Source organism: Paenibacillus eucommiae (genome assembly GCF_017874215.1).
GTDB classification, from domain to species: Bacteria; Bacillota; Bacilli; order Paenibacillales; family NBRC-103111; genus Paenibacillus_AI; species Paenibacillus_AI eucommiae.
The window spans coordinates 172,304-229,974 of sequence record NZ_JAGGLB010000002.1; the positions used below are offsets into that span (position 1 = coordinate 172,304).

Below are 57,671 nucleotides of genomic sequence, written 5' to 3' on the forward strand. Positions count from 1 at the left end.
TCGAAAGCATAAGCGCATTAACGCTGCCTGCTTCCAACTGATTGGCCGGGAGCACATTGACATTGACTGCGATGCCTGTCTTCGGGGTGAACTCTTCATCGGCCATTTCCTTAATGATTTCCGCCCATTCGATCCCTCTGGCTATCCATATATTGATCGTACTTTTGATTGGTGTATCCGCTTGCAGGACATTACCGACATTGTCGTAATCCTTCTGGAACGATAGCAGGAAATTGGCAAAGCTGTAGCGCAGCCGCTGAAAGAAACCGGACTGTTCATCTTTCCATGACTCATCAGGTCCTCCAGCCTTTATATAATCGATTAAGAGAGGCTGAGTCTGCATACTCGTATACCAGCTTCCCAGGCTGTTCTGAGCACTTTGCAAATCATTCATATTGCTCGCTATGCTAAACGGCTTGTCAATCATATTTGACAGCTGACTTTGAATGGTCAGCAAATTATTCGCCATCGCAGGCAGTTTGTCTGCCATTCCTTTAATCAGATCATATTTGTGCTGCAAACTTTGAATAAGCGTTTCCATATTAGTTTTCAAGGCGGGTATCGTCGTAAAAAAATCATAATCGTAATTGGGGTCGGGCTCACTGCCCGCAATTTTGATAATGTCACGAATCATTTCGGAAAGGAGTAAGCTGTCTTCGTTTAGTGATTGCAGGATTGGGGTAAGCGGTCCCATCTTGACGGTCATCGTTATCCGATGGACGCCTTTGGTCAGATGGAACAGGTAGGGATCGCCTTTTACATCCTGCAGAGTGTGGAGCCGCCATTTGCTGTCATATTTGAACCGGTACGATTGCAATTCCTGAAAAGGAACGGCACCGTCAATTTCAATCTGGCGATGGGAAGGCAATCCATCATTCCATGTCTGCTGCTGGCGGATACCAATTTTGTACAACCCGTCTTCAGGAGCCGTAAACTCCCAGGTTATCGATTGATTACCTTTTCTCCAGCGCCAGCCACCGATCACATTCAGCTTGCGGTTCTTGTAGGAGGCCGGGCTGACCAGCGGATCTCCATCACTTTCCCGGCGGATCGTCGGATCGCTTTTTTCCACAGCCTGCAGCTCGGCTTCAAATTGCAGTGATTGTGTTGCGGCCTTCAATCCGGCCTGCTCGTATTGCTCCTTTACTTCCCCATAAGTGGGGACGGTTACTGCAGGTACTAACGCCACATAAGTGACAGCCATCGGTTGATCGACGAAATCGAGTCGTATGCTATGCCGGCCTGGCTTCAGATAAATCCGGAAGGGTTCAGCATACATCCCCGCATCATCGGACAGTCGAATTGTGGACCAGCCTGGAATTTCAACCTGACCCGGTCTCGTCTCATCTCCCAGACTGTTGACAACCACTTCGCCCTGATCCTTCCACTTGCGCGGGAAAACAATACTCGAAGCTTCCAAGAAAGGCACAGCCCCGTCAATCATTAACGATCTCTTTGCTGAATTACCTGATCCGGGAAGCAAGTAATACGCCATTTCAATGTTATAAAGCCCTTCTTCAGCTACTGTAAAATCCCATTCCGTCCAGGCTGTTTCTTCTTCCCACACTAACGATGGTGCGCTCTCTCCACCAACTTGACGCTCCAGCTTCAACTGGCCGCCTTCCGCCACCCTTGCTTGCTCCGCTTCCGCTCTTACAGCCGTTCCACTCGCGGGCTTATAGCCTTGAGTATCGTATTCTGCGGTAAGCGCCGAGTAATAAGGATACTTCAAAAATCTTACATATTCTTCTGTCATCCGATCACTGCCATAACTAAACTTCTCTTTCAGCGGCACGCCTGAAGCATTGGTTGTGACACTGCTGGACTCATTATCCAAATCACTACCCAACGCGCCGCTTGTAGGCAGCATGGTCAGCACACATAGCCATACTACTGCAAGTTTAAACGCTTTTTTCATGCTTTCCCTCCCCGCGCTTCCGGTACCTGACGGTAATCTATGGAATTTCGTTCTGAATGAAGGATCTAGGCGCCTTACCCTACTTTAATTATAAGGAACGACCGCATGTCTGTATCTATCGATATCTTTACATCCTGTCCGAATCTGCACCATTTCACAGCCCTCTGACATGACAAAAACGCCTTGCGGCGTCCTTTGAGGTGCATGATCGTGGCTTTGGTGCGTTGCAGAGGGAATGGCTGTGGGCTCCAGCCGCTGTTAAAGATTTGTTCCCTTGAATGGTATCGATGAAGAGGTAGAAACAAATCTTTAAAGGCGGACGCTACCGCTCTTCCTCCCACAGCCATTCCCTCTCTTTAGCTAAACTCCACGAATCACACGAACATCAAGCTCAAACGGACAGCCAGCTAGGCTTTTTCTTTTGGTTAGTAGAGGTTTCCTAGCGGGCGCAGGCGCTGGGGAAGAAGAGAACACGCAAGTAAGAAGGATTTGCTACTTTAACCACCCTGAGAGGCCATCCTGCTTCTTTTAACGATGAAAACATCGTTAACGTGACGGATTGACCTGGAACACTTACTTTAACGATGAAAAAACATCGTTAAGTGGAGTACATGCTCATTTCAGCGATGGTGGGCTGCTACTACCACGATCAAACGGATAACGGACTGCCATTAGAAGCGACTTGGCTCTTACCTCGATTGATCTTTCATCAATTAGTTGTACCTAGCTTTGCTAGGCGCTCAGATCATAAAAAAGCCCCCAAGCTACAAGCTTAAGGGGGCTTTTTAATCGGCGAAATTGTCAACTCATTAGAATCATTAGAATCATTGAACTCATTGGAATCATAGGAATCATTGAAATGATTCTACATATTTCCGGCTTAAAACTTCAACCATTCAGGCGTCATATTGTTCAACCAAATAGTAATTTGGGTCATCTTTCCGGTATACAGAAGGACGGCGATAATGAGCATTAAGGCTCCGCCAATTTTCATAATCTGATTGGAGTACCGTAAGATCCACTTTGTAGAACCGATAAAAAAGGACATCACGAAAAATGGAATGGCAAAGCCAAGTGAGTAAGCAGTGGTCAGCTTAAACCAGGTTTGCGGCTCGGCAACGGCCAAGGATAAAATCGATGACAGGATTGGTCCTACACAAGGCGACCAGCCAGCGGCAAAACCCATACCGATGACAATCGAGCCCAGATAACCGGCAGGCCTGAACTTCATTTTCAGCTTACGTTCTTTAATTAACCATTGCGGCTGAAAAATTCCTAACAGGAATAGCCCCATAAGAAAAATTAATATAGCAGCCAGCTGACGCAGTAAATCACGATAATCGATAAAAAAGCTGCCTAAAAAGCCCGCCGCGAGGCCAAGCGCATAAAAAATAATTGAAAAGCCTACGATGAATCCCAAGGTGTGAAGCATCGTCTGACGACGCACGAATGCTTTGGACTTACCACTCTTAAGCTCACTTACGGAAATACCTGTTATGTAAGAAATGTAAGAGGGATACAGCGGCAGGCAGCAGGGGGAAATGAAGGATGCAAACCCTGCCCACAGTGCAATCCAAATATTAATTGAATCCATTTCTCACACTCCTCCATCTTGTCTCCCTACTATCATAATGTTTATGAATAAGGGAAGCAAGGCGAAAACGGCAGATGGAGTCAGTTCAGAAGCCTACAATTCACGTATTGGACATAATGCCGATCCGTTTTTTTGAATCAAGCATTTGCGGGATTTCATTTTGTCTTTCCTTTTTCAGCTTCTTTTATTTTTTTAGTGCTCTCTTGGATTTGTTTGATGGCCTTTTCTTCTTGCTTCATTTTGTACTTCTCTATTTCCATATACATCTCCGCTTGCTTTTGAAGCTCCTCGTTAATCATTTTGGCTTCGCTCTGTTCGCTTTTACTTTGATTTTGCTGCTTGTCTTCCTGCTTTTTTTACCCCCCATCAGATTGCAGGCTGTTAACATCAGAATCATCAAGAGCAGCGTAAATACGAGCAAGTAGGATAAAAATTTGGTTTTCATAAAAAATACCTCCTTTATCAAAGACTAAATTTAGTCATGATATAGACCTTATAAAAGCTTTGTGCTTTGAAGGTTAGGTTGTCCAGTTAAGGGCAAAAAAAATACGACAAAAACGGCAAAAAACGCCCCAGAAAAAAACCAAAAAAACCAAAAAAAACACCCCTTAGAGATGACAGCGAATAATCACTTGGATTTTTTGCATGTCTCTATGGGGTGCATCGTGAGGCATATTTAAAGCAACAAGTTATTTAACGACAGCGCCGTTTGGCATTCCTTCAGGAACAGTCGCCAATGTCAGCTGATCATCATGCGATGCCGCCAAAATCATGCCCTGTGACCATTCGCCGCGCAGCTTGACTGGCTTGAGGTTCGTGACGCAGATAAGCTTGCGGCCTACCATTTGCTCAGGTGTATAGAACTTTGCAATACCGGAGACAACCTGACGCTGCTCATATCCCAGGTCCAGCTGCAGTTTGAGCAGCTTATCCGCTCCCTTCACAGGCTCAGCGGCCAGCACCTGTGCAACGCGCAGCTCCACCTTGGCGAAATCGTCAATACCGATTTCGTCTTTTGAAGAAGGCTCCGGCTTTGAGCCGCTTGACTCAACCACAGGAGAAGGGGCGGAAGCAGAAGATGCTTCACCTGCCGCAGGCGCCTCCTCAACAGCACTGCCGCCGCCCATGGCCTCTGCAATGTAAGCCGTCTCCTGTTCCACGTCCAGACGCGGGAACATTGGCTCTCCCTTCTGCACCTTCGTGCCGGCAGGGAGCAGCCCAAAGGTCTGCGCGCTCTCCCATGAGGTGAGACGCGGAAGGTCTTCAGCAGCAAGCCCAAGCTGCTGCCAGACCAGCTGCGGCGTCTTCGTCAGGAACGGACGCAGCAGCACCGAGGAAATACGCTGCGACTCTGCCAGCGTATAAAGCACCGAGCCGAGCTTCTCGCGGCTCCCCTCATCCTTGACCAGCGACCAAGGCTGTGTCTCGTCGATGTATTTATTGGTGCGGCCGATCAACTGCCACACGGCTGCCAGCGCTACGGAGAATTCCATCTTCTCCATCGCTTCTTCGTATTTCTCCACAGCGGCCCGGATCGCCTCCAGAAGGCTGGACTCGAACTCGCTGGCGTCAGGTACATAAGCGGGAATCGTGCCGCCAAAGTACTTATCAATCATCACGACCGTACGATTAAGCAGATTGCCAAGATCATTGGCTAGATCGTGATTAACCCGCTCTACAAAGCTCTCCGGTGTAAAGGTACCATCCGCGCCAAAAGGTACCTCCCGCATTAAATAATAACGCAGCGCATCAAGTCCATAACGATCGATCAAAGTGACGGGATCCACAACGTTCCCCTTGGATTTGGACATCTTGCCATCCTTCATTAGAAGCCAGCCATGAGCGAAAATTTTCTTCGGAATCGGCAGCTCAAGCGCCATCAGCATAATCGGCCAATAGATCGTATGGAAACGCACAATTTCTTTGCTCATTAGATGGACATCAGCAGGCCAGTAACGTTCGAACTTGCTTGGATCCGCTGAGCCATAGCCAAGTGCTGTAATATAATTGGACAAGGCATCAATCCATACATAGATCACATGCTTCGGATCGCCTGGAACCTTGATGCCCCAATCGAAAGTTGTCCGGGATACCGCCAAATCCTCCAGACCGGGCTTAATAAAGTTGTTTAGCATTTCATTTTTGCGCGATTCCGGCTGGATAAATTCCGGATTGTCTTCATAGTGCTGCACCAGACGGTCTGCGTACTTACTCATCCGGAAGAAATAAGTTTCCTCCTTCATCTTTTCCACAGGGCGGCCGCAATCTGGACATTTGCCATCCACTAACTTACTTTCCGGGAAAAATGACTCATCCGGCACACAATACCAGCCTTCGTAAGTTCCCAGGTAAATATCGCCTTGCTCAAGCAAGCGGGCAAAAATATAATCTACCGACGCTTTATGCCGCTCTTCTGTCGTGCGAATGAAGTCATCATAAGAAATATCCAGCTTAGCCCAAAGCTCTTTAATACCATCGACTATAGTATCGACGAATTGCTGCGGGGTGACCCCTTTTTCTTGAGCCTTTCGCTCAATCTTTTGACCGTGCTCATCCGTACCCGTCAAGTACATCACATCAAATCCGCGCATACGCTTATACCGGGCCATAACGTCACCCGCTACTGTCGAGTAGGCATGACCAATGTGAAGCTTGTCACTTGGGTAGTAGATAGGAGTTGTTAGATAAAATGTAGGTTGTTTTTCAGACATGGATTCAAACCTCCTGATATTTTGGTGCACACAATGAGTGCGGACAACTGCAAACAATTGCAGTAAACACGACTTTCGTGCGGACAACATAAAAAGCCCTCATCCACATTGGGACGAGAGCTAGAGCTCACGCGGTACCACCCAGATTCCCCCGTCTCTTGCGAGAAGCGAGGCTCAGTAAGTCACTTAAGACTTCTCCATTAACGCTGGAACACGAAGCAGTCTTACTCCCAACATAAAGCGGGCAGCTCGAAAGCTTATTCTCCGGGACCATCTTCCAAGCTTCCTCCTATACCGGCTTTCACCTGACCCGGCTCTCTGGTTAATAGGAATCCCCCTGTACTTATCCGTTCATCGAAAATTCATATGCGCAAAACCAACCTATAGCTTTATGCAAAATATAACCAAAAGAAGAACTCATGTCAAGTTTATGCTGGTTTTCATGATGGTTTTCAGTTAATTATTTTATTTATTTGTTTGTTTGTTTGTTTCATTCAACTCCATTAACCGGCTTATGCCCATTTCCGTCCTCTGCCGCATCCCGCTTCTTAGTTGAAGGCGGCACATGATCGATACCCCCAGGATGGAACGGGTGGCATTTGACTATTCGTTTGGCAGCCAGCCACGATCCTTTCAAAGCACCGTGCTCGTCCAAAGCTTCTAGTGCATACTGCGAACAGGTCGGATAGAACCTGCAGGAGGGCGGAGTTAAAGGAGAGATGAATTTGCGGTAAAATTGTATCGGCACCTTCAAAGCTCTTCTCATATACCCCACCTCCTTATCCTTATATTTTAATTAATTATCCTACTCTTCCACACTTTTTACAAGCTTATAGTATCTCATAGATTGACAAGCAGTTTTTCTATGACTTCCGAGTTGGCCGCCTCTTTCCCGTCTACCATTACCCGCAGTCCTTTTCCAAGACCATATCTTTCCCCCGAGCCATCGTACACGATAGTGATCTCCCTATTATGATAACGTATTTTATCCAGGCAAAAATAGCTCCACTGCGCATCAGGGATTAGCGGATTAACTTCAAGCACATCGTCCCAGCGCGGCCGGATTCCAACAAGACCGGAAATAATCAAATCGCAATAACCCGAATGATTGTAATCCTTGCCCCTGTTCAGAGCTTCATCCTTCCTCTTATGCAATTCATTTCTTGCGAGCCATTCTCCCGTATACGGATGCAAATTTTCATCGATCCAAGGAACACGGCTCCCATCCTCTAAATTCAGAAAATGAGATTTCGTATAATTGCATAAAAGCTCGAAATAGTCCCGGTTAATGACATAGGATTGCTTATAGTTGTTCAGCAAATTCGCCAGAGCGGTAAGCGTCTGCGTTGTAGCAAAGGGCCAAGATGGCCCATTCCATAAGCATTCATGTGTATGCGGAAGCATAAAATAAGGACTGCTCTGTTCGGCAGTAGTTGGACCAAACGCGGCATAGAAGGCTTCCTTGTCCATTAACTTTTTCCAGGCCCCTTCATATCCGGGATCAGGCAAGTTGAAATACCAAGGGGTGTAACCGCTTAGTTCGCAAACATCGACCAGCTCTCCCAATTTGAATCTCTCGATATGATTGCAACGATACCAATCCTCAGGCAAACTGCAAGAGTAGTCGAGCCCGGCTTGATTAATCAGCACCTTAAAAAATTGCTCTTGCTCATCCCACAACTTCATTTGCACCAATTGCTTAATCTGACGAGCCTTATTCCTGAATGTTTCGGCTATCTTGGTGTTACCGCTTAGCTCCGCTATGCTGGCGATTGCGTTTGCATCTCCGTACATATAGCTGTTAATCGTCGGCCTGCAGCCTCACATGCCATCGAAAATAATAGATGCTTTGGATATCTTGATCAGGGCATTCGAATAAAGGAACATTTTCATCCATCCACTTAGAGCGGAAAGATTCTGTCACTACAGATGGCTTAAGTATCATGTCATAGGCCTCCAAGTTCCTGTTATATCCTATATTTTTATTTCATTATAGGTTGAGTCTCATAGCTGGCGCAAAGGCCTCAGCATGATGCATAGTTGCACCTCACCAAGACCTCGGCCAAAAAAAATCCATTATTTACAATCACATAATCTAATCAAATCAGATCGAGTCAGATCAAGTCAGATCACATCTCATCACATCTCATCACATCACATCACATCACATCACATCACATTACTCAACGCTGTTATTCCACCCGTGGACACTGATATCATCAATAAAGATTTTTTGCCCAGCGGCAAAGCCATCTTGCTGAACTACAAACTGGATGAATTTTAAACGATCCCGGATTTCTAAGGGAATCTCTGCCGTGAATTCGATAGGAACCCATGCGCCACCCATATCCGACACACGAACTTCGGCTGATCTGAACGATCCTATCCATTCCGAATTCCTTTCGTCTTTTAAATTCATAGAAATGGTTACCTTACCACCACTAGTCATACCAGCAGGCAAATAATAATAAGCAGTAGCTGAAATTGTTGTTATTGGTGAATTCACTTGAAGATCTTGCGTGATACCACCAAGGGAAATCCCTTCTGTTGCAATGCTGTAAGCTCCTGTCCGTGCAAACGAATTGGTTCGATAAGCGGTTTCTGCTTCGGTACGATTGTCATTATTATACCAGTACCCCCAATAATCAGATCCGATTAAACCCCATTCCGAAGCATCTTCAAATGAAACATTTTTGTTGAGCAGTTGGGCGTTTATAGGAAGAACTGTGAACGCGCCAGCATCAATGGGTGAATCATGCCCATATTTGACTGTATAGGCAGCTTTCCTCGGCCCCATTGCCTGCTCTATAGCAGGAACTTTCAATGTGGCAGTTCTGCTAACCGAATCCCAAACAATTGACTCCGGAATAATGGCAGCTGCTTCACCGCCGTCAATAGATTGCAGCACTGTGAAATCGTCTGCTGTCAAAGCTGCAGCAGGTTCTCCGCTCAGAGCAACAGTTATGCTGCCGTTAACGGACACAGCTTTGACAGCCGAAACCCGATGGTCTGGATTCCCATAGAAACTTAAATCATCGATATATACCGTTTCTCCGGGTGCAAATTCCCTTTGTTCAAACATAAATTGGATGGTTTTCACCTGATTTTTAACATTTTCCGGAATCGTCTCAGAAAACTGGATAGGCAGCCACTCTCCTGTGATGTCCGAAGCATTGATGAATGGTGAAACCAGGTAACCGATATTTTCCCATTTATCATTAAATAAGTTCATTGTGTACCTTATTTTTCCGTTTCCAGAACCCGCTTCAGAGAAATAGTAGCCGCTCATGGATATGGAATCAAGAGGTGTAGTAACATGGATTTCCTGCAAAAATGAGCCCAGGGAGATCCCTTTTGCCGCTATGCTGAAATTACCTGACCTGGCGTGCGAGTCCGTGCGATACGCGGCTTCATCTTCCGTCCGGTTGTCATTGTTGTACCAATACCCCCAATTAGCTGCTTGAATCGGACTTTGTGCCAGGAAGTCTTCAAACGATGCATTGCTGTTCATCTTTATGGCTGACGCTTCTGCAATTGTGAATGTGCGTGCAGTCACAGGAGCTGTATCACGATACTGCACCGTGTAGGTTACCGCTTGTATCACATCCGTCGCAGCAACAGCTGGTACAGACACTGTTGCTGTCCGGCTTGCTGCATTCCAGCTGACAGCAGCAGGTGAAAGGGAAGTCACTTCGCCGTTGCCCAGCTTTTGTGTGACCGTGAAATCGCCGATCGCCGGCTCATTTTCTGGAATATCGCTCAGTAAGGCGACAATTCTCCCATTTTCCGCAGATGCTTTGGCGACTGCAACCTTGCCGCCAGTCACACCATCAAGCGTAACATCATCGATATAGACCGTCTCACCATTGGCGAAGCCGCGCTGCCCGACGAGAAATTGTATGATTTTAACCCGGTTCTTAATGTCATCGGGAATAGCCGCGATCAGTTTGACGGGCGCCCATTCTCCTGAGCTGCTTGAAACCATTTTCTCGCTAGAAGCCAAGGAACCAACCGGGTTCCAATTTTCATCAAACAAATTCAATGTGAGCTGCACCTTGCCATTACTATAGGTGCCTGGCGGCGTGTAATAGTAAGCCGAGGCGGACACGAAGTCGATGGGTTCAGGAACAAGGACTTCTTGGGTAATAGAACCTAGAGAGATGCCTTTTGCCGCTATGCTGAAGCTTCCGTTTCTCGCGATGATATTTGTTCGCGCAGCAACCTCTTCCAAAGTAGGTATCTCTATGCTGTACCAGTATCCCCATGATTTGGAATTTACCTTACTGTTTGCATCCGCTTCTTCGAAGGAAGGATTTTTGTTTAGCTGTAATTTCTTCCCGCGAAATTCGAGCAAGTATTTGGCATACTGCCCTGCCGCTGATTCGCCTTCGCTCTCCACAAGCTCATGAAGATACTGCCGGACTACACCGTTCTCAGGCTCACCGCTCACCCATTGAAGCAGGTAGGCAGTGCTGCTTTTACCAGACCATGTCATTCCCTGGTCTTCAGGGCCGCGAATCGGGTGAACCAGTATCGGATCTGTTTCGAATTCATTTATAAGCTGCTGCCGTTTGAGGGCATAGGCAGCAGGATTTTTGGCTTCCCGGCGGATCAGCTCTTCCAGGAGCTTCAATGCCTCTGCCGGATCGGAAGGAACCTCCCGATCGCCTGCTATAGGATAACTAAGCGCGGATGCTTCATAGTATTCGAAGCTGCGCAGCAGAAGTGCAGCACGGGCTTTCTGCTTCTCCGTACCTGCTTTTTGAACGACCAATTCCAGTAAACGACGGCTTTCCTCAATGTCCTCTACCGTTACATCAGTCAAGTAAGTAGCGCTGTTAAAGGGCATGAAATTGTATCTCGGATTTGAATTGTACCAGGTCGAATACCACTCCGTTTCAAAAGCCCGGGTACTCCAGAATTGCTCCCAAAGGTCGTAGTATGCTGCCAAATCAGCAGCTGCTTCCTGGCCGACAGCCCGTTCATACCATTCCTGAACAAGTTCGTCCTCATCCTGATTGGGATTCCACAGCAGCTTCATCGTCAGCCAAGGCTTCGGTCCCTCGCCAAAATTCGGATACAGCTCAGCGAAATACCCGACAACACCATTGGCACCAGCATACTTCAGATTTTCAGCCAGCTGATGATTGAAGATGCGCGGCACCACATAGGGAGAACCCCAGATGTAATCGTACCAGGCAATCTGGCTTGCAGCCTGCAGCCATTTCTCCATAAACTGCTTGCCTTCCTCTTCACGCCGCGGATCCGCCCAGGAATACCTCTCGTCGGTAATGTTAGGGATCACATGGGAGTTCAGCTTCACATTCGTCGGAGGATCAAAAACCTCGGCATAGGCAAGCAGCCCGAAATATTTATCCGGATATACTTTCAGCACGCCTTCTGCTACCTTGTTGACCCATTCGTAATAAATGTTGGACATATCATCCAGTCCGAGTGAATTTTTCCTTTCTGCCTTCTCACAAAATCCTGCACCTTCAGCATTTCCGTCAATCATACCGAGTGAATACGATATTTTATCCGGATTTTCGTCGAAGTAGGCAATGATATTTTTCACTGCTTCTTCAACAATGCCTTCAGCGCTAAAACATGGCTGCCAGCCCATATTCAGAGCGGGAATGTAAGGCTTGCCGTTTTTATGTGGAAAAAATTCAGGATGTGATTCCAAGTACTCGGAAGGCGGAAAAAGCCTATATAAATTGTGATGAAAATTAATCGCCGAATTGTTGCGGTTTTTCGTGGCCCAATCCAGTTGAATGCGGCTGATTTCTGCATCAGCCTCACGGGTATGGTAGCCCATAAATCCTACCACGTCGCGGGAAATGATTGCCGGCTCCTCCCGGATCACAGTACCAGGCACAGTAAGCAAAGAAAGCTCAGGCACATCCTCGCCCAATTCTCCAGGCATCAGCCAGCGAACTCCAACATAACGCTCCAGAAATTCGTACACACCAAATTCCGTGCCGAGTGCAGTTGGACCTGCAATCGTAATGCTGTTTCCATATGGACTGATGACAAAGCCATCCAGCGCCAGCCCGTTCAATTGTCCGGCGAAATCCGGATTACTGTCAGCTCCGGCAGCGCCAACATAAATCTTAACCGTTTGCCCGTCATTCCCGGCAGATGATAAGAATTCAGCTTCTGTGCTAACGGGTAAAGCAATCCCAGTTGATTTGCTGACATACTCAGCCAATGTATCGGCGGCACTCCGCGCCTTCTGATTGTCATTGGATGGTATCAGCACAACAGCCTTAGCTTGGCCATTCTCAATCAGAGTCAGATCCTCACCCGTTGGCGGCTCAGATGGCTGTACAGTCGGGCTTGGTGTCGATGTTGATGTCGGACTCGGTGTCGCAGTCGGTGCCGTTGTGCTGTCTGTCCCTTGACCACTCGAAGACGCTGCACCCGACTTGACGTCCGTTCTTTTTTTCGGCTGCGTTTCGAATGTCGTCCCATTTCCTTTTTCACTTAAGGTTACATGCTCTATCACCCCTTGACCTAACAGTTGGATCACTGCATAAATCATAAGCGAGAGCACATTTGCCTCCTTGTTGATTAGTAAATCTATTCCTGAAGCACCCTCACGCACTGTTATTTGCTTAAATGTTCCAGAGGATAGCTCAACCTTGATTCCCTTGGCAAAAATATCAACCAGCTCAAAATCGCCTATGAACTGCACACGAAAGCCTTGAAGCAGCTCATCACTCAGCACAACCTTCTCAAACCCTGCCCCATCAGTTCCGGAATGCTCCAATATGGCCGAAGATCGTACAGTTATGGTAGCAACTACAGTTGAACCTTCAGCTACAATGCGGATACTGCCGGATTTTTTGTTAACAACTGTGTCAGCTAACGTCGAGTTCTCAAAGTGAACGCTGTTCGCACCTCCGCCCTTGATCTCCGTAGTTCCGGATACCTTCACGTTTTTCAGCCAGGCTTCACCCTCACCGATCGCCTCATCAAGCAGCAGACCTCCGCCAATCTTCATATTTCTCAGCGTAACCCCTGAAGCCCGGACGATGATATCGCCCGATACTGCCTGCACACCTGTCTCAGGTCCGTATGTTCCAGCCTTTTCGTACACGATCGGCAGCCCTGAACCCAGTGCCCGATCAACAGTCACAACAGCTTCTGCCCGTGTGATTGATGCTGCAGGACGATAGCTGGCGTCCCCGTAGCCTTCCATCCACTTCTTGCCAACAACAGCAGCGACGGCTGACCGGCTCCATGCTGCAATTGCTTCAGCATCCGAGAAGAGCAGCTTCTCACTATCTTGCTCCTCCAGCTTCATCAGCCGGGCAATAATGACCGCAGCCTCCTGCCGGCTGATCTGCCGCTTCACACCCATCGTGCTATCAGCATAGCCTTCGATATAGCCCGCGTAGAGTGCTTTTGCAACCTCACTGTACTCCCAATCACTTGGGCCCAGGTCGTTGAAGGAGACAGGAGCCTTCTCTGTGAACCCGAACACCCGATTGACGATGGCCATAAATTCTCCGCGTGTAATCGGGAGATCCGGCTTTAATCCGCCATCAGCGTAACCCTGGAGCCGTCCTCCGCTCCACCAATCAACTAATTGTTTTTCTGCCCAATGGCCGATTGTATCGGAAGGCGCTTGTTCTGAACGCGCTTGTTCGGAATGTGAATCGTTGAATGGTATTTTCTGCGCTTCATCCTTACCTGCATCTTGAAATGCCCCAAATGCTTCACCAAAAGAAACCGTCTGCATTGAAAAAAGCAGGCTTATAACTAGTAGTATGGAGCTGAATTTCCTGAACAACCTTCGCTTTTTCACCCTATTTCCTCCTTGGAGTTTTGCCTTAACATAACTTTTTTCATAGGCACAAGCTTGTGCTAAAAGATTGTAACCGCCTACAAGATCAAGATTACATCGTTAACACGCACTTGAAAATATGGTGAAATGAAACCAAATGGGAAAAAAAGAAACCAGCCCGCGAAGAAGCTCAGGCTGGCGTTCAGCTTATGCTGTTGTGATGGAGCAGCTTGAACTGCTCCGGTGTGATGCCTTCCGATTTGCGGAAGGTCGCCACAAAATGGCTGGCGTCGTAAAATCCGACCCATTCAGCCACTTGCTTCACTGCAATGAGCGGATCGGTTGCTAGCATATTTTTGGCTTTCGAGATGCGCAGCTGGATCAGGTAGGCATAAGGACTAGTGCCAAGCAGGTTGCGGAACAGCTTGTTTAAATATTGGGGACTGACTGCTATGAACCCAGCCATCTGCTCCAAGCCGACCGAGGAGTCCTGATAGTGGTCATTCAGCCACTCAATCAGCGGCTGCAGCTTGACATTGTGATGAGATGTCGGATTGCTTTGATTTTCTGCATATGTCTTTAAATGGGACAAAAATCGATACACACTAGATGATCCATCCAGGCCGGGAGCCATTTCATTCATGAACATCCGCGTCATCCGAACCAGCCATTTATCCAAAGGTGTTTGGGAAGGCCATTGGTAGGCAGATGGGTACTCCAGTCCCAGGGAAGCAAGCAGTGTCTGCGTCTGAGACCCGCCAAAGGTAACGAATGCGGTACGCCATTTGCTGGAAACAGCCTCATATTGACGCGGCATGTTCGGGGGAAGCAGCACACCCGTATTCTTCGGCAGAAGAAAGGTTTGTCCGGCAGCCTGAAATCGGCCTTCCCCCTCAATCGTTTGCAGCCAATGATAATACGGGTAGCCATTCGGCCAATTAACGTTCTCCTGCTCGTGAACTCCAATGCTATCTATAAATAACGGCAGCTTTCTTTCCTGCTTAAGCACAATAAAATATCGCAGCATGTCCAATTCAATCACAACCTTCTTTTTCCACTGTTTAATGTGTTGTTTATATGCTGCTTACACGCTGTTTACTTGCTGTTTTTATGCTGTATGGATAATTATACACCATCCTGACGAGGGGGCAATGAGGATTCACGTGAGGAAAATGTAGTTTTGAATTTGTAAAAATAAGGATTTTTTGTGAAAACTGCATGGTTTTTAATATTTCAACCGTCTATCTCTTTGTAAGACCACTAATAAGTCAAAAATAAGGGCTTGGAGGCCAGAAATGATTGAACTAAAGCAAGTCAGCCATCAGTTTAAAATCGGTAAAAAAACTACTGAACGCATAGTTCCGGTACTGCATGATATTAGCCTGCATATCGAGAAAGGGGAAATTGTGGCGATTGTAGGCAGAAGCGGGTCCGGCAAATCAACACTGCTCAACCTGATCAGTGGTTATCTTCGACCGTCAGAGGGAGAAATCTATGTGCAGAAGCGCGCCGTTACCCGCTTGAGCGAAGGCGAATGGGCCGACTTTCGGCTGCAGCATTTCGGCTTTATTTTCCAAAGCTTTCAGCTCATTCCGAGTATGACTGCCTTTGCAAATGTAGAGCTTCCTTTAGTACTTAAGGGCGTTAAAGAGAGCGAACGCAGGAAACAAACCCTCTTGATGCTGGAAAGGGTCGGACTGCAGGATTATGCGGAGCATTATCCAAGCGAGTTGTCTGGAGGCCAGCAGCAGCGGGTAAGCATAGCCCGGGCACTTATCGTGAATCCACCTATTCTACTGGCAGACGAGCCGACAGGAAGCCTTGACAGTGAGAATGAACATGAGCTTTTGCGCTTTATTGAACAGTTGAACAAGGAGCAGGGCATCACCTTCCTCATCATCACCCATGACGACAAAGTCGCATCCTTTGCCAATCGTACCATCCTGCTGCAGGACGGAAAAATCGTAGATCGGAGATTATTATGACTTTTAAAGACAAGCTATCCTTTGTCCGGCAAAATATGAAAAAAAATCGTTCGCGCGTATTTATGACCGTGCTGGCAACAGCTATGGGCTGCGCATTTCTGATCGTGCTGGCATCTGTAGGATTCGGGCTCCAGCGCAGTGTGGTCCAGCAAATAACCGGTGATGGCCTTTTAACTGAAATCAGTGTTCATGGAAAATCCTTAGACGGTAATTATTATCCCTTAGCAGATAAAGATCTAGCCGGGCTCAAAGCCGTTAAAAACGTTAAGGCTGTTACTCATAAGCAGTTTATACAACAAAATATCCAATTTTACTGGAATGAATTTGAAGCCTCTGCACCTGCGGTTGCTGTAGATTTTGAGGAAGAGGCCAAAGCCGGACTCGAGCTGTCAGCTGGCGGACTTCCAACGGCAGAACATGAGGTTATTGCAGGATTTCATTTTGCAAGCGCACTAAAGGGCTATAAGGAAAAAGATGAGAACATCATGACCCAAAACAACGCTGAAATGATCGGAAAAACAATTGAAATGGAAGCTTCACAGTGGGAGGGGGGCAAACAGCTAATCAAGCGTTTCCCTGTTACCGTTGTTGGTATTGCCAAGAAGCCAACAAAGGAATGGATCAAAGATACCAACTTATCCATCAGCGGGTCTATGCTGCAGCAAATTGAAGAGTTTACAAAAACAATAAGAGGGATTCAGCTGCCGCAGCAGACTGAACAGGAGCAACAAGGAACAGGCTCTGAACAAAACGGCTCGGAAGCCGTACAGCAAATGAAGGATGAACTGGACATTTCTAAGCCCCGATCGTATGACAATGTCAACGTATACGCCAAAGACGCTAAAAACGTCAAAAACATTTCCGATGAGATTAACAGCAATGGCTATACCAGCTATTCAATCGCCAACGAGCTTGAGCAAATCAATGTATTTTTTCTTGTTCTAAAGATTGGCCTCATCTTTGTCGGAACGATTGCAATCCTTATCGCCTCTATAGGCATCTATAATACTATGACCATGGCGGTCACTGAGAGGTCTCAGGACATTGGCATTATGAAAGCAATTGGCGCTCATCCATCTACGATCAAAAATATTTTTCTCATAGAAAGCAGCTATATCGGGCTTCAAGGAGCCGTCGTTGGCACAATTGTCGCCTATGGAATCAGCTATGTGGTTAATATTGCGCTTCCGTTTGTAATTCTTAATTTTGCGAAAGAAAGTTCCCCGGAGGGTCTCATATTTTCCTATATTCCCTGGTCGCTGTCCTTGCTTTGTATTGCTATCAGCTTTGGTGTAGCTGTACTATCAGGAGTAAGACCTGCGAGACGAGCTACACAGGTCGATGTATTGAAAGCTTTGCGAAGAGACATATAAGCGGCTCTAATTAAGCTTCTGCATGCTTATCAAAGAATCATAAATATTCCAAAATCAGTCCGGCCGTTTCTTCAATCGCCTTATTCGTCACATTGATTACCGTGCAGTTAAGCTGTTTCATCAAGCCTTGTGCATATTCCAGTTCATCAACAATACGCTGGAGCGTTGCATATTTGGAGCCGTCGGGAAGCCCGACGGCTTTCAGACGTTCTGACCGGATCTTCAGTATGCTGTCTGCATCCATCGTCAGTCCGATAATCCGGTGACTAGGGATTTTGAACAGCTCGGTAGGCGGCTTCACTTCCGGCATAACCGGCAGGTTGGCGACCTTAATTCCTTTATGGGCCAGAAAAATGCTCAATGGTGTCTTCGAGGTACGGGATACCCCTATCAGCACAACCTGTGCCTGCAGCATCCCGCGTGCATCACGCCCGTCGTCATATTTGACAGCAAATTCAATAGCCTCTACGCGGCGGAAATAATCAGCATCCATCTCATGCAGCAGACCGGGCTTGCGCTTGGGAGCATCTCCATAAGTATCGATAAATGCTTGCATCATCGGTCCCATGATATCGACTGCGCGGACACCCAGACGGATGGCCTCGGATTTCATCATTTCTCGAAGCTCCGGCTGCACCAGCGTATAAGCCACAAAGCCGCCGCTTGCCGCCGCATCTTCGACGATTTTACGGATTTCATCCTCCTGCTTGATATGACCGAAGCGTTTCATTTTAACCTGCTCGGCATTAAATTGATGAATGGTAGCCTGGGCTACCGCTTCTGCCGTGTCCCCTACTGAATCGGAGCAAATGTACAAATGCTGCTGCTCTCTCATCACACTTCACTCCTTCCTTTATGATGCAAGGTCTTCTGCTTGTCCTTTAATGCTCCAAGAGCAGGTCAAGCAGCACCCTTGTCATCCCTGTTTTGGTAATACGGCCTACCACTTCCACCCTTGGCGTGTCGCCAGCCTCATTGTGAATGAGTACTACAGGCAGGCTGTCCACCTGATGATGGATCATCTTGCGGGCTGCTTCGGCCACAGTATCCTCTGGACCGATTGTAATCAGATTCGGCTGGCGCGTCATGACCAGGCTAAGCGGCATAGTCGTTACATTCGGATTGCCGAGTGTAACCTTGAGCAAATCCTTGCGCGATACGATGCCAAGCAGCGTGCTTTCAGCGTCAGCTACAATCAGGGAGCCGACATTTTCCAGAAACAAGGTGATCACAGCTTCGTGCACTGAAATCGTATCTCTGACGATTACTGGCATACCTTGAATATCCTTGACCCTCAGCTCCTGCAGCTTAAGCAGGGATTGCCCTTCCGGCAGCAGTGCATGTCCGGGAAAATAACCGACCTTCGGCTTGGCATCCAGCATCCCAAGCATCACAAGCACAGAAAGATCCGTACGAATAGTTGGCTTGCTGATGCCGAGCATTTCGGCGATTTGCTCTCCGGTAATTGGGGCGTTCTTGCGGACAAGCTCCAGCACATCCTTCTGCCTGTTTGTCAGCTCGATGATGCTTCCCTCCTCATACAAACCCGGAAGCGTGTAGACCCTAGTCTGCAAGCTTCCGGGATAAGTTTTTATTATATAACTATAGTCAAAATTCAGGCAAATTACAATGAGCTTAGCATGAACTTACAATGAGTCCTGCATTGAGTCCTACAATGAACTTACAATGAAGAACTTACACTTTCCTGCAGCTGACGCACTTCTTCCTTATCACCAAGTGTAATTTGCGCCTGGGCCGCTGCTATTCTTGCGAGAGGCACACGGAACGGCGAACAGCTCACATAATTCAACCCTGTCTGATGGCAAAAGAAAATCGATTCCTTATCGCCGCCATGCTCACCGCAAATGCCCGTTTTGAGCTGCGGCTTCTGCTCCCGACCCTGCTTCACAGCCCAATCGATCAACAGGCCTACACCTTCGGTATCCAGCACCTGGAACGGATTTTTTGGCAAAATATTATGGTCCACATAATGCGTCAGGAACTTGCCCTCGGCATCATCCCGGCTGTAGCCAAAAGTCATCTGTGTCAAATCATTCGTTCCAAAGGAGAAGAAATCCGCATGCTGCGCTATTTGCGCCGCTGTTAATGCCGCTCTCGGCACCTCAATCATCGTTCCAACCTTGTAAACAACATGCTTCAGCTCAGTGCCCAGCTCCTGAACGGCAGTACGATCAACAAGCTCCCGCATAGCTTTGAGTTCGTTGGAATGACCAACCAGCGGAATCATAATTTCCGGTATAACTGTAATGCCTTTGCTTCTGCAAGCAAGCACAGCACGGAAAATGGCAACAGCCTGCATCTCATAAATCTCTGGAAAAAGAATCCCGAGTCTGCAGCCGCGTTGTCCCAGCATCGGGTTCGACTCCTGCAGATTGCGCACCTTGCGAATCAAGGTGTCTAGCTCAATCCGTTCCGGAACGCTGGACAGTGCACCGTCCACATTAGCTGCGGCCGGCTGGCCCTGAGGCTCATGCTTCAGCTGCTCCTGGCGAATCAACAGCTCCTCCAGCTTCGGCAAAAATTCATGCAGCGGCGGATCCAGCAGGCGAATCGTTACCGGCAGCCCGCTCATCGCTGTAAAGAGACCCTCGAAGTCGCTTTGCTGCATCGGCAGCAGCTGCTCCAAGGCGACTTTACGCTCTTCAAGGCCATCTGCCAGAATCATCGCCTGTACGACCGGCAGCCGCTCAGCTGACATAAACATATGCTCCGTACGGCAAAGTCCGATACCTTGGGCACCAAATTCGCGGGCTTTCGCCGCGTCCTCTGGCGTATCGGCATTGGTCCGAACTTCAAGCTTGCGCACAGCATCCGCCCATTGCAGCAGCTCGTTGAGCTCCTCACTCACCTCAGGCTCCTTAAGCTCAACTGTGCCAAGGATAACGCGTCCGGTTGAACCGTCAAGTGTAATCCAGTCGCCTTCACGAACGGTGACATTCCCGGCGCGGAACTGCGGCTCATCTTCATCGATACGCACTTCCTCACAGCCGCAGACGCACGGCTTGCCCATTCCGCGAGCCACTACCGCTGCATGGCTGGTCATGCCGCCACGGCTCGTCAGTACGCCTTCAGCTGCAATAACGCCGTGGATATCCTCTGGACTCGTTTCGCTGCTGACCAGTACAACCTTCTTGCCGCTGCGAACCCATTCCTCAGCCGTATCTGCATCAAATACCGCCTGCCCCGTAGCTGCACCTGGGGATGCAGGAAGACCAGTAGCCAGCACATCCAGCTTGATATCTTCATCGATCGCACGGTGGAGAAGCTGATCCAGATGCTCCACTTCAATGCGCTGCAGCGCTTCTTCGCGGCTCAGGATGCCTTCATTCACAAAGTGTACCGCCAGCTTCACAGCAGCCTGTGCTGTTCTTTTGCCATTGCGGGTCTGAAGAATGAAGAGCTCTCCCTTTTCAACCGTAAACTCTATGTCCTGCATATCCTTATAATGAGCTTCCAGTTTGGCTGCCGTATGGGCCAGCTTGGCATAAACCTCAGGCATTTCATTCTCTAGCTGGGCGATCGGCAGCGGCGTTCTTACTCCTGCAACAACGTCTTCACCCTGCGCATTTGTCAGGTATTCTCCATACAGATGCTTCTCACCGGTTGATGGGTTGCGTGTAAACAAAACTCCCGTACCGCAATCATCTCCTCTGTTGCCAAAAACCATGGACTGAATATTCACGGCTGTACCCTGCGAATCAGGAATGCCATAAACCTTACGGTACACTGCAGCACGCTGATTGTTCCATGAGCGGAAAACTGCTTCTACAGCAAGCTCCAGCTGCTCATACACATCCTGAGGAAAGCTGCGTTTTGCTCTTTGTTCTATAATAGCCTTGAACTTCTCAATAATAGCGACCCAGCCCTCCACAGGCATATCTTTATCCTCATGAATGGAGCGCTCAGCCTTCATCTGATGCAGCAGCTTCTCAAAGTGCAAGCCCTCTATGTCAAAAACAACGTTGCCAAACATCTGTATCAGTCTTCTATAACAATCAAAGGCAAAACGCGGATTACCCGTATTTCGCGCCAGTGCTTCCACGGTTTCATCATTAAGCCCCAAGTTCAGAATCGTATCCATCATCCCTGGCATGGAAGTGACGGAGCCTGATCTAACCGAGACGAGTAAAGGATCCTCTACGCTTCCAAATGTCTGTTTCTTGCTCGCTTCCACTTGAATCAGTGCAGTCCGGATTTCTTCAAACAAGCCTTGCGGAAGTTGACTTCCATTTGCGTAATATTCACGGCAAGCCTCAGTCGTTACAGTAAATCCAGGAGGTACCGGCAAGCCCGCATTCGTCATTTCCGCGAGATTTGCCCCTTTACCTCCAAGCAGCGTCTTCATTGCGGCGTTTCCTGCCTGGAAATGCAGCACTCTTTTTCCGTTCATCGTTCGCTTCCCCCTCTGCTAGCTTGCAGCCATTTCGAAATGTTAAAATTTATACGACGTAATTAAAATGAATAAACCTTAATTAATATATACTATATAATTATATAATGTGCAATATATAAATAATATTTAGTGTTTAACCTAGCCTTTATGCTTCCTCTTAAGGTTCTTGGGGGAATACGAGCCCACAGGAGGGACATTCCATATGTGCAGGAGTGAGTGCTTCCTGACAAGCTGGGCAATATTCATCGAACTGCCTGGACGATCTATCCTGCTTGTAAGCTGGTAACAGGCTGCCAAACTCGGACAATTTCTGCCCATCCACCTCGATCACAACTAAATCCTCCGTGAGAAACCATTCAATTTTGCCACTTTCACTGCATACTGCCGCAAGCGGCAGTTCCCCCGATTCGCGATGCGGAAACAGCGCCCCACCCAAAAAACTCGATCTAGAATCAACATAAGCTGCGTAACTCGTACCGAGCATAATATATGCTTGCTTCGTTTCCCGATGCTGCACAATAATAGCCATAATCATCAGCCTCCTATTTATTCATACATGTCGCTTTTGGTTTAAAATAACTATACACTAATTATAGTACCATAATGTGGAAAGGAAGGTGTTCTTTATGCATGTTGTAACAGCAGAGGAAATGAAAAAATTAGAGCTGGAAACGATCCAGCAGATCCATATCCCAGCAATCTTGTTAATGGAAAATGCCGGAAGAGGCGTTGCGGAAGCGGTACTCAGAGAGGCTAAATCAAGTGGGTCACGTTGGCTGGTGCTGGCTGGAAAAGGAAATAACGGTGCAGACGGAGTCGTGGCGGCCCGGCAGCTGGCTGAGGCAGGGTTGGAGATGAGCATCATTTACGCTGAAGAGCCTGATGATTATGGCAGCGGTGAGGCACTTTTACAGCGGGACATTGCACAGGAATGGGGCATTCCCTTTGCTGCGGCAGGAGATGCTCCGGTTGAATGGTGGCATTATGACGGAATCATCGATGCTTTGCTTGGGACCGGGAGTAAAGGCGCCCCGCGCAGGAAATACGCGGAACTGATCACCGAAGCGAATGAAAGCGGACTGCCCATAGTTTCTGTGGACATTCCGAGTGGTATTGATGCGGATACAGGCGAGGTTTACATACCCTGCATCAAAGCAAAGCAAACGATATCCTTCGCTTTCTATAAACGCGGGCTTCTGCAGTTTCCCGGTGCTGCACAAGCTGGGACAATAGAGATATGCCCAATCGGTATTCCAGCCAAACTAGCGGTAAAACACGATATTCGCACATTTCGCCTGGATGAATTCCTGCTGAAGCAGCGATTGGCTGTGGCAACGAATGGCACTCGCACCGCCGATGCCCATAAAGGCTCATACGGCCATGTGCTGCTAGCTGCAGGGAGCCGATCGATGAGCGGCGCCGGACTGCTCAGCAGCAAAGCGGCTCTGCGCGGCGGCTGCGGCCTGGCTACATGGGCGCTGCCCGAGCAGGCAGCGCGGCTGATGCCGGGCCACTTGCCCGAGCTTATGCTGGCCGCGCTGGGGGGTGCTGGCGCGGCGGAATGGAGCGGCGTGCAGCCGGAAGAGCTGCTGGCACTCGCCGCGGGCAAGGATGCCCTTGTGATCGGCCCTGGGCTTGGCCGCTGGGAAGCGGACGGCAGCTGGCTGCGTTCCGTCTGGGAAGGCACAGCATGTCCTTTGGTAGTTGATGCTGATGCGTTGAATATGCTCGCTGATGCCAAGGACTGGACGAGCTGGACACAAAGGCAGGCGCCAGTTATCCTCACGCCTCATCCAGGAGAGATGGCACGGCTGGCAGGCATATCCGTATCCGATGTGCAGCGGGACAGGGTTTCACTCGCTCGAAGCTTTGCCAGTCAGCATGGTGTCACCTTAGTGCTTAAGGGTGCGGGTACGGTTGTGGCGACTCCGGAAGGCTATGTATACCTGAACACAACTGGCAACCCCGGCATGGCCACCGGAGGGTCAGGCGATGTACTGGCCGGCTTGATCGGCAGCCTGCTAGCACAAGGCTTCAGAGCCGAGCAGGCCGCTGCCTTCGGTGTGTACAGCCACGGAGCTGCTGGAGATAGAGCGGCAGCCAAAAGGCACTCTCCAGGCTCCTTGATCGCAGGAGACATTATTGAAGAGCTGTAGAATACGCAGATGCTGCGTCCTTTGATGAGTGGGTGTGCGTGGGTATGGGTATGGGTATGGGTATGGGTATGGGTATGGGTATGGGTATGGGTATGGGTATGGGTATGAGTATGGGTATGGGTATGAGGTATGCGTAGGTAAACAAAGGTTTCACCATGAGGAGAGGATCACCGAGAAGTGAGAGATACCTAGAGTGCCTAGAGTATGTGGGTATGTAGAGTATGTAGAGTACCCGGATTACCCGGATTATCAGGGATAAGGGGGAGATCCCCAATGCTGTCAGGTTAAGCTGGCCAAATATGTGCGGTTTTTCACCTACATTAACCGCTTCGGCCCCTCATAAGCACATTGTGGTCGGTTTTTCGCCTACATTCGGCCGCTTCGGATTAGGCGTGCCTTCTAATCGGGGAAAGCTAAACCTCAACTTGCATGTTAATCTGACAACATTGGGAGAGATCCCTCCTATCCACAATGCCTTTACCTTGCAAGTCATCCTAGGCCGCAGCTTTTCTCTTTCCGATCATGTTAACGATGTTTTTCATCGTTAACTGAAGCATTTTTCCCGCAATTTTCTTGAATAACGATGTTTTTCATCGCTATTCGGCTCGTTCATCCGTCAAGAGCGCTTATTCTAGGCTTTTAACGATGTTTTTCATCACTAAGTCGCTCGAGTCCAGGAAATTCGGCTAAATAACGATGTTTTTCATCACTAAAACTATCGAGGGGCAGGCAAGGGCCACCCAACTTGGCGTTGTCTTGCATAGTTCAGCCTGATTCGATGCAAGATTGTTGAATGAAGGTACTTGGTACTGTACTTGGAACCATCCATCAGTCTTGAAGAGGGTCTGTCGTACTTTCCTCAAATGTCTTTGACCGACGCGCACGCAACCCCATCTGCTTCATATAGATACTCACGGTGCGCACCGTCACATTAAATCCTTCTAAATGGAGCAAACCAGCAATTTTGGGACTTCCATATTTGCTTTGTTTGTCCTTGAAGTGGAAGGAAATCCGCTCCATTATTTGGGCCTTACGCTGCTCCCGTTGACTCGTTTCTGTTGTTCTCCACTTATAATAGCCGCTACGGGATACTTCCAACAATTCGCACATCTTCTCCACTCGAAAATCGGAGTGATGATCTTCGATAAATTGGAACCTTAGTTCCTTTCTTGGCCGAAGATGTGCATGGCTTTTTTTAAGATGGCAACCTCCTCTTTTAGCTCTATTTGCTCACGTTCTTTTTCTTTCAGCAACTGCTCCAACTGACGGGCTTTATCCTCTTTTGCAGCTGCCTGCTTGTCAAAATGTTCGTACTTCCCCTTCCATTTATAGAGTGTTTCCACCGAAATCTTAAGTTCATCTGCGATTTCCGGTAAGGTCTTCGCCTGCTCTTGCATATATCTTACTGCCTGGATTTTAAAGTCATTGCTGTAACTCTGCTGTATTTTTCCCATAGTAAAGACACCTCTTTCTTTCCTCATTAATTTCATTATCCATCCCCCTCCGCCTGCTGTCTACTCATTATTCTGATTCTACATGATTCCCCCTCTCCAACCATCTTCTGCAGCAGTTACTTATGAGACAAAAACAAACAATCCCGTTCACTATACTAGTGTTCGGGATTGTTTGTTTTGCTTTGCACTCACATTAACGATGAGTTCGAAGCTTGTTATATCCTTTGTCTCCATAGGGCTCAAGCTCATCCAACCATTTCTGCTCCAGCGCTTCAATCTCTTTTTTGTAATCATGCTTCAAATCATCAACGGGCTTAATTTGCTCCAGCGTTTCAAAAATAAACGCCTCTTCCCCATATTCATTCCAGTCCTGCTGCAGCTCTTTAATGTCACATGAACCCATTTTCAGTACGAATTCATAGCGATTTTTTGCCGCGTCCAGATTGGGAGTTCCGCCAATTAGAATTTTCGAGTTGATTGTATTTGTAAGACGGAATACTCCCATGGGCCTTGTCGATTGCTGATAGGCAAGTGTAAGTTCCTTACGTCTGTTCATTTGTAATCTCTCCTCTTTTCATCTTTCATCTTTCTTCTTTCTTCTTTCTTCTTTCATCTTTCTTCTTAATTCTCTAAACCTTCACCCAATAAGAGCTGCAATCATCCAACCGGTCCATAAAACCATATTCGATCAGATATCTGCGAAGTGTTACATAATCATCGTATATAGCTTTCAGTACCTCATTGATTTCATGTTCCGTATATTTGCGGTCGATTTCAAATTTACCAATGATATGCTTTAACAAAGCTACTTTTCGCTTTTCCCTTTTGGGAAATGTACTCAGCTTGCCTTCCCTTCCCACTGGAAAATAGGTGTTGAGAATTTCTTCATTTTCCTCTTCTGTCAAGTTAAATCGCTCGTCCACCACGGTGGCCGATTTGTGTATCGTCACAAACCTGGGCCTCTGCGGCTGTGAGGCTTCCACCAGCTCCATAATTGTCAAAAAAACCTTGGCCTGCTTCTCTTTCTCCCGAAAAGTAAACCGGTGATTGCGAATCGTAGAAGCACTGCCGCCCTCCAGCTTAACAATTTCACTGTCGCTATAGCCTTTATAAAAATATTCCAGCAAGTTTTTTTGCAGATCGGTTAAGCCTGTGAGCTTTTTATTAAGTCCGATCAGGTATTCAAACATGGAGATGTGCTCGTGACTGACATGCACGGAAGCAAACTTCTCTGCTTCATAATACGTGTCCCCCTCCCGGTATATAATCCCTTTCTCGAATTCCTTTCCACACACCAGGCATATATATTTCTTGGCATTATCCTCGTAGACATATCCCTGTTTCATCTCTTCCACACTTGCGCCCCAAAACCGCTCTGAAAGATCATTCATTCAAACATCACTTCCAAATGTTTATTTATTATATAGACATTATATAATTTTGTTTACTATTTTTCAACCTTTTAATTGTTCTACTTAAACTCTCTTGAACTCTTTTGCATTCTTTCGAACTGTAATATCCTTATTTTTTTATTTTATAAAAACGACTGACAGCAAACGTGCCTATGATCAAAATAAAGGTGGTAACCAGGCTGCCCTCAGCACCGAAGCCTCCTCCAGAAATCAGGGAAGGTCCCTGAGGTTCTACTAGCAAAATAGATTCCATCGATAATCCGGAAACCTTAAATCCATAAATTCCGCCTTGCATAAAATTCCACGACAGATGCAGACCGATTGGCATCCACAGGCCGCCTGACAGCTCTCTTGCAGTTCCGAACAGAATGCCTGCCAGCAGCAAATTTATGATAGGCAAAGGCGAGCTCCACATGCTTCCGTTAAAAGAATGCAGCATTGCGAAAACGACCGCCTGCGCGGCAATGGCAGCCTTCACGCCTAATGGGAAGCGGAATACTCCCTGAACGTAACCACGTGCAAATATTTCCTCACTCACTGCTACTCCGATCATAACCAGGAGCCAGCCGAGCAAATCAAGTGCCAAAGCCGCACTCCAGACAGCAGAAACGACCTGCACGCCACCGAAAAGCCATATTAATCCGCAAATAAGCGTTATCAAAACAAATCCTGCAAATAAGCCCTCAAAGCTGCTGCGTATTATTCCTTTCCTGGCAACGCCTAAAGACCAGCCTTTTTTTCTTTCAAACATATAGAACATCAGCCAAGCAGCTCCGATAAATCCCAAAAATTGTGCAAACATGGCTAGCTTCCCGAACATCGGATCCTGGAACAGCCTCGCAGGCCCATCCAGAAGCTCAGGCTTTAAAATAATAGCGATAAGAGCAGCCCCAATAGATAAAATCACTGCAAGTACCATAGTCACTAGAAGTGCCAAAAGCACTTTACCGATGGCAGCCATCACATTTCTGGAGTTTTGCGCCGCGTTGGACATGAGTATCTCCTCTTTCTCTCTTTTTTTGCATGTGCTTCTAATTATTATGATATAAACATTATGATAAACGCTTCATCTACTATCAGCAAATGATCCTTGTATTCATAACCGCCTCATGACAAAATAGAAGATACAAAAACGTACCGGAGGAAACTCGCATCATGCAATTTGTACTCATCGCTCTATGGTTAATTGCAGTTCTTCTTATTATCATTGATCCGCGTTCTGTTATGCTGCGTTGGATGAGCGCTATCGCTTTCACTGGAGGCACGGGTGCTTTGGCTGCAGTGCTGGACTCAAGCCTTGTACCCTATCTGGAGATTATGTCCAACCAAGCGATCGTGACGTTAACAAACCAGGTACAGGCGGTTAGCTCTGTGCTGTCTTATTATGGGGTTCCTTATTCCTTTGCCATGCTTGCGCTTCAATACAACACCTGGTTCCATCATACCCGGCTAAATAAAGTACTGCCCTACTTGCTGCTGCTTCCGCCTGTGCTTTGCCTGCTTTTTACACCTTGGTATACAGAAGCTTATCCCATTGACTTTCCTGTCGTTTCACTGTGGGCTATCCCCTACATTGTCCTGGGCTCGATCTTGATTATTTTCAAAAAAGAACGGCTGCCCGCCATGCAAAGAACGCATTTATTTACTTGCTTGACGCTGATTCCGCCCTTGGTCTGCTTTGCCATACTGAATTATTTGCTCCCTACTCTCGGCTTTTACCGGATGTGGGTGTATAATATTTGGAGCTTGGCCGTTATCGTTCCTTTTTTTGTATTCACATTTTTAAAATACGGCTTCTTTGGAGTGCGGCTCCTGATTGAGGGCAGAAAGCTTGATTCTACGCTCAGAGCTATTACTTCGGGTACAGCGATTCTGAATCATGCGATTAAAAATGACATTGGCAAAATCCGCCTTTTTAGCGAGAAAATGAATCATTACGCGGAGCAAACTAATCAACCTGAGTTGATAGAGGATTTAAAGATCATTGCTTCAGCATCCGAGCATATCCGTGAAATGATTGGACGGGTGCACGAGCAGACGCAGGAAATACCCATGAAGCTTTCTGTCGTTTCTCTAAAAGAAATGCTGCAGCACTTACTCCAGCAATTGCAGCCGTATCTGCACAACGTTGAGGTCAAGCTGGAAATACCCGCTGAATTACATTTGCAATGTGACGAAGCACAGTTGAAAGAAACCTTAAGCAATATCATTATGAATGCGGCAGAGGCTATGCCTCAGGGAGGCTTACTGGCGATCAAAGTGTTTATCACGAAAAAATACGTTGTCCTGGAAATAAGAGATACGGGTATCGGCATGGAAAAATCTGTTTTAAAGCAATCTCTTGAGCCTTTCTACACAACTAAAACAGCAAGCCGCAACAATTTCGGGTTAGGCCTTGCATATTGCTATAATGTACTTAAAAAGCATGGAGGAACCTTGGAGCTAAGGAGCGAAAAAGGTAAGGGAACCAGTGTGTTTCTGTCTTTCCCTGCCAAGCTGATTCAAAAACAGAACTACACTACGGAGGAAAATTATGAATCCGATCAGATTGCTCATCGTAGAGGATGACTTGGACTGGTTAAGAGGACTAACTGATTTTTTAAACAGACAGCCCGATTTCACTGTTGCGTTAACAGCTTCAACACTCGAAGAAGCTCGCACAATTTTAAGTGAACCGGCATTACAAATAGATGTAGCGCTGCTTGATATTATGCTGAATGATATGCCGTCAGGCATTTACTTGGCGGAAGAAGCGGTACAGTCTTGGGGGATTAAGGTCATTATGCTGACCTCCATGGAAGAGAAGGAGCTGATTTTCCGCTCCTTTCAGGCAGGGGCAATTGATTATCAAATCAAATCGAGCTTTGAGGAGCTGCCAGCAGCGATCAGGGCAGCCCATTCCAAAAACTCACCTATCAACGCAGCTGTAGCTGAGAAGCTGCGCGATGAGTTTCGCAGACTTAAACGTTTGGAGCATGAGTTTAAAGTAAAGGAGGTAAGCGATTTAATTACTCCTACGGAGCTACAAGTTCTGGAGATGATTGATCGGGGCCACACCCAGACTGAGATCGCAAGCCGATTTTTTATTTCCTTACGTACCGTTAAAATCCACGTCGGACACATTCTAAAAAAACTGGGCAGCTCCAGCAGCAGAGATGCGGCTAAGCAAGTGCGGGAGCTTGGGCTCTTTGAAGATAAGAAAGGACAAGAGGGTAAACCTCCATTAGAGGACTAGCAGCTTACCGGCAGCTAGTGGATATCTTTCTTCTTGAAACGACCGCCTTTGACATCATGAATATTTCCTACAGCCATGAAAGCATTGCTATCCAGCTCATCAACGATCGACTTCAGCTTCGCTTCCTCCAGCCGGGTTATGACAACAAAAATCACTTTTTTGTCATCCCCGGTAAACCCGCCTTCTCCTTTTAAATAAGTGACGCCGCGGCCCAGCCGATTTAACAAGGCATCGCCGATATCCTGAAACCGCTCACTGATGATCCAGACCGACTTCGACTCGTCGAGACCTTCAATCGTCAGATCAATCATCTTGAATGCAATGTAGTAGGCAATAAGGGAGTACATCGCTCTGTCCCAGCTATATACGAAGCCAGCAGAGGCGAGGATGAACAGATTGAAAAACATAACGACCTCACCCACGGAAAAGGGTGTTCGTTTGTTGAACAGGATAGCAATAATTTCGGTGCCATCAAGCGAGCCGCCAAAGCGAATAACGAGGCCGACTCCAACCCCAAGTATAATACCGCCGAATACGCCGGCAAGCAAAGGGTCAATCGTTAGCGGCGGTACCGGGTGAAGCAGTGCAGTGCCAACGGACATAATCGTAATAGCGTACAGGGTAGAAAGCGCAAAGGTTTTTCCGATCATCTTATAGCCGATGTAGAGAAACGGAAGATTAAGTAAAAATAAGAAAATTCCGACGGGCAAGCCGCTTAAATAAGAAGTCATGATTGAAATCCCTACAATTCCCCCATCGATAATGTGATTGGGAACCAAAAAGATTTCTAACCCTACCGATACGAGGGCCGCTCCAATGAATAAGAAAACAGCTCTTTTGAGTAGTGCGACCTTTGTCATTTTTTTGTGCTGGAGCGGTAGCGTAGATGAACTGAGCAGTTTGACTTGTTCTTGGTTGATCAAAAATAAATTCCTCCTTTTTCTAAAAATGGAGCGATCACGATACCGTTAACTCCCCTGTCTTTCTATATTATCATAAAAGATCCCTGTATATCCTCAAAAATCGCTATCATTTGTATAAATTTGTTCCTATATCGATATTTTTTAAACTTTATTTTTTTCCTCCTGGCTTTTTCCTTTTAATAAATCGCCAAGCCAGCCTTTCTTAAGCAGCCATAAATAGACGAATAGCGTGCTAATGAATATAAAAGCCAGCGATCCAAAATAGCCCCATTGCCACTCCAGCTCCGGCATTTCCTCGAAATTCATCCCCCATATAGCCGCAAACGCCATAACAGGTGTAAAAATAGCCGTAAATACAGTTAAAGCTCTCATAATTTCATTGCCGCGATAATTGGTCAAGTTATCATCGATCGAAAGCAGGGTGTCGATTTGCTTCTCGTAATAATTTTGCAGGGTAACTATTCGTTCCAATCTAAGCTTAGTCCGCTTATAATCTTCGCTTTGTTCAAGATCATCCAAATAAACCTCTTCAGCAGCGAGACTTATTTCCTGCAGCGGAATCGTTAGCGACGTCCAATGCAGCAGCAAATAACGATGCTTAATAATTTCATCCAGCACACTTCCACGATTGCGTCCCTCTTTCATCTCTATTTCCAGCATGCGGAGAGACTCCTCAAAATCATCGATTCCTTCTAAAAACTTATTTATTATTTCTCCGATAAGCACAAAAAAACCATCTACCGCCGATTTACTGAACTCCAGCTTTCGGATAAGCTCCTCCTGCTCCTGCTCTGACCAAAATTGTTGATTCAGCTCATTCGTTACCAGCTTGTCTTGAGTCACATAATAACGCAAGAGCGGCAGTTCGCCGATCTTCTCAGGATCACGACCATACTCCAAAAAGCCATAGAAAGCTTTATTATCACCTAGAACATGAACGCCTACAGAGTTCTTACAAACTCTTTCACCCCGCTCCAGCCATTGGATGAAAACCGTATCTGCTTCCTGATTGCTATCTATTTGCACTTCATCACTTTGATGAAATTGCTGCCAATTCCATCCCGTGTGGAACTTTCGAATCGTTAGCGCCATATTCTTTTCTCCCTTCAATCGGATATTTAATCAGATATTTAATCAGATATTTAATCAGATATTTAATCAGATATTCATTCAGCTATGCATTCAGCTAATCATTCATTACCTCTCTCACTCATCCCATGAAACAATGGAAATATGCGTCATGTTTCTCTTTTGGTAAATAAATTTTCAATATTCTACCTGTTTCATACCTAATTCAAAAGGTTAAGAATGTAACAAGTTAGTCAAACAGCTTGCAGGAAAGTATGCTGAAGCACTAAATGAGATTGATTCCACATCCAAAAAGAAAGGTGGTGTTTTCTATGCTAGGCTTGGCTTTCGTCTTTCTTGTTGTAGCAATTGTCGCAGGTGTTTTTGGTTTCTTCGGTCTTGCCGCCGCTGTAGCAGGAATAGCCAAATTCTTATTTGTGGCTTTCATTATTTTATTCGTAGTCTTTCTTGTATTGGGAAGAAGAACGCGAGTATAGACTTGCTTAACTACTAAATTTATTAGGAGGAATTTACTATGAGTGAATATACTACAGTCCACACGGTAAACAATATCCTGGAAACTCGCAAAAAAATTGAAGACTTGCAGCGCGAAGGTTATCTGAAAGAAAATATATTCGTGTTGACTCACGACAAAGAACGAACTGAACATATTGTAGATCACACAGACGGCAATCAGATTGGTGTTGCTGATGAGGGTGTATTGACAGCAGTGGCCAACATATTCCGCTCAAGAGGTGATGAGCTCCGGGCCAAGATGCAAGCAATGGGTGTCTCCCGCGAATATGCGGAGCATCTGGAGGGCGAACTGGACAAAGGGAAAATTGTCATTCTTGCTTGGGGTGGCACCACATATGAAGGCGATAAATACGATCAGAATATTACCTATTATCCACCTTTTAACCGGACTACGATCCTTTAATTCGGAGTACGTAACTCGGACAGAAATAAAAAAAGACCGCTTGTCCTCTACAGGATAGGCGGTTTTTTTCTTTAATCATGTATGGTCATATGATCCAGGTATGATCTTATGACCTCAGCTAATTCGGCTTCTCGCTTTTACCGATTTTGCATACTCCGAAGGACTGGTTCCAGTAGTCTTTTTGAATGCTTTAGAGAAGTGATGTACACTGCTAAAACCGAGCATACCTGAAATTTCAGTGAAATTTTTGGAATCTTCCCGTATTAATACTTTGGCTCTGTTGATTTTCAAGTTGGAAAAATAGGCCATGATGGTGGTGCCTGTCTTCTTTTTAAACAGCTCTTTGAGCTTTGTTTTGGCTAGATGCAGCGATTCACTCATTTCTGCCAAGGATACCTTCATATTCAGATGGTCTTCCATGTAATGCATGATGTCGCGGATCGTTTGGTCATCACTTTTCTCCCTAGCCGGATAGGAGAGCGCCTCCTCCTGCTTGACCGAATGGTCTTTGCGCAGCAAGCGGATCAGAAACATCTCCAAATAAATTTTGATCATTTGCTCACAGCCCACCGGCGCGGACTCCTTGCGGTTCAATGGATGCTGAAACGGAAAGGAGAAGGCATCCATGCCTTCCTTGATCATTTCTGCCAGCAAATTTCTTTCCCCGTCCTGCAGCGAAATGATCTGGTTCTCGAAATGCTTCATCGCGATTGACAAGCAGTCGAAGGTCATCACAATAATATTGGGTGCTGAACCCCCATAAGCATAAAAGCTGTGGAATTCATTGGGTTTATGAAAAATGATCGTTCCTTGCTTAAGCAGATGACGTTCCGTATCGGTTGTAACCTCAACCTCACCTTTGTCCACATATAGAAATTCCCAAAAGTCATGCCGCTCTCCGGGAAACACATAATTGTTTGCGAACTCAAAATAAAAAATAGTAATAATTCTATTGATGACAATCGTTTGCTTCAATAGTGTTCTTTGAAGTTCCAAAACACTACCCCCTTTATGAAAAAACCTATTAGAAATCTTTTAGAAACTGAAACCCGTATCGTTCTCTCATCTATCTTACTTCGTCTTCGGTAATCTGGAAAGTTTTATTAGCTTAGTTCGATTATACAAAAAAAGTGGCTTCTTTAACAAAGAAAATGTTGGTCACTCCCTTTATAATGGGAACAGTTTAAACATCAAACCAAACAGAGGGGTCGAACTCAATGAAGCTTGGAGTAATCGGTTATGGAGGCCGCATTAGCGGTGTAATTAATGAAATCATCAAATACGATCCGGATTGCCGCATAACGGCTATTGCTGACGTAAAAAAATTCGACATTAGCGAAAATGGAAAAGATAACGCTTTAAAGGATGTTCACTTTTATGACACAGCAGACGCCATGCTTGATACGGAGTCCCTTGACGGGATATTGATCGGCACCCGCTGCTCGATGCACACAGAAATGGCTTTAAAAGTGCTGCCCAGGGGCATTCCTTTATTTTTGGAAAAGCCAGTATCTACGAACATGGAGGATTTGCGCAGGCTCAAGCATGGCTTTGAAACCGGTTTATCGCAGGTGCTCGTTTCCTTCCCGTTAAGAGTAACCTCCATCGTTAAGTTAGTTAAAGAAATTATTGCCTCAGGTAAAGTTGGCACAATAGAACATGTCCAAGCTGTGAACAACGTTCCCTATGGCGGCGTATATTTTCACAACTGGTACCGTGATGAGAACGAAACTGGCGGACTTTTTCTGCAAAAGGCTACCCATGACTTCGATTATATCAACGATGTGCTTCAGCTTAAACCGGAGAGTGTATGCGCAATCACATCCAAACAGATCTTCAAAGGGGATAAGCCTGCAGGCTTAAAGTGTGTCGATTGCGAGGAAAATAGAACCTGTGAGGAAAGTACGGCATTTGCTGAAAAGGATATACGCGAAGCTTGGCCTTACTGTTCATTTGCCGAGGATACAGGCAACGAAGATTCTGGAAGTGCCCTGATTCGCTATGAAACAGGCATGCATGTTTCTTACTCTCAAAACTTTTTCGTCAGAAAAGCTGCTGGTTCCCGGGGAGCACGTTTCATGGGCTACAAAGGCACTGTGGAATTTGATTTCTATACGAATCAAGTCAAGGTGTTTATGCATCATACACCAAGAGTGGAGACGTACGATATTGATCCGGGAGAAGCACATTTTGGCGGCGATGCGACGCTTGCTGCGAACTTCGTCCAAATGATGAAAGGCTCAGAAGCTCCCATTAGCCCTCTTGGAGACGGACTTCTGAGCGCATTACTTTGCTTAAAAGCAAAGGAGTCTGCCAAGACCGATACGTTCCAGAAAATTGAATGGTAGTAAACGCCTTGCGGCGTCCTTTGAGGGTGCGTGTTCATGGCTTGGGTGCGTCGTGGAGGGAATAGCTGTGGGCTCCAGCCGCTGTTAAAGATTTGTTCCCTTGAATGAAATGGATGCAGAGGTGAGAACAAATCTTTAAAGGCGGACGCTACCGCTCTTCCGCCCACAGCCATTCCCTCTTCTCAGCTACAATCGCACGAGTCACACGAACACCAAGCTTAAACGGACAGCCTGCAAGGGTTTTTCTCAAGATTGCAGGAGATTTCCTGGCGGGCTAAGCAGTTGGGGATGAAGAACGTGTGAAGCTAGGGAGGATCTGATGCTTTAACGATGGTTTTCATCGTTAAAAGCACCAAGTCCTCTCCACATCCTTATTTTAACAATGAAAAACATCGTTAAAATCCCCTTTTACCCATCAACAGAGGCCCCCCTCCCCTTTAGTGATGAAAATCATCATTAAAGTGACTGAGTGACCTGGAAACCTTCCTTTAACGATCAAAAACATCGTTAAGTCAAGCACCCCACACAAGGTGGGCAAATTATCCCTTACTGCTTTCCTTTGCATCCTGCATATGGATCACCAGATCATGGGATTCTACACTCGTAATTTGATTATCTGCATCTACAAAAACTACGCTTGGCTTCAGTTCTCCTAACTCCTCCTCATGAAACAAGCCCATACTCAAAATGATGACCAAATCGCCTGGTTCAAATAACAAAGCTGGAGGCCCATTCAAGCAGAGCTTCCCACTTCCTTCAGGAGCGGCTATCGCGTACGTTTTCCATCTTGCAGCATTTCGCAAATTAGTTATTTGAACCATCTCGTAGGGATGAATCTTCGCCTGCTGCATGATCTTCGCATCTATAGTTACACTGCCCACATATTCCAGTCTTGCTTCAGTTACTGTAGCCCTATGAATCTTCCCCTTGCACATCCATCTTTGCATGTTCAATAATCTCCTCCTCAATCTTTGTTACCCCAATACAATTACCAACATACTATGAGGCAAATGGCTATTGTTTCCACTCCAACAGGTGATTCCTACCAAAAAAATTGTCTTCATTGGGCTAAAGCCGTACCGAAAAGAAGTGCGACTGTGTATCGTAATCCAATAGACGAATAAACGAATAACATAGCTGTTGGAGTTGGCTATTCAAATCTGGAGGGCGATTATGCAAAAATTTGCACTTATCTGCTTGCGCTGCGGTAAATATGAGCCATTTGCTATCAAAGGGCGGTGTGCTTGTGGCGGAACCATGCTTGTCGATTATGATTTGGAACTCATATCCAGAACGATAGGTAAAGAAATGCTTCCCGCTCGCGTTTCCTCTATGTGGCGATATAAAGAACTTCTTCCTGTAACCTCACAGGATTCGATTGTTTCCTTGGGGGAAGGCTGGACACCGCTCATCCGGATGCCAGCGCTGGAACGAGATTTGGAGCTTGACTGTATTTGGTTGAAGCGGGAGGAACAGAACCCTACTGGCAGCTTTAAAGCCAGAGGCTTTTCCACGGCCATCTCGGTACTCAAGGAGCATGGCTTCCTTAAGCCTGCCGTACCCTCTAACGGGAACGCAGCTTCCGCTTTGGCCGCCTATGCTGCCTATGCCAACATGCATGCACTTGTAATAGTACCATCGGACTGTCCAGGCGTAATTACTAATGAGTGTCTTCGTTATGGAGCTGCTGTTTTTAGAGTCAAAGGATACATCCACGATGCTGCGAACATTATTGAGGAAGGCAAAGCCGAGCAAGGCTGGCTCCATGTCGGTACATTAAGAGAACCTGGCAGAGTCGAAGGAAAGAAAACAATGGGGCTGGAGCTTGCGGAGCAGCTGCTATGGGAACTTCCTGATGTGATCGTGTATCCGACCGGAGGAGGCTCGGGCATCATCGGGTTGTGGAAAGCTTTTCGCGAATTGAAGCAGTTGAAGTGGGTTAGCGGCAATTTACCCCGCTTTATTAGCGTGCAGGAAGCTGGTTGCCAGCCGATTGTTGATTCGCTCCATCAACCAGCTGACGAAGCAGCTCCTCAACCTGAAGTAACTTCCAGCCCAACAGGATTAAGAGTGCCCAATCCCCCCGATCAATCCTTAATTGTCTCGATTATTAAGGAGACGGGCGGGTCTGCCGTTTCAGTCAGTCGGGATCAAATAGCACAAGCTCAGACAAAGCTCGGTTTATGCGGCATCTCTGCTTCACCGGAAGGAGCCGCCACGCTTGCAGGCTTACAACAGGCTTGTGAACGGGGACTTATACACAGACGAGAATCTGTTGTACTCATTAATACCTCCCATGCTGATAAGTATATTGATTATGCAGCCACAGAACATTTGCCAGTTATAGACAGCTATCAAGAGCTTAAAACAATCTTGGCACAATCACTTTAAACAAGATCACTATTAAAAAAATCACTTTAAATCTGAGATAAAGGGAAGCTGTGTACATGACAAAACCCATTATAGGCATCTTGGTTTATCGTAAAGGGTATCATTTCTTTGAACCCCGTTATTTTCGGGATTTAATTCGCGAAGGAACTGCATTAGGCGCACAAGTCTTCTTATTCTCTTACAGAGATTTCGATGAACACCGCAGACAAGTCGTTGGTTATATTCCTGCAGGAAATACAACCTGGCAATCCAAGATCTTCCCTTGGCCGGATGTGGTCATCGACCGCACTCGAAAGCTCGAGCCAGCGTTTAGAGCAATGCGGCGAAGAAAAAATTTATTTATATATGCAAATCATAAATTCACCTGCAAATCAAGAGCCACAAAGCGCTTTGAGCAGGATGAAACCGTGAAGCGATGGATTCCTCAAACTATGAGCTACACCGCAAATAATCTCCGTACGATGCTAAGCAAGCATCGATTGCTGTATGTGAAGCCAAGTAATGGCACTGGCGGGCAAGGAGTTCTGAAGATAACTAAAGGTCCGACTGGTTACAATCTGTTGGCCAGAGAAAGGGGGACTAAGCTTCGACAATTCAATGTCTCCTCCGAGTCCGCACTAGTCAGCACTTTGCAAAACTGGACGAAGACACAACGAGTTCGCTCAGGATCTTTTATGCTGCAGCAGGGCATCGATACCGAACTCATACCTAATCGCGTTGTGGATGCAAGAGTTCTTGTGCAAAAAGACGGAAGCGGTGCATGGAAGCTAACAGGCATTGCTTTTCGGGTCGGGGGTAAGTATAGTCCTACGACAAATCTGCTGTATGGAGACGGAAAGGCACTGCGCTGCAGGCCTTTTCTCAGGAAACGCTTCGGCGAGCAGAAAGCCAATCAAATTATCGAGGAATGTACCACTATGGCCAAGGGAATTGTAGCCAGCATTGAAAAGCACCATGGCTCTATGCTGGAATTCGGACTCGATGTAGGCATTGACGTTCAAGGCCGCGTGTGGCTCTTGGAAGCCAATCCCAAACCTAGCCGAGATGTGTTTCTCAAAACCGGGGAAAATGAGGTTTACAAAAAGTCGCTGCAACGGCCAATACAATATGCCATGTATATAGCTCAGAAGAAAAACAAACGCATAGATCATCAAGGACATCGCGGCACAGCTCCTAACACAAAAACACTCCCTGATGACCATGCTCCAAATGATACGAATAACCGCAACCAGCTTGATGAAAATAGATGAAAAATAGATGAAAAATAACTGAAACCTTTAGACATATCTCAACAAACTGAATAAAGCAGCATGAAGGCAGGTAAAACTGACCCTTCATGCTGCTTAGATATGCGCTCTTATGCTTTATGCTTTATGTTTTATGCTTTATCCTTGCACAGGCTAGTAATTCTCACGTATCCAATTCAAGCTATTTTCAACACTGGTTAACGGCGGTTTCTGACAAGTGTCCTGCTCAACAATCAGCCATTCCACACCTGCTTGTTCAGCAGCAGCAATAACCTTAGTTAATGGCACATCACCAAGTCCAAGCTCCAGGGTTACGATATTTTGCGCTTCATCCTTCGTGAAATCTTTAAAATGCAGCAGCGGCAACCTCCCTGCGTATTTAGAAATATAGGCGAGCGGGTCCTCCCCGGCAAATTGAATCCAGCAAACGTCCAGCTCAACTTGCAAGGCTTCTGGGCTTGTGGATGAGTAGAGAGCATCAAAGGCATAAGCATCTCCAACATTCACTTCAAATTCAAATGCGTGATTGTGATACAGGAACTGCAGCCCCTGCTTGCTCACCTCTTCTCCAATCCTACCAAGCTCGACAAATATACGTTTCCAAGACTCCGCATCGCTTCTTTCGTCTGAAAATATGCCAGGGCAAATTAAATATTTCCCTCCGAGAGTTTTTAAATAATCGATCTCGCCCTGGAGATTACTCCGCAATCTCTCTATACTGACATGGCTGCCTATAGTCTCTAAACCCAGCTCGTCCAGAAGCAGCTTCAAAGCTTCTGCTTCTCTGCCAAAATATCCTGCAAACTCAAGGCCTTTATAACCAATCCCAGCCACCTTGCGCAAAGTTCCTTCCATATCTGCAGCCATTTCATCTCTTAATGTGTAAAGCTGAACACCAATTCCCAAACGTGACATCCAAGTTCCCCATTTCTTTGATGTTAATTACAATATCGCAGGTTCGATACTTATCTCTATTGTAATAGACATTAGCGTATACTGCATATAAACGATATAATTATAACATCTCTTATTCTGCTACAATTGGGTGATAACATGGAAATCGAGCTGCTTACCTGTGCATATTCTCACCATATGGAACGATTTATTACGAGTTATAAGTCCGGTCTGCCTTCCTTTCTCTTTCGGCTGCAAACAGAAGGCTATTGTGAAGCGCTTGTGGAAGGATCCATGCGGGCCATAGAACCCGGTGATCTGCTGCTCTATCAACCGGGGGAAGCATATGAGCTATTGGTGGAGGCAAGAAAAGATCAGCCAGATGCCAAGATCATCAGCAGTGACTATTACTTATTTTGCCAAGGCTCTTGGATTGAATCCTGGTGGGGGCGTTCCAATAAATCGACCTGCACGCAAATAGATCCACCAGAAAGCTTAATCTTTCTTTGGCGGCAATTAATTCTTGAAAAACGCAGAATGGAAGAAGCTGATCAAGAGTTAACGGGATATTTATTAAGGGCTTTGTGCCTTCAATTAGAACGCGCCGCTACAGAAACAGTGTCCCTGCATGGACGTTCGTTTACCGGGCTAAGAATGAAACGTTTTATAGAAGCCCAGGCTACTAGCACCTTCAAAGTTGAAGATGTAGCTGAACATGTCGGACTTAGTACATCTCGCGCGATCCATTTATTCAAGGAATATTTCGGAAAGACTATGATTCAATATTCTCATGAAGTAAGACTTTCCAGTGCTATAGAGCGAATGCACTACAGTACGATGACTTTAGAACAAATCGCCGAGAGCAGCGGCTTTGGCAGCTACCCTTATTTTCATAGAGTGTTCAAAGACAAATTTGGAATAACACCAAGCCTTTATCGGCAGCAGGCTGATACCCGCTGACTTTTCTCAAGACTGCCTGACTATGGACTTGTTAGAATTTCTTTTACCCTGCCCACTTGCCCGTCCATAAGCCTGACTTTGATGCCATGAGGATGCTGAGGGGAGTTGGTTAAAATATCCTTCACTATACCATCGGTTAATTTACCGCTTCTCTGATCTTGCTTAAGTACAATCCTTACTGTGATACCAGGTTTTACGTCTTTCCTGTTTTGACCATTCATCAGTTGTTTGCTCTCTCATTTCTCTGGATGATTTAGGGTTTCCAATCTTTAGTATAACCCAAAGGGTCATATAGGTGCCATTCATCCTCCTGTTTCCTCTTCCATCCGGGAGCAGGGTGATATTTCCATACATATATTCCGGTAGATAGCTCCATACTTTTCATTAGATATTCTCACCACAATTGGAGGCTCTTATGAAAAAGTTATGGATGTTATCACTTCTGCTGCTCTTGTGCAGCGGCTGCAGCGGTACCAATCGATTCCAGCCCTCTATAAAGCCATCCCCTATAATAACCTCTAACATCAGGCAGCAAGCTGCTGATACGACCTCTCCTGTTCCTACAAACCATACACCTGACCTGGCAAGCGGCAAAGAGCTCGATGTTCGAACTCCAAACGCCTTAACTTTAACTGATCTGCGTCAAAAATATCGTACTTATTTTATTTTTAATGGTCCGGCGGATAAAAGGCAGGTCGCCTTATCCTTTGATGATGGTCCGGACGACATCTACACCCCCAAAATACTGGACGTTCTAAATAAATATGGAGTCAAAGCAACCTTTTTTCTTATCGGCAATCGCGCTGAAGCCTACCCTGAACTGGTGAAACGGATAGCCAAAGAAGGCCATGTCATAGCAAACCACAGCTACAACCATCCGAACTTGCCTAAGATAACAGATGCCGAGTTCCAGGATCAGGTGCTCCGAACCGTGAATATCCTGCATCAATTGGTCGGCTATGTCCCTAAGCTATTTCGTCCTCCCTACGGGAACATTAACAGTGAACAAATTGAATGGATGGCCAGTCAACAATTATTTGTTGTGAATTGGAACGTAGATTCCCTGGACTGGAAAAACCTGAATGCCGACCAGGTATATGCGAACATTATGGGTGACGTGCAGCCCGGCTCCATTATTCTTCAACATTCAGCTGGAGGCACTGGCGAGGATTTAAGTGGAACTGTAGAAGCTCTTCCGCGTATTATTGAAAAACTGCAAGCTGACGGAGTCAAGCTGGTTACGATCCCGGAGCTGCTCGGCATGACAAGCACAAATAAATAATTCTACGAATGAGATTATTTTTTTGAAAAAGTGGTTAATAGATAATAAGTTATTAATGGAAAAGAAAAAAGTTAAAATGAACCAGTCTTGCCTTGCTAGCGTCTTATTAGTGACTAGCTAGTGAAAATTAGGTAGAAAATGTGTAAATGTAGTCATATTGTAAGATAAATTTAAGGTTATATTAATAATTATCATTTATTCTTTTAGTATATCCAAAAATAGGATGGTGTTAATCATGAGAATTTTCATTACAGTTCAAAACAAATCAGTCCCTGTCTTCTCAGATGAAAAAAATAAAAAGAAATTAAATTTACTAAAGTCAGCACTTGAATCCAAGGTCGTCAAAGGACGCAAAGCGATCAAACAATGCCTTGACTCTCTAATCAGCATTGAAATTGTTGGCTGCGAAGCTATTTTACATTCCTATAATGAGAGAGATTCCCTTGCATTGTCACTTTACTAATAGTTTTCATAAAAAGGTATAAACGGAGCTGGATATTTCCAGAGCTCCGTTTTTGCTATTTTCTTTTTTTTCTTTTAAAATGTGACCTATAATAGTAAAATATGACTTATGTAAGCTATTAAATTTCAGAAGGGAGCTGCCGGTCATCAAAATTGTTATAGCACCAGATTCATTTAAAGGCAGTATTAGCGCATGTGAAGCGACGATCGCTATAGATAAAGGAATTCGCAAAGTAGTGCCCCACGCCAACACGATTCTTGTTCCTGTAGCTGATGGAGGTGAAGGAACGACGGACAGCCTGGTGGCTGCAACGGGTGGTCATCTGGTCGATGTTACAGTCACAGGACCGCTAGGTGAAGCTGTTCAAGCTCAATACGGGGTATTGGGAGATGGGCAAACCTGTGTGATTGAAATGGCCAGCGCATCCGGACTTATTCTGGTACCCGCCGAGCTGCGAAATCCTCTGGTAACTACTACATTCGGAACGGGGCAGCTTATTTCACATGCACTTGGCAGCGGCTTCCGCCGGTATCTGTTCGCTATTGGCGGCAGTGCTACGAATGATGGCGGCATCGGCATGCTGCAAGCGCTTGGTTTGAGCCTGACAGACAGCTCCGGGCAAAGCATTGGCTTCGGCGGAGGTGAGCTTTCCCGAATTGCCGCTATCGATGATGCGGCGTGGGATACCCGAATAAGCGAGTGCCAATTCACAATCGCCTCGGATGTCCAGAATCCTCTGGTAGGTAAAGAGGGTGCTTCTTATGTATTTGGACCGCAGAAGGGTGCTACATCTGAAATGGTTGAAATGCTTGATGCGGGGATGCACAATTGGGCAGATCGAATCGCCGAGAAAACAGGTAAGCGGCTGCACGATTCGGCGAGCGCCGGTGCGGCAGGAGGACTGGGAGCAGCCTTTCAAGCTTTCTTTCCTTCTATTGAAACAAGACGTGGTATAGATATCGTTATAGAACTGACACAGCTGCGTGAGCACCTGCAGGGAGCAGATTTAGTCATTACAGGCGAAGGAAGAATCGATGAACAGACAGCTTCCGGCAAAACACCAATGGGCATTGCCCAAGAAGCACAGAAGCTAGGAATTCCCGTAGTCGTTCTTGCAGGGTCCGTAGGTAAAGGAATTGAATCCCTGTATCCTGTTGGTGTCACAAGTATACACAGCATCATGAACGCTCCTATGTCGCTGCAGGAGGCTATGCTTAACGCGGCGGAGCTTCTGCAGGATAAGGCAGAGCAAGTCGTTCGAACCTTCCTCGCACGTTAGGTGAGGCTTTGAAGCTTATGGCAAAGCTTCCATTCAGGCTATAGAAGCTTTTTGCGAGACTTTTGAGGCTTTTGAGGCTTTTGAAGCTTTTGATGAAGCTTTTGACGAAACTTTCGAACATTTTTGCATGTGAAAACGATTCAGGCTGCCTTGAAATAATAATTGAAGTGCATCTGAATGTTGGAAGTCTCCAGGAGTTGTCAAGACTGAAGGTTTGCCAACCAAATTCATGCCGTTCTGTTCAAATACAGAGGCGACAAATTGCGAACAAAAGAATGCATGCTTTCGCTCCCATTTGAAATTAAATAAGATGCCGAACAAACCGAGCATATTGTATTTATATTTCTGTTTGTTTTCTTCAATGTTTTTCACATGTGCATACATTTGCTCATATTGACTGGATTCAACGGTGCAGCTGTAGAGTGCGCATGTCGCTTTTGTAAATAAACTGCCTTCCATGTTTTCCCTTACAAAGCCTGCGACAAAAGGGTTAACAGGATTTTTCCGGCCAAAGCTGTAGGTTTCACTTAATTCCTGGTTAAATGAAATCGAAGCATGATTCATAGGAGATTTTGTAACCAGCTTTATAAGCTTGGTAAACAACGTTCCCGTATCCGTTAACAGAATGTAAATTTTTTTCTCATTTGACATGATCTCAACCGCCCGTTTCAAGAGAGTATATGTATATTTTATTTCATATCCATAGCTCTCAAAACGGACTTGCGGTGGGATCTGTACTGGACTTTAGTCGTAGCTTTAACAGAACCACCCCTGTTTGCTGGCAGGGAAAAAAACAAATAGAAAGCGGTGCAGGATGAGAACTGAAAATCAAATCAAAAGAAAAATAAATGAGCTTAAGCTCCAGAAGCAGTCCATAGCCTCACAGCTGGAGCAAGCTCTTGACAATGAGCAGTCGAGTATAGAAACGATTAAATCTTTGACAGCCAAAGCTGAACTACTGGATGACTCCATCTCAATGCTTGAATGGGTGATCGAAGCTCCGACTGGAAGCTATCATGTGTAGGGCGGCTATTTATAGTCACCCAAACCGTACTTAACTTGATAGCGTCTTAAAATTCGAATCCAGGCAGCTCCAAATAGTAAGAGAAACACAGCATTGCAAAGCGCATGGGCAAGGTCGAAATAAAAGCTAGCCGCATAAGTTGCAAGTATTGTGGTCCAGCTGATTTCTGACAAATATCCTAGTACATACGTAAGGTTCATAATCCAACCGAATATAAATCCCCAAACTATACCAAATACTACCCTTCCCCATTTCCTCTGCATCACAAAAGTCCGCTGCAATAAGCCTGCCGTAAATCCCATCATCCCCCATCCGAACATTTGCCAAGGGGTCCATGGCCCCTGTCCAAAAAACATATTCGATACGAGCGCTGCTGTTGCCCCTATCAAGAAACCTGCCTCTGAACCAAAAACAATGGCGGACACAATAATCACAAAAGATGTCGGCTGAACACTCGGAAGCGATGCAAAGGGAACCCGGCTTGCTGCAGCCAAGGCTGCCAAGCTGGCTATGAGTACAAGCTCACGAGTATTGGCTGGTCTCCGCTCCAAGCGGATATAGAATGGAATCATTGCTGCCCCAATCAAAACTACACTAATTAACAAGTAGTGCTCAGACAGAGCCGCGGATACCGAAGCAGCCAAACCAAGGGCAAAGAGCAGCGAAACACCAGTAACTAAGAGCCATTTATATCGCATAATTCTAAAATATCCTCCACTCGTACCGCTTGCGGGTACCAATCTCTGGCCAGACGATTAATCGCCGTCGTGTAGAAGTAATTTTCACTGAAAAATTCAGCTGGAGCTGTATCTGCAACAATTTTCCCGTCAAACATCATAGCACAACGATTCACATATGCAGCAGCAAATTCAATATCGTGACTTACCATTAAGATAGATACTCCCTTGCGCCTCTCGACGGCTAACAACTCGGCCAAAACCAGTTTAGCTTCAGGATCAAGACCTTTAGTAGGTTCATCCAGAAAAAGAATTCTCGGCTGAGTCATCAGCATGCAGGCCAGAGCGAGCTTTTGTTTCTCTCCGCCACTTATATCGTAGGGATGATGCTCCTGTAAGCGGTCAAAGCCGAATAAGGCGCTAACTGCAGGCAAATCTACAGAAAATCCCAGCTCCTTGGCACGAGCAGCGGCAAAGCTCAACTCTTCCCTTACCGTTTCGTTCAGAAAATGAAACAATGGATTTTGGGCCAGATAGCCCAGCTTCGCATAGCGCAGCTTTTCATTTATACTTTTTAATGGAGCTCCGAAAGCATGTATACTGCCTCTCAGAGGTTTCAGCAAACCACAAGCAATTTGTAAAAACGTTGTTTTGCCACTGCCATTAGCACCAAATAAAGCTACGAAATCTCCTTCGCGAATTTCCAGCGAGACCTGCTTAAGCACAGCTTCCGAGTTCTTTTCGTATTGAAAAGCTACGTCCTTGACCTTGAGCACGACCTCACTTGGCCCTTTAGACATCCGCTCACTTGAAAGTTCACTTGATAGTTCACTTTTAAGTCCAATCGACAGCCCACTCGACAACTCATTTGAAATATGCCGTGTGTTCTGTTGAATTCCGGATTGTCTCCCCATCCATTTTTCTAAAAAGGGCTTTGCCTGCTTCACTGTTTTGGGAAGCTCCCCTTCGAGCCCAAGTGCCATGAACAAGCGGGTTGGAGCAGGCAAATAACGTTCCACATAGTTCCGGTTATGTTGAATTAATTCATCCGGATTACCCTGAGCAACAATTTCCCCGCCCTCCATCATCCAAATCCGGTCTGCAATCGGCCAAATCTCTTCCAGACGATGCTCTGTCATAAGGACCGTTATGCCATAATCCTGATTAATACGGTAAACTAGCTGAATAAATTCTTTCGCCGCAATAGGATCAAGCTGTGCCGTTGGCTCATCCAGCAATAGTATTCTTGGATGCAGTGCAAGCACAGAAGCCAGATTAATAAGCTGCTGTTGGCCTCCCGACAGGTCCATGGTTGATTTCGTCAGCAAAGGCTCCAAATTGAAAAATTGGGCAATTTCGGCCAGCCTTTTTCGCATTACGAGCGGCGGAAGTCCGACATTTTCCATGGAGAAGTACAGCTCCTCCATCACTCTGTCCAGGACCATCTGGCTCTCTGGATTTTGCATGACCATGCCAATCTGTGCCGATAGTTCCAGCAAGGAAACATCAGCTAGCAGTGCACCACTATAATGTATGCTGCCCTTCTTCTCTCCTGCCGTCAGCAGCTCCGGCTTAAGAAGCTTCAATAGCGTCGATTTTCCGCTGCCGGAAGGACCGCAAATAACGATAAATTCACCCGCTTGTACGCTGATCGACACATCGTTAATCGCAGGCAACGGCTGCTGCGGGTAGGTGAAGCTGACATCCTTTAATTCGAGCTGCGCCATTTCCATAGATCAACTCCCTCCATCAACAGCGGTATAGTAAAGTAAATAAAGAAGCAGCCATAAATCGCCCATTCCAGATAAGAAAGGCTCATTGTACCAGAAAGTCTGGGATAAACCTCAAAACGGGCTAATCCAAAAAACCAGCCTGATAAGCATCCTAAACCTGCAAGCACCACGATCAAGGTGAAGAACAAGTCCTGCTTTTTCCATGTATATGGCCAGAACTGTGTTCTCACTCCACTACCATAACCTCTTGCTTTCATGGAATCTGCCGTTTGCAGCCCTTCTTCAAGCGTCCAGGTCAGCACAAGCTGAACAAATTTCATTCCATCATTCAGACGTTTCCGCAAACTGCCCTCCAGCACATTGACCCCTTTGGTCCGCTGCACAACAGCAATTTGCCTGAACCGCTTCGTCAACAGCGGAAAACTGCGCAAAGCCATGGATAGCAGGAGTGCCCCCTTCGGTGAGACCGAGCCAAACAAATGCAAGATTTTGTCTGAGCTGAACACATGCTGAATCGAGACAAACCATGATAGAACCGCAAATAATGTAAACGCCGAGAAAACTCCATAAATGACAGCCTCAAGCGTAATTGGCTGGTCCCAAAAGTAAAACAAAATATGCGCCCCTCTATGCGACAGCAGCGGATTGATAAGCAAGGTAACCAGACTCATGATAATAAAAAATAAAAAGAGCTTCCGCTTGGCTCTCAACGAGCCCTGCACAGCATTCAGTAAAAGGCTCGCAGCAGCAGAGGTTAATAGAAACCATGGATGCTGGAAAAGAAAACAAAAAGCAACAGCACCCGTATAGTAGAAAAAGCACGGAATAGGATGAATATGGCGAAGAGTCAAATTCATGGCTTGGCTCCAACATCCTTACCCAGATCCAGTGTGTACAGCCAGTCCACGACATCGCCGGGCTTCACTTCATACACGCCTGCTCCTTTATCAGAGAAAACTCCATTCACTCTGAACAGCCACCCGCTCTTCGCACCTTTATCGTATTCATATAAATTATCTATGCCCTTCACATAGCTGGCAGCCCCGCGACCGGTAAATTCCATTTGAATTTTCTTCTCTCGCGTCAGCTTTTGCAGCAGACTGATTACACTGATCTCATCATCTATAGCAAGCTCAGCAGCATCCAGAATAACTCCGTGCTCCTCATCGCCTTTAATGGACAGGGTAACTACCTGCTTCTTGTCGTCCGTCTTTTCTGCAGTCTTAGCAGGCTTCGGAGAGGCTGCTGCCTTATCCGCCGCTGGTGGCTTAGTGCTGGCACCCTGTGGTTGAGGACTTGACTTTGGTGGACTTGTTTTTGTTGGACTTGTTTTTATCGGGCTTGAAACAGCTGGACTTGACGCAGCTGGGCTGGACGCCTTCGGACTCGACGATTCACCTGGCGGCACTGCCTGGCTGGTAGGTTGCGGATCCGGTTGATCATCATCACCTGTTTGCCCGTTCTTTGCAGCATCAGGCGATTGTGAGGGTTGAATAGTACTGCTGCTTTTGCCGCTATCATCGGTTCCCGCATTTGCTGCGGGCGAAGAAGGAATGGTTGAAGTAGTCGACTGCTCCTTGTCTATCTTGTTGTCTACACTGCTTGGATTGGAGCTGCTGCAGGCAGATAAGGCAAGAACCGTAAAAATAATAACTGCCACAAGACGGCAAGAGCGGGGCAAAAGCCATTTTGTATACATAACAATCTCCCTCCGAAAAAAGGAAAAAGAGTCAGCTTGCGACTCCTTTTCCAATGCTTTTTTAATGTAAAGCTTCGTAAGCTCTTACTACGACTGCAGCAAGCATCTCACGAGTCACCGGGCTTTGCGGCGCAAAATGTGTATCATCTGTTCCGTTCATAATTCCTGCTTGGACAACAGCTTCCAGCGCATAAACAGAAGTGCTTGCAGCTTTGTTCAAGTCCTTGAATTTACTTGGCTTTGCATCTGATGAAGGAAGCCCCAGGCCTCTTGTCAGCATAAGTGCAAGCTGTTCACGAGTTATCGTTTGATTAGGTGAGAAAATGCCTTTATCCACCCCTTCTACGATACCTTGTTCTTTTACTGTAGTGATATAACCAGCATACCAACTGCCATCCGCTACATCTGTAAAGGAATTATTTGCTTTTTCTGGCACTGGCAGATTGAGAAGGCGAACTAGTGTGGCGGCAACCTCTGCACGAGTCACATACTTGGCAGGTGCATAGCCTTCCTCCCCTACTCCGTTCAGCAAACCAAGCTTGCCAGAAAGTGCAATGTATGGCTTGGCCCAATCGGCTGCCTGATCCCAATCCGCATAAATCGGCAGCGGCTGCTCATAACGTACTACGCTTGGTGCTGCCTCATTTTGATAACCAGTAATAATAGCTGTATAATTTCCGTTTGACAATCCAGCAGGAACGTTCACGCTGCCGTCTTCTTCAGTTACATAGGTTTTACCGCCCAGTTCAACACTAACTCCTGCTGCTGGTGTTACTGCAAGCTTATTGTTGGTCCAGTCCCAGGTTTCCTGAGTCACTTGAATAAGGAAAGGCTCGCCGCTGCGCGGACTCTCGGGAGTAAATGAAACCGAATGAATGAGCTGTGCATTAAACCCATAATAGATTTTCACTTGATCATGGTTGCGCAGTGCATACTCACCCATACCAAGGTCGGGATATACCCATTCCCCATCGCGGTACACAGCGAACATCCAGCCTTCAGTTTCAGTAGCTTTCGTTTCACCAATACCAGACACAAGCTTGCCAAAACTGAATTCCTTGACTTCAAGCGCTATATTATTTTTTGTTGTGAGCTGCTCCAACGCATTTAGCGCATTAGTCGCTGTAACAACGCCACCTAACAGATGCGCCTTGTCTCCCTCAACATCAAGACGAATATTGACATTAGCCGACTCCACCTTGAAGGATTGCTCTGCTTTCACTACAGAAGGTGCAGCGTCTTTCTGATAACCAGTTACTATGGCAGTGATAGGACCCTCTGAAGCTATTCCCTTAAAGAGCGCTTCGCCTTTTTCGTTGGTGTCCTGCTTCTGATCTCCAATTTGTACACTAACCCCCGCAGCTGCTGAGGTCACTTCTTTACTTTGCTCCCAATCCCATGTTGATTTCTCCACATGAACGGTGAAAGGTTGATTAACCTTTGGCTGAGCAGGATTCACTGTAATATTGCGGATGACCTGTGTGGCACCACCGTAATAAACAATGACCTGGTCACCCTTCTGAAGGGCAAAATCTCCCATGCCAACCTGAGGATAAATCCAGTCATTTCCTCTAAGCACACTGAACATCCAGCCATCATTGCCGGAAGCCTTAATATCCTGTACGCCGGAAATGTACTTTCCGTATGCTGAATCGACAACATCCAGCTTCAGGTTCTTTTGCTCAGCCAGTGCTTGTAAGGCTTCCAACGCATTGGATGCTTTTACAGTACCGGAAGAAACTGTGCTTTGTGGACCTTCAACGCGTACCAGCGCTTCTTCTTGCGCTTGAATATGATAGTAAAGCGTGCCTTTTTTGGCAGTAAATAATTGGTAGGCTGTCAAAGCCTGAAGCGCCTGCTCGGTCGACATCTGGTTCGATGCAGCTCCAATAGAATGAGCAAAGCCTCCATCTTTTTGCAGATAAGTGTACAGGTAGTCTACAAGGCCTTTATTTTTTGTGAAGGAAGCGCCTTGCGGGTCCATGCCTAAGCTTGTTAAGGCGATGATAACCTGTGCCGCACTGTCACTGTTTTCCCCCATGTCACTAAAGCCACCGCTTGCTTTTTGCTGTGAAGAAAGCCAAGCAACGGCTTGATCCACTGCTTTTTTCACATCAGGTTGCTTCTCATAGTAAGGGGCAAGCGCCGAAAGCGCCATTGCAGTTACATCTATGCTGCTTGGCTCATCAGCCACATATGCCCAGCCTTTTCCCGCAGCTTGAGATTTAAGCAGCCAACTAATCAGGCTTTCCGCGGTGTTAACCGCTGTTGACGGGATGGTATATTCCCCGCTGTTCAGTGCCAGCAAACCAAAGATCGCACCCATTGTCCCTTTTTTCGTTAAATCGGGATGGTTGTATATTGCTTCGATCAGATTATATCCGCCAAAGCTCGTTGGGTCACCACCAAGTGACTTCACGATCAGCACAGTTCTTTCATAATCAGTTGCACTGTCCAGCTTCCCATTTACTTGCTTGAGCTTGCCTTCCAGAGCATCTAAATAGCCTGCAGGTACACTGCTTCCAGAACGAGCTAGAGCAAATACCGACCAATCGGTAGCGTCTGCTTTCTGTAAATAACCGCTTGCTCCTTCTAACGCCTTTGACAAGCTGGCAGCACTGTCGGCAGATTCTGCCTGAACAACATTTACAGCTCTCGCCAAGCCTACAGATTGAAATACCAATAAGAAGGCTAATACGGTGAGAACAAGTCTCCAATTTCTACTTTTCTTCAAAAACAATTCCACGGCAACTGCTCCTCTTCCCTAAATAAGTTATGAAACGTCCAAACAAAAAAGCACTCCCATTTGGGAATGCTAGACTATGTTAGCGACAATAAATGAAAGGCTAGAGACAAGGTTGACCTTAGACCTCACATCTATCCGTCCGCACACATACCCCTATTCCTCGTAGGTTGAATGTTAAAGAAACAGGCAGGTCTCCTGGCTTATGAGTCATCGCTGCTTCTGCCATCTTCCCGCTGCAGCCGTTAAAGCTTAGGCAGTGATATTCAATCAGAAGTGCTACTCATATACAGTGGCGGGACCGCGCCGGTTAGAACCGGACTTCCCTATTAAGCTGATCACTCAGCACCTGAATCCATTCGATATGATGTTTGTTTGTTCTACATGATGTTATCATTCGATCCCGATTTTGTCTATTGAAAGATGCCTTGTATCAAAAGCGAGATTGACATCAGCAAACCGCAGCGAATCGCAGCTTTAAGTGAGGCTCCCAGCAAGGGCAGGTAGGCCTGCGAAGGATTTTTGTCCTGAAGCTGCTTGTACACCTTATAAACAGGAAGGAAAGTAACCAGTGCGAGAAGCACATATATGGGCATAACTCCTATGATCACACAAACCAGCAAGCTCAAGTAGGCCAGAATAAGCAAAAATTTCGAGATTTGCAGGGCTCTCCGTTCTCCCCATACGACTACCAAAGTAAGCTTACCCGACTCCTTATCCGACTGCCAGTGCAGAAAATGATGATTGAATAAAATTAATGTGGTGAGCAGACCGATCGGCAGAGAAAGCATCAAGGCGCGATAATCGAACTGCAGTGTCTGTACAAAATAAGTACCCATTACCGGGAGAATCCCGAATGATACCAAGATCGCCACCTCACTGTATCCCTTGCCCCGATAGCCGAACTTTAAAGGCGGAGCCACATAGAAGTAAGCGATTAAAGCCCCTATGCCCCCAAAAATAAGCACACCCCATCCTGTATAAAAGCTAAGAATAATTCCGCATATCAGGGCTATCCCCAATAACATCCAGGTCAAAGCGGCGAATATCCGCTCAGTTACGATCCCGTTAGCCAAATATCCGGAGTTCGTACTGATTGTAGAAGCAGTTTCTTTAGCGGCCACGTCCACTCCGTTGCGAAAATCCCATAAATCATTAATCATGTTGGAAAAAAGATGCGCTGCCCCAGCTCCCACGAGCGTGATCACAAACAAAAACGGATGAAAAATACCTTCCCAGGCATAAGCTCCCATAGCACCAAGGATAACCGGGATGATCATAACAGGGATAACCCGAAATCTTGAAGCTTTCATAAATAAATTCAGCTTGTTCATTGTAAGCTCCTTTTTTTATCCTGTCAGATTTTCAATAGATGGTGATGCTCACATAAAACCTTGCTTCTCACGGCGGTATTTCCCCGGTGGGACCCCAACCTGCTTACGGAATACACGAATAAAATAATTGTAATCGGTAAATCCTGCTTGCTCTGCAATAAGCGGAATTGGCGTATTGTTATTCATGAGCAGCCTTTTTACCTCCTCGATCCGTAAAGCCTGCAAGTATTGAAGAGGCGTCATCCCCGTGTAGATTTTCAGGCATCTGGCCAAATAATCAATATTATACTGCAGCTTCTTTTGCATCAATGCAGCGGAAAAAGGCAGGGTTATGTTTTTTTTCAAATAATCTTCAACCAGCTTGCAAATTTGAAATGATCTTGTAGGAATTTGGCTGGCCATAACCAAATCCTGCATCTGGCTAAAAAACTGCAGCTGCAGCGACTGCAATCGCAGCACGTTGGATAGCGTAAATGTGCTATGTACGTGCAGCAGCTCCCTTAGAGTAGGAATGAAAGGAGCCAGATCCGTATGGACAAATTTAGGCAAATACATCATCTGTTCAGAAGGTGCCTCATCACGCTCAGTACCTTTGCGCATCAGAGAAGACCATTGAATTTGTTTGTCGGAAATCAGCGTGGGTGCAGCCGTATGCACAAAATGCATCCAATAGATCTCCGTCTCTTCTTCGCACTTGCGGTACCCCCAATGTGACTTCCCTGGTTCCAGAACAAGCATGTTGCCTGCCCCGATCTCATATTCCTTTCCTTCCTCAGCCATATATAACGTTCCCCGGACAACGATCAGCATATCATACACTTGAAAGTTGCGATGAAAATGGCATTCTCCAGGATGCCACATCCCATGCCCTATCGTAATAAATTGCGGCAAAGGCGGTATATCGAGCTGCAAACATTCCATACTCTCCCTCTACTTCCCTCCCATTTGTATAAAGCTATTATATCAGTCATAGATTAAAGTCGTAAATGTCCTATTTTTATCGTTATTGCTCTATACGTGTCTAGTGCTGTTCGTTATATTGAAAGGGTAGATTTCAAAACCAATATGACAGGAGCTGCAAACATGAGATTCCGCCAAATACATCTAGATTTCCATACTTCCGAAGCTATTCCAGCGATAGGTGCATCCTTCAATAAAGAGCAATTCCAGCAAATGCTTAAGAAGGGGCATGTAGATTCGATCACGATATTTTCCAAGTGTCATCACGGATGGGCGTATCATCCTAGCGAAGCAAATACTATACATCCCGGCTTACAATTCGATTTGCTGGGTGCAATGATTGAGGCTGCACATGAGATTGATGTAAAAACACCGGTATACCTTTCTGCAGGGTTAGATGAGAAGCTCACCTTACAGCATCCCGAGTGGCTGGTGCGTGACAAGCAGGAACAGACATCCTGGGTACAGAGCTTTCTGGATCCTGGCTACCATTTATTTTGCTTGAACTCACCTTATTTAGATGTCCTGCTGAAGCAAATCGAAGAAGTCGTAACGAGCTATGACACAGACGGCATTTTCCTGGATATCGTTGGCGAACGCGCTTGTTACTGCCATACCTGTATGAATGAATTAAGAAGCGAGGGACTAGATCCCAGAGATGATCAAGCTGTATTTGAACAAGCCAAACGTACCTATGCCAAGTATACGCGACGTGTGAATGAACTCGTCCATTCCCTTAGTCCCGGTCTGCCTGTCTTCCACAATGGAGGACATATTAGCCGCGGCCGCAGAGACTTGGCCCAGATGAATTCCCATTTGGAACTGGAGTCTTTGCCTACTGGGGGCTGGGGCTATGACCATTTCCCTTTGTCCGCCCGTTATGCCCAAACGCTAGGCATGCCTTTTCTGGGAATGACCGGGAAGTTCCACACGACATGGGGCGAGTTTGGAGGCTACAAGCATCCGAATGCTTTGCGGTATGAAGCTGCCCTTAGCATCGCCAATGGCGCCAGATGCTCGATTGGCGACCAGATGCACCCAAGCGGGCTGTTGGATGAAGCTACCTACTCGACCATTGGCGCAGCTTATGCTGAGGTTGAGGAAAAAGAAGCTTGGTGCATAGGTGCAACTAATGTTGCTGATGTTGCACTGCTATCCTTAGAGGCTGTAAGAGGAGATAAGCTTGCTTTAACTCATGAGAATCGTGGGGTCAACTCGGATACAGGGGCTATACGCATGCTTTTGGAAGGCAAGCTGCTGTTTGATGTCATCGATATGCAAGCAGATTTCAACGATTATCGCGTACTGATTTTGCCTGATGAGGTGCTGATGTCAGTAGAACTAACGGAAAAGATACAGCAGTTTGTCAGCAATGGCGGTAAGGTACTGGCTACCGGAAGAAGCGGTCTCAACCAGCAAGGGGACGCCTTCGCCATAGATTTAGGAGTATCCTGGATCGGAGAAAATCCTTACAAGCCGGATTATTTCAAGCCACACTTTGAGCTGCGCAATCTCCATCCGGCTGCTTACATTTTCTATGCCGATGGCCAGCAGATTGCTTTAAATGGTGGAACTGAGCTTGGGCACCGGGAAGAACCTTACTTTAATCGGGAAGCGTTCAAGTTCTGCTCCCATCAGCATACACCGAGCTCCGGCAGCATTTCTGGTCCTGGCATGGTCGAAGGGCCGGCAGGGATCTATATCGCCTGGAATGTATTCGATGACTATGCGACAAAAGGCAGCCTGATTCTGAAAGAGGTTGTTTTACACGCACTCGACCGCCTTCTCCCCGGCAAAAGCCTGGCAACAACGCTGCCTGTGCAAGGTATTGTAACCCTTCAGTTCCAAGAGCAGGAGAAAAGATATGTAAACCATTTGCTCTACGCCTCCCCCGTGAAACGCGGAAATGGTGTTGAAGTTATTGAGGATTTAGTTCCGATTCACGATGTGCAGGTTTCATTAAGGCTTCCAGTACCAGCCAAGCGGGTGCTGCTCGCCCCTCAGGGCAGTGAATTGCCGATGCAGCAGGAGAATGGACTGCTCACTTATACCGTTCCAGAAGTGAGTTGTCATCAAATGGTTGTCATTGAAGTGCAGGAATAAGCAGTTCAATGGTCCCGTCTGCTGACTATCTGTAGGAAAAACGCCTTGTAACGTCCTAAGAGGTACGTGTTCGTGACGCTAGCGCTTGGAGGAGGTAAAGGGTATGGGCTCCAGCCACTGTTAAAGATTTGTTCCCTTGAATGGAATGGATGAGAGGGTTGGAACAAATCTTTAAAGGCGGACGCTTCCGATCTTCCGCCCACACCCCTTCCCTCTTCTCAGCTACAATCGTATGAATGGCATGAACACCAAGATCAAACGGACTGCCAGCAAGGGTTTTTCTCTTGGTCGGAGGAGATTTCCCCTCTGGCAAAGGCACTGGGCATGAAGACGGCCCCGCCAGCACGTACAACGGAGCGGATCTGCTACTTTAACGATGTTTTTCATCGTTAACGTGACGGTTTGACCTGGAACACGTACTTTAACGATGAAAAACATCGTTAAGTGAAGCGCACGCTCAAACCCGCACGCCACAAAACAGGACTGATACGAAACTGGACTGCTAGCATGCCTTTGTTTCCTGAACGAAAGGGAGAATGACTATAAGGAATAGGGGGACTTCCTTATTGATTCCATGATTCATATATTTCAATTTTTTGGCACTTTACCGCTGTAAAGCGTTTGAAATTTCTTATCTCTTAATAAAACCAATTTTGTCTGCACGCAGACGAACTGGTTTTTTTCTTATTTTTGATGTATCCTGTGAAGACTTCTGCGAAGACTTTGTTCAAATCCACATAAGCTTGGGAATATTTTCTCGTTTTCTAACATACCAAGCCTTCACTTCCTTTCATATAGTATAAAGGATAGTAAATTCAAGAGTGAGGACGATTTAAATCGTGAATACATTCAGTTATCGCAACACATGGGTTGAAATTTCTCTGGATGCCATTTATCAAAATGCAGCTATGTTTAAAGCCAAATTGAGTGAATCCTGCTTGCTTATGGCTGTAGTGAAAGCTGATGGGTATGGACATGGAGCTGAAGAGGTTGCACGCTCGGCCATTCAAGCAGGTGCCAATTATTTGGGTGTGGCTTTCCTGGAGGAGGCATTGCAGCTTCGGAAGGCTGGAATAGAACACCCAATACTGCTTCTTGGTTACACACCGCCGCATGCGGTTGAGGCAGCAGTTAAGCATCACATTACTATAACTGTTGGTTCAGATGCTGAGCTGCAGCAATTAATAGCATGCACAGAACAACTGGGTATGCAGGCGCGTACACATCTTAAAGTGGATTCGGGCATGTCCCGTCTTGGCCTCACCACCTTCGATGAAGCACAAGCTTTATGTGAGAAAGCAGCCGGTTCCCGATTTGTTAAGCTTGAAGGCTTGTTTACCCATTTTGCAACTGCAGAAAGTGAAGATTCCTCTTTTACCGACCAACAATTTCAATTCTTCACTTCCTTGATTGAGCATCTTGAGAAGCATCAAATCCATATTCCCATTAAACACTGCTGCAATAGTGCAGGGACTATCAATTTTCCTCATATGCACTTGGATATGGTTCGAATCGGCATAAGTCTCTATGGTTTACTACCTTCAGGTGCGGACTCCCAC

The 57,671-nt window shown here is 46.3% G+C and carries 50 protein-coding genes and 1 riboswitch (2 of these 51 running past the window's edge); of the genes, 17 read left to right on the plus strand and 33 right to left on the minus strand.

Features of this window, described 5'->3' with window-relative positions; genetic code table 11:
- The 10 genes from J2Z66_RS03235 to J2Z66_RS03280 form a co-directional block, all read right to left on the minus strand.
- Positions 1–1,918, minus strand: partial view of an extracellular solute-binding protein gene (locus J2Z66_RS03235; protein ID WP_209969893.1) — the 5' portion only. 1,046 nt of this gene lie to the left of the window's left edge; only the first 1,918 of its 2,964 coding nucleotides appear in the window; it begins with the start codon at positions 1,916–1,918; its stop codon lies off the left edge, out of view.
- Positions 1,919–2,798: 880 nt separating this feature from the next.
- Positions 2,799–3,512, minus strand: coding sequence for a cytochrome c biogenesis CcdA family protein (locus J2Z66_RS03240; RefSeq protein WP_209969895.1), 714 nt, complete (start codon positions 3,510–3,512; stop codon positions 2,799–2,801).
- A 155-nt stretch (positions 3,513–3,667) separates the two neighbouring features.
- Positions 3,668–3,811 (minus strand): hypothetical protein, encoded by a 144-nt coding sequence (locus tag J2Z66_RS03245; protein ID WP_209969897.1) that lies wholly within the window; start codon positions 3,809–3,811, stop codon positions 3,668–3,670.
- Positions 3,808–3,957 (minus strand): hypothetical protein, encoded by a 150-nt coding sequence (locus J2Z66_RS03250; protein ID WP_209969898.1) that lies wholly within the window; start codon positions 3,955–3,957, stop codon positions 3,808–3,810. The genes J2Z66_RS03245 and J2Z66_RS03250 overlap by 4 nt, the downstream gene beginning before the upstream one ends.
- 244 nt (positions 3,958–4,201) lie before the next feature.
- Positions 4,202–6,223: a methionine--tRNA ligase gene (gene metG / locus J2Z66_RS03255; RefSeq protein ID WP_209969900.1), complete on the minus strand. Its 2,022-nt coding sequence runs from the start codon at positions 6,221–6,223 to the stop codon at positions 4,202–4,204.
- 490 nt (positions 6,224–6,713) lie between these two features.
- On the minus strand, positions 6,714–6,989 hold the full coding sequence (gene yidD / locus J2Z66_RS03260) for a membrane protein insertion efficiency factor YidD (RefSeq protein ID WP_209969901.1): 276 nt from the start codon (positions 6,987–6,989) through the stop codon (positions 6,714–6,716).
- A gap of 74 nt (positions 6,990–7,063) precedes the next feature.
- Complete coding sequence (locus tag J2Z66_RS03265) at positions 7,064–8,017, minus strand: MGH1-like glycoside hydrolase domain-containing protein (protein ID WP_209969903.1); 954 nt, start codon at positions 8,015–8,017, stop codon at positions 7,064–7,066.
- Positions 8,018–8,024: 7 nt separating this feature from the next.
- Positions 8,025–8,168 carry a hypothetical protein gene (locus tag J2Z66_RS03270; RefSeq protein WP_209969905.1) on the minus strand — a complete coding sequence of 48 codons (144 nt, stop codon included), beginning with the start codon at positions 8,166–8,168 and terminating at the stop codon, positions 8,025–8,027.
- Positions 8,169–8,402: 234 nt separating this feature from the next.
- Entirely contained in the window at positions 8,403–14,036 is a 5,634-nt protein-coding gene (locus J2Z66_RS03275; RefSeq protein WP_209969906.1) for a DUF4838 domain-containing protein, read from the minus strand.
- A gap of 181 nt (positions 14,037–14,217) precedes the next feature.
- Positions 14,218–15,057 (minus strand): AraC family transcriptional regulator, encoded by an 840-nt coding sequence (locus tag J2Z66_RS03280; protein ID WP_209969908.1) that lies wholly within the window; start codon positions 15,055–15,057, stop codon positions 14,218–14,220.
- 253 nt (positions 15,058–15,310) lie between these two features.
- Between J2Z66_RS03280 and J2Z66_RS03285 the strand changes: the two genes are divergently transcribed.
- Together J2Z66_RS03285 and J2Z66_RS03290 are read left to right on the plus strand one after the other, a co-directional pair.
- On the plus strand, positions 15,311–16,000 hold the full coding sequence (locus J2Z66_RS03285) for an ABC transporter ATP-binding protein (protein ID WP_209969910.1): 690 nt from the start codon (positions 15,311–15,313) through the stop codon (positions 15,998–16,000).
- Positions 15,997–17,373 (plus strand): ABC transporter permease, encoded by a 1,377-nt coding sequence (locus J2Z66_RS03290; protein ID WP_209969911.1) that lies wholly within the window; start codon positions 15,997–15,999, stop codon positions 17,371–17,373. The genes J2Z66_RS03285 and J2Z66_RS03290 overlap by 4 nt, the downstream gene beginning before the upstream one ends.
- 37 nt (positions 17,374–17,410) lie before the next feature.
- On the opposite strand, the gene J2Z66_RS03295 is transcribed toward J2Z66_RS03290, so the two are convergent.
- From J2Z66_RS03295 to J2Z66_RS03310, 4 genes are all read right to left on the minus strand, one after another.
- A complete protein-coding gene (locus J2Z66_RS03295) occupies positions 17,411–18,208 on the minus strand; it encodes a pyruvate, water dikinase regulatory protein (protein ID WP_209969913.1) in 798 nt (265 codons plus the stop codon).
- Between the two features lie 46 nt (positions 18,209–18,254).
- The gene (locus J2Z66_RS03300; RefSeq protein WP_209970311.1) at positions 18,255–18,917 is read right to left on the minus strand and encodes a CBS domain-containing protein; all 663 of its coding nucleotides are present in this window, start codon (positions 18,915–18,917) and stop codon (positions 18,255–18,257) included.
- Between the two features lie 137 nt (positions 18,918–19,054).
- The gene (gene ppdK / locus J2Z66_RS03305; protein WP_209969914.1) at positions 19,055–21,784 is read right to left on the minus strand and encodes a pyruvate, phosphate dikinase; all 2,730 of its coding nucleotides are present in this window, start codon (positions 21,782–21,784) and stop codon (positions 19,055–19,057) included.
- Positions 21,785–21,944: 160 nt separating this feature from the next.
- Positions 21,945–22,316 carry a hypothetical protein gene (locus tag J2Z66_RS03310; RefSeq protein WP_209969916.1) on the minus strand — a complete coding sequence of 124 codons (372 nt, stop codon included), beginning with the start codon at positions 22,314–22,316 and terminating at the stop codon, positions 21,945–21,947.
- A 97-nt stretch (positions 22,317–22,413) separates the two neighbouring features.
- Between J2Z66_RS03310 and J2Z66_RS03315 the strand changes: the two genes are divergently transcribed.
- Positions 22,414–23,943: an NAD(P)H-hydrate dehydratase gene (locus J2Z66_RS03315; RefSeq protein ID WP_209969918.1), complete on the plus strand. Its 1,530-nt coding sequence runs from the start codon at positions 22,414–22,416 to the stop codon at positions 23,941–23,943.
- A gap of 828 nt (positions 23,944–24,771) precedes the next feature.
- On the opposite strand, the gene J2Z66_RS03320 is transcribed toward J2Z66_RS03315, so the two are convergent.
- The 5 genes from J2Z66_RS03320 to J2Z66_RS03340 form a co-directional block, all read right to left on the minus strand.
- On the minus strand, positions 24,772–25,044 hold the full coding sequence (locus J2Z66_RS03320; protein WP_209969920.1) for an IS3 family transposase: 273 nt from the start codon (positions 25,042–25,044) through the stop codon (positions 24,772–24,774).
- A gap of 56 nt (positions 25,045–25,100) precedes the next feature.
- Positions 25,101–25,433, minus strand: coding sequence for a transposase (locus J2Z66_RS03325; RefSeq protein WP_245375250.1), 333 nt, complete (start codon positions 25,431–25,433; stop codon positions 25,101–25,103).
- Positions 25,434–25,590: 157 nt separating this feature from the next.
- Positions 25,591–25,953 carry a GIY-YIG nuclease family protein gene (locus tag J2Z66_RS03330; protein WP_209969922.1) on the minus strand — a complete coding sequence of 121 codons (363 nt, stop codon included), beginning with the start codon at positions 25,951–25,953 and terminating at the stop codon, positions 25,591–25,593.
- Positions 25,954–26,026: 73 nt separating this feature from the next.
- Positions 26,027–26,788: a DUF2087 domain-containing protein gene (locus J2Z66_RS03335; protein ID WP_209969923.1), complete on the minus strand. Its 762-nt coding sequence runs from the start codon at positions 26,786–26,788 to the stop codon at positions 26,027–26,029.
- A 130-nt stretch (positions 26,789–26,918) separates the two neighbouring features.
- Positions 26,919–27,803, minus strand: coding sequence for a CPBP family intramembrane glutamic endopeptidase (locus J2Z66_RS03340; RefSeq protein WP_209969924.1), 885 nt, complete (start codon positions 27,801–27,803; stop codon positions 26,919–26,921).
- 161 nt (positions 27,804–27,964) lie between these two features.
- Between J2Z66_RS03340 and J2Z66_RS03345 the strand changes: the two genes are divergently transcribed.
- Positions 27,965–29,377 (plus strand): sensor histidine kinase, encoded by a 1,413-nt coding sequence (locus tag J2Z66_RS03345; RefSeq protein WP_209969926.1) that lies wholly within the window; start codon positions 27,965–27,967, stop codon positions 29,375–29,377.
- A complete protein-coding gene (locus J2Z66_RS03350; protein ID WP_209969928.1) occupies positions 29,343–30,044 on the plus strand; it encodes a response regulator transcription factor in 702 nt (233 codons plus the stop codon). The genes J2Z66_RS03345 and J2Z66_RS03350 overlap by 35 nt, the downstream gene beginning before the upstream one ends.
- 14 nt (positions 30,045–30,058) lie before the next feature.
- On the opposite strand, the gene J2Z66_RS03355 is transcribed toward J2Z66_RS03350, so the two are convergent.
- Positions 30,059–30,904, minus strand: coding sequence for a YitT family protein (locus J2Z66_RS03355; protein WP_209970313.1), 846 nt, complete (start codon positions 30,902–30,904; stop codon positions 30,059–30,061).
- A gap of 204 nt (positions 30,905–31,108) precedes the next feature.
- Positions 31,109–32,059 carry a magnesium transporter CorA family protein gene (locus tag J2Z66_RS03360; protein ID WP_209969929.1) on the minus strand — a complete coding sequence of 317 codons (951 nt, stop codon included), beginning with the start codon at positions 32,057–32,059 and terminating at the stop codon, positions 31,109–31,111.
- A gap of 308 nt (positions 32,060–32,367) precedes the next feature.
- Between J2Z66_RS03360 and J2Z66_RS03365 the strand changes: the two genes are divergently transcribed.
- Together J2Z66_RS03365 and J2Z66_RS03370 are read left to right on the plus strand one after the other, a co-directional pair.
- Positions 32,368–32,532, plus strand: coding sequence for a DUF1328 domain-containing protein (locus tag J2Z66_RS03365; protein WP_209969931.1), 165 nt, complete (start codon positions 32,368–32,370; stop codon positions 32,530–32,532).
- Positions 32,533–32,570: 38 nt separating this feature from the next.
- Positions 32,571–32,975: a YflT domain-containing protein gene (locus tag J2Z66_RS03370; protein ID WP_209969933.1), complete on the plus strand. Its 405-nt coding sequence runs from the start codon at positions 32,571–32,573 to the stop codon at positions 32,973–32,975.
- 114 nt (positions 32,976–33,089) lie between these two features.
- Here J2Z66_RS03370 and J2Z66_RS03375 read toward each other — a convergent pair whose 3' ends face one another.
- Positions 33,090–33,971, minus strand: a complete 882-nt coding sequence (locus J2Z66_RS03375; protein ID WP_245375251.1) for an AraC family transcriptional regulator — start codon at positions 33,969–33,971, stop codon at positions 33,090–33,092.
- Positions 33,972–34,192: 221 nt separating this feature from the next.
- Between J2Z66_RS03375 and J2Z66_RS03380 the strand changes: the two genes are divergently transcribed.
- Positions 34,193–35,323 carry a Gfo/Idh/MocA family protein gene (locus tag J2Z66_RS03380; protein ID WP_209969934.1) on the plus strand — a complete coding sequence of 377 codons (1,131 nt, stop codon included), beginning with the start codon at positions 34,193–34,195 and terminating at the stop codon, positions 35,321–35,323.
- A 539-nt stretch (positions 35,324–35,862) separates the two neighbouring features.
- On the opposite strand, the gene panD is transcribed toward J2Z66_RS03380, so the two are convergent.
- Positions 35,863–36,270: an aspartate 1-decarboxylase gene (gene panD / locus J2Z66_RS03385; RefSeq protein ID WP_209970315.1), complete on the minus strand. Its 408-nt coding sequence runs from the start codon at positions 36,268–36,270 to the stop codon at positions 35,863–35,865.
- Between the two features lie 226 nt (positions 36,271–36,496).
- On the opposite strand from panD, the gene J2Z66_RS03390 reads away from it, so the two are divergent.
- Complete coding sequence (locus J2Z66_RS03390; protein ID WP_209969936.1) at positions 36,497–37,714, plus strand: threonine synthase; 1,218 nt, start codon at positions 36,497–36,499, stop codon at positions 37,712–37,714.
- Between the two features lie 56 nt (positions 37,715–37,770).
- Positions 37,771–38,964 carry a YheC/YheD family endospore coat-associated protein gene (locus J2Z66_RS03395; RefSeq protein ID WP_209969938.1) on the plus strand — a complete coding sequence of 398 codons (1,194 nt, stop codon included), beginning with the start codon at positions 37,771–37,773 and terminating at the stop codon, positions 38,962–38,964.
- Positions 38,965–39,114: 150 nt separating this feature from the next.
- Here J2Z66_RS03395 and J2Z66_RS03400 read toward each other — a convergent pair whose 3' ends face one another.
- Entirely contained in the window at positions 39,115–39,876 is a 762-nt protein-coding gene (locus J2Z66_RS03400; RefSeq protein WP_209969939.1) for a sugar phosphate isomerase/epimerase family protein, read from the minus strand.
- A gap of 138 nt (positions 39,877–40,014) precedes the next feature.
- Here J2Z66_RS03400 and J2Z66_RS03405 point away from each other — a divergent pair, with 138 nt between their 5' ends.
- Positions 40,015–40,815 carry a helix-turn-helix domain-containing protein gene (locus J2Z66_RS03405; RefSeq protein WP_209969941.1) on the plus strand — a complete coding sequence of 267 codons (801 nt, stop codon included), beginning with the start codon at positions 40,015–40,017 and terminating at the stop codon, positions 40,813–40,815.
- Positions 40,816–40,835: 20 nt separating this feature from the next.
- On the opposite strand, the gene J2Z66_RS03410 is transcribed toward J2Z66_RS03405, so the two are convergent.
- Complete coding sequence (locus tag J2Z66_RS03410) at positions 40,836–41,036, minus strand: YwbE family protein (RefSeq protein WP_209969942.1); 201 nt, start codon at positions 41,034–41,036, stop codon at positions 40,836–40,838.
- 194 nt (positions 41,037–41,230) lie between these two features.
- On the opposite strand from J2Z66_RS03410, the gene J2Z66_RS03415 reads away from it, so the two are divergent.
- The 3 genes from J2Z66_RS03415 to J2Z66_RS03425 all read left to right on the plus strand — a co-directional run bounded on the left by J2Z66_RS03415 (position 41,231) and on the right by J2Z66_RS03425 (position 43,839).
- On the plus strand, positions 41,231–42,097 hold the full coding sequence (locus J2Z66_RS03415) for a polysaccharide deacetylase family protein (protein WP_209969944.1): 867 nt from the start codon (positions 41,231–41,233) through the stop codon (positions 42,095–42,097).
- Between the two features lie 235 nt (positions 42,098–42,332).
- Positions 42,333–42,560, plus strand: a complete 228-nt coding sequence (locus tag J2Z66_RS03420) for a 3-dehydroquinate dehydratase (RefSeq protein WP_209969945.1) — start codon at positions 42,333–42,335, stop codon at positions 42,558–42,560.
- Between the two features lie 145 nt (positions 42,561–42,705).
- A complete protein-coding gene (locus J2Z66_RS03425) occupies positions 42,706–43,839 on the plus strand; it encodes a glycerate kinase (protein WP_209970316.1) in 1,134 nt (377 codons plus the stop codon).
- A 33-nt stretch (positions 43,840–43,872) separates the two neighbouring features.
- Here J2Z66_RS03425 and J2Z66_RS03430 read toward each other — a convergent pair whose 3' ends face one another.
- A complete protein-coding gene (locus J2Z66_RS03430; protein ID WP_209969948.1) occupies positions 43,873–44,490 on the minus strand; it encodes a hypothetical protein in 618 nt (205 codons plus the stop codon).
- A gap of 163 nt (positions 44,491–44,653) precedes the next feature.
- Between J2Z66_RS03430 and J2Z66_RS03435 the strand changes: the two genes are divergently transcribed.
- Positions 44,654–44,863 (plus strand): hypothetical protein, encoded by a 210-nt coding sequence (locus J2Z66_RS03435; RefSeq protein ID WP_209969950.1) that lies wholly within the window; start codon positions 44,654–44,656, stop codon positions 44,861–44,863.
- Between the two features lie 5 nt (positions 44,864–44,868).
- On the opposite strand, the gene J2Z66_RS03440 is transcribed toward J2Z66_RS03435, so the two are convergent.
- The 7 genes from J2Z66_RS03440 to J2Z66_RS03470 form a co-directional block, all read right to left on the minus strand.
- A complete protein-coding gene (locus J2Z66_RS03440) occupies positions 44,869–45,483 on the minus strand; it encodes an ECF transporter S component (protein ID WP_376774358.1) in 615 nt (204 codons plus the stop codon).
- A gap of 56 nt (positions 45,484–45,539) precedes the next feature.
- The gene (locus tag J2Z66_RS03445; RefSeq protein ID WP_209969953.1) at positions 45,540–47,273 is read right to left on the minus strand and encodes an ABC transporter ATP-binding protein; all 1,734 of its coding nucleotides are present in this window, start codon (positions 47,271–47,273) and stop codon (positions 45,540–45,542) included.
- Positions 47,249–48,130: an energy-coupling factor transporter transmembrane component T gene (locus tag J2Z66_RS03450; RefSeq protein ID WP_209969955.1), complete on the minus strand. Its 882-nt coding sequence runs from the start codon at positions 48,128–48,130 to the stop codon at positions 47,249–47,251. The genes J2Z66_RS03445 and J2Z66_RS03450 overlap by 25 nt, the downstream gene beginning before the upstream one ends.
- Positions 48,127–48,972 carry a DUF4430 domain-containing protein gene (locus tag J2Z66_RS03455; protein ID WP_209969957.1) on the minus strand — a complete coding sequence of 282 codons (846 nt, stop codon included), beginning with the start codon at positions 48,970–48,972 and terminating at the stop codon, positions 48,127–48,129. The genes J2Z66_RS03450 and J2Z66_RS03455 overlap by 4 nt, the downstream gene beginning before the upstream one ends.
- A 61-nt stretch (positions 48,973–49,033) precedes the next feature.
- A complete protein-coding gene (locus J2Z66_RS03460; protein ID WP_209969958.1) occupies positions 49,034–51,718 on the minus strand; it encodes an S-layer homology domain-containing protein in 2,685 nt (894 codons plus the stop codon).
- A gap of 168 nt (positions 51,719–51,886) precedes the next feature.
- Positions 51,887–52,083, minus strand: a riboswitch (cobalamin riboswitch).
- A gap of 45 nt (positions 52,084–52,128) precedes the next feature.
- Positions 52,129–53,049, minus strand: coding sequence for a prenyltransferase (locus tag J2Z66_RS03465; protein WP_209969960.1), 921 nt, complete (start codon positions 53,047–53,049; stop codon positions 52,129–52,131).
- A 48-nt stretch (positions 53,050–53,097) separates the two neighbouring features.
- Positions 53,098–53,961: a helix-turn-helix domain-containing protein gene (locus J2Z66_RS03470; RefSeq protein WP_209969962.1), complete on the minus strand. Its 864-nt coding sequence runs from the start codon at positions 53,959–53,961 to the stop codon at positions 53,098–53,100.
- Between the two features lie 171 nt (positions 53,962–54,132).
- Between J2Z66_RS03470 and J2Z66_RS03475 the strand changes: the two genes are divergently transcribed.
- Complete coding sequence (locus J2Z66_RS03475) at positions 54,133–56,112, plus strand: beta-galactosidase trimerization domain-containing protein (RefSeq protein ID WP_209969963.1); 1,980 nt, start codon at positions 54,133–54,135, stop codon at positions 56,110–56,112.
- Between the two features lie 839 nt (positions 56,113–56,951).
- On the plus strand, positions 56,952–57,671 hold the 5' portion of the coding sequence (alr, locus tag J2Z66_RS03480) for an alanine racemase (protein ID WP_209969964.1). It continues 450 nt past the right edge of the window; the window shows 720 of its 1,170 coding nt (coding positions 1–720); its start codon is at positions 56,952–56,954; the stop codon falls past the right edge of the window.

Bases quoted from the DNA above. Each gene is read 5' to 3' on its own strand.
- J2Z66_RS03240 (WP_209969895.1), bottom strand. From the start codon at position 3,512: ATGGATTCAATTAATATTTGGATTGCACTGTGGGCAGGGTTTGCATCC.
- J2Z66_RS03245 (WP_209969897.1), bottom strand. From the start codon at position 3,811: ATGATTAACGAGGAGCTTCAAAAGCAAGCGGAGATGTATATGGAAATA.
- J2Z66_RS03250 (WP_209969898.1), bottom strand. From the start codon at position 3,957: ATGAAAACCAAATTTTTATCCTACTTGCTCGTATTTACGCTGCTCTTG.
- metG (WP_209969900.1), bottom strand. From the start codon at position 6,223: ATGTCTGAAAAACAACCTACATTTTATCTAACAACTCCTATCTACTAC.
- yidD (WP_209969901.1), bottom strand. From the start codon at position 6,989: ATGAGAAGAGCTTTGAAGGTGCCGATACAATTTTACCGCAAATTCATC.
- J2Z66_RS03265 (WP_209969903.1), bottom strand. From the start codon at position 8,017: ATGTACGGAGATGCAAACGCAATCGCCAGCATAGCGGAGCTAAGCGGT.
- J2Z66_RS03270 (WP_209969905.1), bottom strand. From the start codon at position 8,168: ATGATACTTAAGCCATCTGTAGTGACAGAATCTTTCCGCTCTAAGTGG.
- J2Z66_RS03285 (WP_209969910.1), top strand. From the start codon at position 15,311: ATGATTGAACTAAAGCAAGTCAGCCATCAGTTTAAAATCGGTAAAAAA.
- J2Z66_RS03290 (WP_209969911.1), top strand. From the start codon at position 15,997: ATGACTTTTAAAGACAAGCTATCCTTTGTCCGGCAAAATATGAAAAAA.
- J2Z66_RS03295 (WP_209969913.1), bottom strand. From the start codon at position 18,208: ATGAGAGAGCAGCAGCATTTGTACATTTGCTCCGATTCAGTAGGGGAC.
- ppdK (WP_209969914.1), bottom strand. From the start codon at position 21,784: ATGAACGGAAAAAGAGTGCTGCATTTCCAGGCAGGAAACGCCGCAATG.
- J2Z66_RS03310 (WP_209969916.1), bottom strand. From the start codon at position 22,316: ATGGCTATTATTGTGCAGCATCGGGAAACGAAGCAAGCATATATTATG.
- J2Z66_RS03315 (WP_209969918.1), top strand. From the start codon at position 22,414: ATGCATGTTGTAACAGCAGAGGAAATGAAAAAATTAGAGCTGGAAACG.
- J2Z66_RS03325 (WP_245375250.1), bottom strand. From the start codon at position 25,433: ATGAAATTAATGAGGAAAGAAAGAGGTGTCTTTACTATGGGAAAAATA.
- J2Z66_RS03330 (WP_209969922.1), bottom strand. From the start codon at position 25,953: ATGAACAGACGTAAGGAACTTACACTTGCCTATCAGCAATCGACAAGG.
- J2Z66_RS03335 (WP_209969923.1), bottom strand. From the start codon at position 26,788: ATGAATGATCTTTCAGAGCGGTTTTGGGGCGCAAGTGTGGAAGAGATG.
- J2Z66_RS03340 (WP_209969924.1), bottom strand. From the start codon at position 27,803: ATGTCCAACGCGGCGCAAAACTCCAGAAATGTGATGGCTGCCATCGGT.
- J2Z66_RS03345 (WP_209969926.1), top strand. From the start codon at position 27,965: ATGCAATTTGTACTCATCGCTCTATGGTTAATTGCAGTTCTTCTTATT.
- J2Z66_RS03350 (WP_209969928.1), top strand. From the start codon at position 29,343: ATGAATCCGATCAGATTGCTCATCGTAGAGGATGACTTGGACTGGTTA.
- J2Z66_RS03355 (WP_209970313.1), bottom strand. From the start codon at position 30,904: ATGACAAAGGTCGCACTACTCAAAAGAGCTGTTTTCTTATTCATTGGA.
- J2Z66_RS03360 (WP_209969929.1), bottom strand. From the start codon at position 32,059: ATGGCGCTAACGATTCGAAAGTTCCACACGGGATGGAATTGGCAGCAA.
- J2Z66_RS03365 (WP_209969931.1), top strand. From the start codon at position 32,368: ATGCTAGGCTTGGCTTTCGTCTTTCTTGTTGTAGCAATTGTCGCAGGT.
- J2Z66_RS03370 (WP_209969933.1), top strand. From the start codon at position 32,571: ATGAGTGAATATACTACAGTCCACACGGTAAACAATATCCTGGAAACT.
- J2Z66_RS03380 (WP_209969934.1), top strand. From the start codon at position 34,193: ATGAAGCTTGGAGTAATCGGTTATGGAGGCCGCATTAGCGGTGTAATT.
- panD (WP_209970315.1), bottom strand. From the start codon at position 36,270: ATGCAAAGATGGATGTGCAAGGGGAAGATTCATAGGGCTACAGTAACT.
- J2Z66_RS03390 (WP_209969936.1), top strand. From the start codon at position 36,497: ATGCAAAAATTTGCACTTATCTGCTTGCGCTGCGGTAAATATGAGCCA.
- J2Z66_RS03395 (WP_209969938.1), top strand. From the start codon at position 37,771: ATGACAAAACCCATTATAGGCATCTTGGTTTATCGTAAAGGGTATCAT.
- J2Z66_RS03400 (WP_209969939.1), bottom strand. From the start codon at position 39,876: ATGTCACGTTTGGGAATTGGTGTTCAGCTTTACACATTAAGAGATGAA.
- J2Z66_RS03405 (WP_209969941.1), top strand. From the start codon at position 40,015: ATGGAAATCGAGCTGCTTACCTGTGCATATTCTCACCATATGGAACGA.
- J2Z66_RS03410 (WP_209969942.1), bottom strand. From the start codon at position 41,036: ATGAATGGTCAAAACAGGAAAGACGTAAAACCTGGTATCACAGTAAGG.
- J2Z66_RS03415 (WP_209969944.1), top strand. From the start codon at position 41,231: ATGAAAAAGTTATGGATGTTATCACTTCTGCTGCTCTTGTGCAGCGGC.
- J2Z66_RS03420 (WP_209969945.1), top strand. From the start codon at position 42,333: ATGAGAATTTTCATTACAGTTCAAAACAAATCAGTCCCTGTCTTCTCA.
- J2Z66_RS03430 (WP_209969948.1), bottom strand. From the start codon at position 44,490: ATGTCAAATGAGAAAAAAATTTACATTCTGTTAACGGATACGGGAACG.
- J2Z66_RS03435 (WP_209969950.1), top strand. From the start codon at position 44,654: ATGAGAACTGAAAATCAAATCAAAAGAAAAATAAATGAGCTTAAGCTC.
- J2Z66_RS03445 (WP_209969953.1), bottom strand. From the start codon at position 47,273: ATGGAAATGGCGCAGCTCGAATTAAAGGATGTCAGCTTCACCTACCCG.
- J2Z66_RS03450 (WP_209969955.1), bottom strand. From the start codon at position 48,130: ATGAATTTGACTCTTCGCCATATTCATCCTATTCCGTGCTTTTTCTAC.
- J2Z66_RS03455 (WP_209969957.1), bottom strand. From the start codon at position 48,972: ATGTATACAAAATGGCTTTTGCCCCGCTCTTGCCGTCTTGTGGCAGTT.
- J2Z66_RS03465 (WP_209969960.1), bottom strand. From the start codon at position 53,049: ATGAACAAGCTGAATTTATTTATGAAAGCTTCAAGATTTCGGGTTATC.
- J2Z66_RS03475 (WP_209969963.1), top strand. From the start codon at position 54,133: ATGAGATTCCGCCAAATACATCTAGATTTCCATACTTCCGAAGCTATT.